A 56281-nucleotide genomic window follows, 5' to 3' on the forward strand; every position below is an offset into this window, starting at 1 on the left:
GACATTGAATGGAGTAACGGTCAATGCGATGCTCTGCGATTTGACGAAAGGAGAATCGCCTGACGTCGACGTGATATGCGTCGGAGATCTTTTCTATGAAGCAGCACTTGCTGAGAAAATCACAGCATTTCTGGATCGCTGTCTGGCGCAGGGAATTATGATCTTGATTGGTGACCCATGGCGCGCGCATTTGCCGACATCGCGACTTCGGCTTCTGGCGGAATATGCAGTCGCGGATTTCGGCGAGGATACCACAAGGACGCACCCAGCCGGCGTCTTTACATTTGAATGAGGCAAGTCACCAGGAGGAGATATTCAGCAGTTTGCAGCGACAACCCGGGTTCGGACCGCAATCGTCGCTACGATTCATGCGTTCATCTTGGCACGCCTGCGATTTCCGCGCTCCAATCGCTTGGCCAGTTCGGCAAGTTCCGGGCTTGCCGGATCGAAGACGGGCCGCGCATCATCCGGCAGCCAATGGTTTTCATGCTTGGGCGCTTGCGGTTTTACCCGATCGAACCGACCAGACGCATTCGGCATTATCGGCGCTATGCGCGACCAATCCGGTTCCTGCAATATCGGTAAGCCGGCGAGAAGCACGCTGGCAAGATTCTGGAATTCGCTCTGAATGCGCCGCTCAGCCGTACGGCGCACGCGTCCCGTCCGCGCACAGAAATCCCGGAAGGAGCCGGCAACGTAAGGCGCGGCAAGGCAAACGGACCATCGCGAGAGCAGGATGCGCCGTTCTCCCTCCTTGACGTGAACCCGCAACCATTCCTGCAAAACCTCCTCCGCCCGGCTGATCGCCGCCGCACTTGGCCGATAATGAGTGCGCATATCCCCATGCACCATTGCCTCGGGTAAAACCTCCGGCCAAAGCGTCCGCATTCTGTCCGGCCGGACGCCGCGCACATCGAGATGGACCATCGTGTCGGCAGCCTCGACGAAGCGGGCACGGACAATCAGGCTCAAATCGGCGATCTCTGCCGCGCGAAGAGATAGGGTATCAAACCGCAAGGCGGACTGGTGCATCAAGTCGTTTCTCCAATTCCTGATAGATCAGCGTGCGCAACGTCGCGCGAACGGGCCAAGGCCGCCGCGCCACCGCGTCTGTGCGTAATGTAGCGAGCGCGATATCATCGAAGGCGCCTAATAAAGCGCCTGGACGTTGCAGCGCCCAATCCTGGCGCTGCGCGAGAACATCGGATACCGCACCGATCGTGTCCGACCAGAGTTCGTCCCGATTGCCTCCGGTCTGCCGGATGCACCGCAAAACGAAGACCAGATGGCCATCGCCGTAGCGGCCCCGGATTTCCTGCATCGTCCCACGCGCATGGCTTTCTGCCGGGGCGCGTCGCCGATGGACCGGAACCAGCTTGATGCCGAGCCCATCGAGAATAAAATCCAGCCTGCCTTTGGTCATGACAGCTCAACTCTTTTCGTCAGTGAATTTGATGCTTTGCCATTCCAACAAAAGGATCAGGCAACGCCTTCGGCGGTTCCTGTGGCGGTGGCATGCTTCGGTTTGAAGAAGGCTTCCGCCTTGGAAATTGCCTCGACCCTCGCCCCATCACGCAGCATCGGCGTATTGAGATAGGCAACCATCGCCTCGCCAGCGGCGGCCTTCGCTGCATCCTGCGTCGCAAAGACGATGGGTTCGCCGCGACTATCCCGGACTATCTCATTTGTCGCCCGGTGCACCTTCCGGATCCAGCCGTGATGACCGCCGGCAACGGCTTCGGTTCCGATTTGAAATTGGTTCATAGCAACCTCCTCCAGCCGACGGGCCGGATCTGTCTGTTGAGTGTTCTGTTGGGTTTTGATGGGGAGCGTCAGCCCATTTCGGCGAGACGTGCCGGTTTCTCGGCGCGAGTATTTTCCTCTTTAGCGACCCGAAAGTGGATCTGATCCCCTTCCGGCGCGCCACAATCTTCATCCTCGCCATATGAGCATGGTGATCTGCAAACGATCGATTTTACCGCGATCAGCATGGTGCCGAAGAAAAGTGCTGCGCCCACGCAAGCCAGAAAGCCCTGCAGCAACTCGCTCATGACAATCTCTCCAGATCGGGCGTTTCATCGGCTGGCTCGCCAACGGTTATTTCCACTGGCTCGATGGCAAGATCGCGGTCCTCACAATGCAGTTCGATAATTTCCGCAATCAACAAGATGCGCCGACAGCCGGGGCAGCCCCAGAAGCGGTCGAAATATCCCGAGCGAGACGATGCCCTTCTGCCCCTTCTGCCCCTTCTGCCCCTTCTGCCTTTGGTCATACCCGTCACCTTTCAATACATCCGACCTAAAATCCGCACATCAGTCCGCGCGTACGGGCTTGCAGCAGTTTACGCCGCAGCCCCCTTGATAAACACCAATTATGTTGATAATAAAGGTTATGTCAACATGATTTATGTTGTAAATTTTGCAAGGGTCGAAAAATGCAAAAATCCATGGGCGAACGACTGAAGGCGGCCCGCGAAGCCGCAAACTATCCATCAGCCACGAAGGCAGCGGAAGCGCTCGGCGTGAGCCTGTCCACCTATCGCGCGCACGAGAACGGACAGAACGATTTCAGCGCCGAAATCGCCAATCGCTACGCCAAGAAATTTGGCACCTCGGCCGGCTACCTCCTGACAGGAGAAGGACCGCGGACGGTTGCGCGCGCGCTGCCGACCATCGTCACCTCCTTCGATCCCGACGTGCAGGATCAAGACGGATTTGCCGAAGATGGCGAAGAGCACAGCTATAGCCGCGAGCATTGGACGCCGCAGATCGCGGGCGCGATGCCCGAGGTCGATGTCAAATTGGGAGCCGGAAGCGGCATTATCGGCGAAGTCATCAACCTTCCCGTCGGCTCCGGTAACGTCGCCGGGCATAAAATCGTCGCGGAATGGCTTATTCCCACAGGCTATTTGCGGAATGAGGCAAAGGCTTCGCCGAATCATACCATCATCATGGAAGTCGTCGGCGATTCCATGCAGCCGACCTACATGCCGGGCGATCGCGTGATCGTCGACCTCTCCCAGAACCAAATGACGACGGACACCGTCTATGCTATCAGCGATGGCTATTCCGAACCGCAGATCAAGCGCCTTCAGCGCGTGCCCTTCACGCAGCCCGGCCAAGTGAAGATCATTTCGGACAATCCCGCGCTGGAAACGTTCACCGTCGAACTCGAGCGACTGACAGTCATCGGCCGTATTTGCGGACACATTGCCCGCAAGTAGAGAATCCATATGGGCAAAAAACATCTTTGGTGTCGACCTCAGCCTGAACAACATAAATAATGTTGACACGCATTATGTTTGCGAGCAATATCCCCTTCAGGAGCCGTTGGCCCTGAAAGGAATAAGCGACCATGAAAGACAAAAAGTTTGCGCGAAGTCAGCGAAGCCGGACAGTCCACGGCATCAATGTTCGATCCGAAGAGATGTCGGAAGGAGATTATCGCAATGCTTAGAGCACCGATTAATATCTCGTGGGGATCAGCCGAGACTTCGAAAGCCGCTGGCCTTCAAGGGGCAAACCTCTTCTCTGCATCGATCGCACGGATGGAGGCATGATCATGCAGGCCAGCCCCGCCTTCTCCTGCGAATACTCATTCGACGAACTCAACATTCGCCTCTGCGATCGCTGGGAAACCGGGCTGTTGCTCTACGGGCGCGCTGAATTGACGTCAGCCGGAGATGATTACGAAGACGAATTTTACGTCTCGGCTATCCGCCTCGATGGTGGCGCGAGATTGGCGAGGCCGAGCCTTTCGAACGCTGCCAGCAGCTTCGAAATGGAGCTATTTCGACGGATAGCCACGGTCATTGAAGATGACAAGACATATGTCGGCCGTCACGCAGCAGAGCTTTTTGCCAATGAACTGGAGCAATGCCGGCAAATCGATCATGATGAGCCCCGCAAGATTGAGCGAGAGCGAACTCTCGAGCCGTTGATGATCGGAAGCGTGCGACGGTCACAATCAGACCGTTCTGGGGTGGTAAATGGAAGTTTCACAAAGCGAGTTCGAAGAGATCCGTCGGCTTGAGGAAGAATTGCATCGTCCCGAAATTCGGAAATCAGCGGATACGGTGGCAAACCTTCTCGCGAAAGGCTTCGTCGAATTCGGCAGTTCCGGGACGATCTACGATGACAGAGACGAACTCATTATGAGCCTGGCGGCGGAAAAGGCGGAACCGCCCTCGCCGCCGGTCACGGCACGCGATTATACCTTTCGGTCAATTTCCCCTGACGCCGTCCTCGTTACATATCGAAGCGTTCGATCTGCGGAAGGAGACAGGCCGGTACGGCATGTCCTGCGAAGTTCGATTTGGCGGCGCATCGATGGTCGATGGCAGATGATATTTCATCAAGGCACGCCGACAATGCCTGATTGCTAAAGCCCCCTCTTCGGAGCTCCGCTCAAGAGCTGACTAAAGCCCGCGCTAACGTAGCCGTGGCGCGGCGCTATGCGTCTTGCCATCGTCTGCGGCTTTGTCGATCTCAAGCCCGTCAGCCATCCGAATGAGATCGGCAACCGAGTCCGCCCGGATGCGGCCCGCAAACCGGTACCGGTGTGACGTACGCTGACAGTAGTTTTCCGTTCGTCGGATGCTACGCTGACAGGCAGTTCACGCATGTCCGCCTGCCCCGCAGCCATGAAAATGAAACTCATATCAGAGCGGAAATTTTCACCATCCAGCGGTCTGTCATCAAAACCGAGCTTTCCTGCAACAACAGCTTTCAAAACAGAGAACAGAAAATAGTTTAGTTGCAAATATTCATGCCTTGCAGCAGGAATACCCAATCGATTCCACTATCATTTCGGCGTTTATCTGGCCCTTAGCCCCCGGAAATTCCGAAAGATGCCCGTACTTACATTTTCAAGGCAGAGTAGAAGGTGCGATGGGATTTTCACTCAGAACATTTGGAGAAGTCACTCTTCTGGATGGGCAGGAACGCCAAATAGCATTCCCGAAGAAAGCACTGCTGATACTTGCCTATCTGCTTGCAATGAATAGCAGATCCGTAAGCAGGACGAGCATGGCACGATTTCTTTGGGGTGAAGGCGACCAGGCAAACTCATTGACGAACCTGCGCAAACTCGTTTCCCGCGTCAGGAGCCGGCAGTCGGACCTCAATGCCGAATTTCTAACCTTTGACGATACGGATATTTGCCTTGTCCAAGGCGCGTTAGCCAGCGACATTGTCCCCGCGCACGCGGACGCACCAAGGAGCCCGCTGGACAGCCTTGCCCTCCTGGCCAAGGGGCTGCAATCCAAATTTCTCGAGAGGGCGAATTGTCAAAGCAGGGTCTTCATCGACTGGCGGGAGAGTGAAAGGAAACGCCATCGCGCGATGTTGAAAGAAGCACTTGAGACCGCCGTAAAGCTTCCGGCGGCGACCACCGATGTTGCTCTCGTCAAGGAGGTGGCCCTCCTTCTCTTCGAAGCCGAACCTCAGGACGAAAATACCCATCGCATATTATTGAAGGCGTTTGACGTCGAAGGCGGCCTGGAACAGCTCAGGCGCATATTCGCACGCCGCACGGATCTCATCTCATCATGGCCTGCAACGTCTCCGGCATCGCCACGTTCGCCGACGTCTGACATCGCTTCACATTCCGCAATCAGTAGCGCGCCGGAACAGGATGCCGCAACACGGCCCATCCTGCGCATACCGCGTCTTGCCTTGCTGCCGCCCGGCAACGACGGTCCCGATATAGCCGCAACCATGGTCGCCTCCTCGCTGATCGAGGATATCACGCTCGGCTTTTGCGCCTTGCACAGCCTGCGCGTGATCGCACCCTATTCCGCCGTCCAGATTAGCCGCCAAAGCGACAATCAACTTGCGCTTTTCGAGCGCTACGACATCAATTACGTCCTGGAAACCCGATTGAGCGGACCGAATGGCGATCTCTCACTATTCGCACAGCTCATCTCTTTGCCGAACAATGAGGTCATCTGGGCGGAGCGTTTCAACTTCGGCAAACTGGATCTGGTTCGCAATAAGGGCACGATCTCCCGGCAGATCGTTCTCGCCGCCGCCGCGGAAGTAGAGCGCCATGAAATGACCCGTGCCTATTTCGAGCAGGATCCGGCGGCCTACCACCAATATCTTGTCGGGCAGCAATATCTCCATCGCCTGACCCTGCCGGATATGCGTCGCGCCCGTAGGGAGCTGAAGGCCGCCCTTCATCAGAGCGCCGATTTTGTGCCAGCGCTCAGCGCCATCGCCCGCACCTATACCAACGAATGGCTGCTGACCGCCCGCGGCGATAATGAACTGTTGAAATCGGCGGAGGACTTCGCGACGCGCGCCATCTCAATTCGCAATGACCTGTCCGATGGCTATCGCGAGCTTGGTGTGGCCAAGCTCTTCCAGGGCTCCATCGACGAGAGCGTGGAAGCGCTGGAAACGGCGGAAACGCTGAGCCCGCATCACGCTGATGTCATTGCCGATCATGCCGACACGCTGGTCCATTTTTCCCAGCCCGGCCCGGCACTTGAAAAAATCCATCATGCGATGGAGCTCAATCCCATCAACCCGGACCTCTATCTTTGGACTGCCGCCGGCGCGAGCTATACTCTCAGCCGGTTCCAGACTGCTCTCGATTACATCAACCAGATGGCCGACCCCAGCCTCGCAGACCGGCTTGCGGCAGCAAGCTGGGCAATGCTGGGCCATCAGGACGAAGCGCGCATGCTGGTACGCCGCGTCCGCGAAACCAATCCCGACTTCGATGTCGACAGATGGCTGTCATTTGTCCCAACCAAGGAGCAATGGCACAAGGATCTCTATCGCGAGGGTCTAAAAAAAGCGGGTTTCTGATTATCGCCGTCGCCTGCCGGTGATCTGCGCCAAAGGTGATCAGCCAGGGCAATAATGCTTCTGCGTTGGCTGGCAATTGCCGTTCGGCGCCGTGATGCGCATGGCATGCCCTTCGTACTCCATTCGAAACGCCCACTGTGTTAGAGAATACGCAATCCAAATCCATCAACATGGAAGACCCTATCGTTGACCACATTACGCGCAGAAAAACCGGAGGATATCGACACCATCCGCAAAGTCACCATCGCCGCCTTCGAGAACGCGGAGCATAGTTCCGGCACGGAGGCCGCAATCGTGGATGCATTGCGAAACGCGGGAGCGCTGACCGTTTCACTTGTCGCCGTGGAGAATGACCAGATCGTCGGCCATGTCGCCTTCTCGCCCGTCGCCGTCGAATCCGGAGCCGAGAAATGGTACGGCCTCGGCCCGATTTCAGTCCGGCCCGATCAGCAAGGCCACGGCATTGGAAAAGCGCTGATAGAGGCAGGACTGGCCCGCCTGAGAGAATACGGCGCCAACGGCTGTGTTGTTCTCGGCGATCCCCGCTACTACGCCCGCTTCGGCTTCACGAGCAACCCCACCTTGCGCTATGCCGACGTGCCCACCGAATATTTTCAGTACATCGTGTTCGAGGGAGCTGTGCCAACCGGCGCAGTTGCATATCACGCTGGATACGATGCTACTTGATCAGGAGAAAATGGTGGGCCCGGAGGGACTCGAACCCCCAACCAAGCGGTTATGAGCCGCCGGCTCTAACCATTGAGCTACAGGCCCGGCGCGAAAAAGCTTCGCGCTTGCGACTCCGGAGCAATGGTTCTCCGCAGCCGACTTGGCTCTAACCCAATTTCTCTTTTCCGACAAGGGACTGCCGTAATACCTTCACAATCAATCCGCAAAAGCGAATCCTGAGGAATTATCAACCAAGGAACGAACATGCTTCGGAAGAAAACCAGAGATTTTGCTCTTGCCGCTCTTGTCAGCGCCACTTTCTTCGTGCCTGCGGCAACCGCCTTTGCGGAAGACGCCAAGTCGCCGGAAGCCGTCATCACCGTCACCGGTGAAGGGCATGCGACGATTGCGCCGGACATGGCCGTTGTGACGTTGTCGGTCGTCCAGCAGGCGAAAGCAGCCCAGGATGCGCTCGACCAGAACAATAAGGCCATGGGCGCCGTACTGGCGACGCTGAAGGAGAGCGGCATTGCCGAGCGCGATCTGCAGACCTCGGGCTTTTCGATCCAGCCGCAATATACCTATCCCAACGACAAGGATGGCCGCGGCCAGCCGCCGGTCCTGACCGGTTATCAGGTGACGAACGGCCTGACCGTTCGCGTGCGTGATCTCTCCAAGCTCGGCGGACTGCTCGACCAGGCAGTCAAGCTCGGCATCAACCAGGGCGGCGATATTCAATTCACCAACGACAAGCCGGATGCGGTCCTTGAAGATGCCCGCAAGAAGGCGGTTGCCGATGCCGCCGCCAAGGCGAAGACCCTGACGGATGCCGCCGGCGTCAAGCTCGGCCGCGTCATCGCTATCAATGAGGGTGGGATCGCTGCTCCGCCGCAGCCCTACATGCGCAGCATGGCCGCAGCCGCGCCGATGGACAAGGCCGTGCCCGTCGCAACCGGCGAGAATGAGTACAACGCGTCGGTCAGCATCACTTACGCGATCCAGCAATAGAGCAGTTCCAGGAGAAGTGCTGAGCGGTTTCCGTCCGGAATTGCGAGACAACAAAGAGATGGAGCGGTTCAGAGTTTCCGTGAAAAGCTGAACCGCTCTTGACCAAAACAAAACCGCCCTTCGCTCAAATCCATTCGGATCGAGCAAAGGACGGTTTCGCGGCCCCCGCCAAAAAAAGCGAAAAGGTCAACATGAAGAGCGGGCGCCTTGTGCGCCCGCAATGTTTATCAGCGGCCGAGCATCGGGCAGCCGCGAACATTGGCAAACATCATCGTGTCCGCGCCGCGGCGACCGAAGCCATCGACGATAACACGTCGCGGCGTCACATCCACGACCCGGGCACGACGCAAGCCATAGCTGCGGGCAACGTCGATAGCCTGACGCGGGTCGCAACCGCGACGGTCAAAGCGCGGAGGCGGCCGATCATAGTCCGGCGGTGGCGGACGATGCCGGCCCGGACCGACATAGATATCCACGCCCTGTGCGGAAGCAAAATCCGCCGTGCCTGACAGCGCAGTTACTGCAACGGCAACGGCGACCCCCAACTTTGCCAGCATTTGTTTCATTATCTTCTCCGTGAAGCAAAAGCGCCCCTCATCTCCGCAGGATTTACCGAGCGAACGGGCAAGACGTAACGGCGCGATACTGAACGAGCTCAGAATCAGCCATTCATCCAATATTCAGCTACAATGAACGCTAAAGTGACACCAGATGGCCGATAATAGCATAGCGTAAAAAATAAAGCCGCCTCCCTTTCGGAGGCGGCTTCGAATCCATCGAATAGATGTGGAAAACCTTGGTGCGCTGCAATCAGCGGCGGATCAGCGGGCAACCGCGAACGTTTGCGAAGACAACGCGATCCGGACCGCGGCGACCGAACCCTTCGACCACGACGCGGCGTGGCGTGATGTTGTCGATGCGGGCGCGGCGCAGGCCCATGTCGCGCGCCTTCTGAACGGCAAGGCCCGGCGAGCAGCTGCGGCCGCGATAGTGGTCATAGCGTGCCTGCTGGATACCCGGGTGGAAATCGTTGGCCGATGCAGAGACGGCCGTTGCGGAAATGGTGCCGAGCGCGATGAGAGCTGCAATACCTGCCTTGGCGAAAAGATTGGTCATGGTGTTTCTCCTTCAAGTCCTTGCTACGGATCGTTGCAATCCCGTTATCTGCCCCGTTGATGGCCGATGCCTTTGGGATTGAGGGCACGTTAGGTCCGTCAAGCTGAACCGAACGCGAATTGGCCGTTCAGATTGTATTCATGACGATTAACAACCGATTGACGCAAAGGCATAAAGGGCTCAGGTGGAAAAATGCAGCACGATTTCGCGCCGGTGCGGCCGGTCGCGATGCTCGAAAAGATAGATCCCTTGCCAGGTGCCGAGCGCCAGCCGGCCGCCCATCACCGGAATGCCGATCGAAACCTGCGTCAGCGCCGCCTTGATATGCGCCGGCATATCGTCCGGCCCCTCCATCGTATGCACGATCCAGCGCATCGAAGGATCGGAGGATGGCGGCACGAGCCGGCTGAAGAAAGCCTTCAGATCCGTCTTCACATCGGGATCGGCATTCTCCTGAATGAGCAGGGAACAGGAAGTATGACGCACGAAGACGGTCAAAAGCCCCTCGCCGCCGGCCGCCGCCGTCCGGACGAACTCCCTCGCCTGATCGGTGAATTCGTAGAGCCCCTGCCCGTGGGTGGAGAGCGTAACAGCGGTTTGCGGCATGGCATTCCCCCACGTGGCGATAGATCCGCATCAGGTCGGGCGCAGTGGCCGGAATGTCAAGCCCGGCCACTGCTTACCGACTATAGTGCAATGGCGATTTTGAAGCCGCCATAGATCATGCGCTTGCCATCGAAGGGCATGTTTTCCATGTCATCCTTCAAACGCGGATCGGCCATGACCTTGGCCAGGATCGCATCGCGGCTCTCCCGCGATTCATAGGTGATCCACGAAAACACCACGACCTCGTCTTCCGTCGCCTGCACCGCACGCGGGAAGGAGGTGAGTTCGCCATAGGGCACGTCGTCGCCTATGGCCTCGACATAGCTGAGCGCACCATATTCGCGCCAGACCTCGCCGGCTTTGCGCGCCAATGTCTTGTACGGCTCGATCTTATCTTTCGGTACGGCAACAATGAAACCGTCGACATAGGACATTTCTGCCTCCTTTGTTCTATGCTCACCTTTGAAGGACGATCGGCGATGACCGGATCCGACATGGGTCCAGCACTTTTCTGCTTCGGCCTGACCAGATGGAGCGGACAAGAATTTGCCACAGCGCCCATCCGAAGGAACGCCAATGGAGATAGAATACAGGAACAATCCGAATCTCGGAAATGAGGCGCTCAATGCCCTGTGGGCTTCTGCATGGGGCGCATCCTCCGCGCGGGATTTCCAACCGATCCTTTCCAGAAACCTCGCCCATGTCGGCACGTTCGCCGATACGAGGCTGATCGGCTTCGTCAACGTCGCTTGGGATGGCGGCATTCACGCCTTCATTCTCGACACCTGCGTCGACCCGGCATTTCGCCGGCAGGGCATCGCGACCGCCTTGGTCGAGCGGGCAAAAATCCTGGCTCGCGAGGGCGGTGCTGAATGGCTGCATGCCGATTTCGAGCCGCATCTTGCCGGCTTCTACCGGAGGCTTGGCTTCGCCTCCACCGAAGCCGGCCTGATACGACTGCGCGATTGAGATAGGTGCCTAGAGCCGGATGATTTTAGGTCGAATCGACCTAAAATCTGAATCCGCCCTAGAATCAAAGAAGTAGAGCGTGATGTCGTCCGAAAACCGCCCACACTTTTCGGCATCACGCTCTAACCCTACGAGTGGACCTGCGAAAGCAGCCAGTTACGGAACAGGGCCGCGGCTGGATTTTGCAAGGCGTTTGGCGGATAGACGAGATTGTAGCTGGCAGCGGCCGGCTGCACCTCGACAAAACACCGAACCAGCGTCTTCTCGGCAAGATCGCGAGCGACCAGGGAGCTGCGAACGAGGGCGAAGCCGTGGCCTTGCCGGCAGGCTTCAAGCATATCGGCGAAGGAATCGAACAACGGCGCCTCCTCCACGGCCCGCGCAATGTCGAAACGCGGAGTTGCCTCGTCGTTGTTTCCGCCGGTGATCTGCTCGTACCAGCGTTGCCAATCCAGTATCGTATGCCGCATGCCGGCGTAACGCAGCAGCGGTGCGGCCCTTATGCCCTCACGCGGCGGCAATCGTTCGGACAGCTCCGGCGAACTGACGACAAATTCCTCATCCGTCAGCAGTTCCTCCTGCGTGAGGCCGGCCTCGGCACGGCCAAGCCAGATTGCCAGATCGGCACCGCCGGGCTGGAAATCCGGGCGCTGATAACCGACGGCCATTTTCACTTCGATTTTCGGGTGACGCTGGCAGAAATCCGGCAATCGCGCCGCCAGCCACTGGCTCGAAAACTCCGGCGAGACGGAGACGGCGACGCTGCGAACCGAGACACTCGCACGTGCCTGATAGAGCGCCGCTTCCAGTTCGAAAATCGTGCCGGCAATCGCGGGATGCAGGCGAGCGCCCAAGGACGTCAGCCTCGCGCCGTTTCGGCCTCTGTCGAATAGCCGCCCGCCGATCCAGCCTTCGAGCTGCGCAAGCTGATGGCTGATCGCCGTCTGCGTCTGCCCGATCCGCTCCGCGGCGCGACCAAAACCTCCGGTTTCGGCGATCGCGCAGAATGTCTGCAGCACGGATAGCGGTGGAAGCGGCCTCTTTCCCATGAAAATCCCGCATGCTTTCGAGCGCAAGACTTCATTATACACGGCATTATTTCAGGCGCATCTATCCATTCTCGAAAGTTTGGAGATCGAGATCAGATGAATATCTTTCATGATTATCGCTACAGGCCATGGATCACGCGACTTTTGCTCCGACAAAGCAGCGTTAAAAAACGGTCGCATGCGAAGGGCAACGGCAAGCGGGATGCCCTGCCCCCGGCGAACAGGCATTTGCTGCGAGATGTGGGGCTGGAGAGCCTCGCGGAAGCGCGTCGAGCCGATAAGAACCGTTAGCCTCTGAGCGTCTTCACCTTCGTCAGATCCGGAAAAAGCCGCATCCAGAGCAGCACCACGAATATGGTGCCGAGGCCACCGACAATGCCGGTCAAGACCGGCCCAAGCACGCTTGCAAGCATGCCGGACTCGAACTCGCCAAGCTGGTTGGACGTGCCGATGAAAAGCGAATTCACGGCATTGACGCGGCCGCGCATGGCGTCCGGCGTGAGGAGCTGCACGAGCGAACTGCGCACGACAACGCTGACGGTATCGGATGCACCGACGACGAAGAGCGCGGCGACGGATAGCAGGATATTACTCGATAGCGCGAAGACGACGGTGGCAACGCCGAAAATCAGCACCGCGAACAGCATCTTCTTGCCGACATCCGTCTGCAGCGGCCGCCGCGCCAACCAGATCGACATCACCAGCGCCCCGATCGCCGGCGCGGCGCGCAAGAGGCCAAGTCCCCATGGCCCGGCATGCAGGATATCGCGCGCAAACATCGGCAACAGCGCCGTTGCGCCACCGAGCAGGACGGCAAAGAGATCGAGCGAGATCGTGCCCAGCATGACCGGCCGGCTTTTGATGAAGGAGACACCGGCAAAAACAGAGCTCAGCGTCATCGGTTCGCGAGATGGGGCCTGTTTCTTCTCGAGGCGGATCGAGATGACATTGATGCTGGCAACGACATATAGCGCGGCCGAAGCGGCGAAAGGAGCGACGGGGCTGACGCCATAGAGCAGGCCGCCGAGCGACGGACCGATGATGAAGGCAGTCTGCATCATCGATGTGGAGGTGGCGATGGCCACCTGCAACAGCGAGGACAGCACGATGTTGGGCAGCAACGCCGCCATTGTGGGACGCTCGAAGGCCGTTGCCGCGCCCATGACGGCGACGGCGGCGAGGATCCCGACGGGACCTATCCAGCGCTGCCAGACGGCCACGGCCAGTACCAGTGCAGTCAGCGCTTCGATCAACTGGCAGGCAAGACCGATGCGTCGCCGATCGAACCGGTCGGCGACATGGCCGACGACGAAGGTCAGGATGACCATGGGCAGGAATTGGCAGAGGCCGACGAGCCCAAGGAAAAAGGCGCTGTGGGTCTGGTCATAGATCATCCAGCCCATGGCGACGGTCACGGACTGGAAGCCTATCGAGGAAAAAACGCGCGATGCCGCAAAGGAACGGTAGCCAGAGTGCCCGAGCACGCTCGGCCGGTCTTGAGTCTGCAGGGTATCCATGGGCTTTCTTCGTCCGCCTGCACAGATGCGCGGAGACTCGCTTTTCAATCGTTCGAAATTCTATCGAAGCCCCTGCTCTGCCTGAACCAGCGGCTTGTCAACCGCGTTTTTGCTGTCGTTGTGAATTCATTGCAGATGACAGATCAAATCGCGGTGAAGACGAGCTGAGAAGCCCCTGCGTGGCCGTGATCGACCAGTCGACGCCCAGCTCCGCCGCAATTGCACCGACCAGCCTCGGAACGTCGCTTCGCGCCTCCTCGTGCATCGCCTCCGCGACGATCAGCGCGGAGCGCGTGTCGTCGCGTACCGCGGATAGGCCGCTCTGCCGATTGGTCCATCGCCGGGCATGCGCCTGTCCGGCCTTATCGGCAAAGATCACCTCCCGCGGTTCCGGATGCTCCGTCTCGCCGGAAAAAGTCAGGTAACTTTCGCTGCCGTCGGCATGCCGCACTTCGAGATCACCGGATATTTTCGCGAGATCGAAAACGGCGACGGGAATGGCGAACGCAATCGAGATGGCATTGCAGAGATCGACGAGCGGATGCAGCCGCGGCAACGATCCCTCCTGGCGAAACCGGCGAAGCAGCGCTTCGGACGCGCAGCGATATTGCGTCGGCTTCAATCCCATCTTCGAAAACGTCCGCCGCCAGGCCTGTATTTCAGGCATCTCGCTTTCGCCGCCCTGCGCCAGCCGGTCGGCGGCAATCGTATGATATCGCGCGATACGATCCGAGACGTCGACATTGGAACTGATCCCTTCAGCGAACAGCACGCCGGGAACCAGCTCGGGAAACTCGCTCCACATCTCGTTCGAATGGCGGAAAAACATGGGCATCTCCTTCTGCATGGTTTTGCTTGGCACCGCAGAAAACCCCGTCATCATCCTCCGGTCTTGAATAAAATTGCGGACGCCTCAACCGATGGCCGCGGCATAGACGCCTGGCGAAAGGCCGAAGTTGCGGACGAAAGTGCGCGTCATGTGACTTTGATCGGCAAAGCCGCTGGCAAATGCCGCTTCCGCCAAGGACGTGCCCATGGCAATCAATCGGCGGGCTTCCTGTATCCGGCGCTGCAGGAGATAGGCGTGGGGCGTGAGTCCCGTTGCCTTGGCGAACGCTCGCAGGAACTGGAAGTTGCTCAACCCACATGAATCAGCGAGGTCGGCAAGGGTCAAAGGGGCGGCGGGATCGTCATCGATCAGATCTCGCGCCCGGCTGATAGCCGCGGGAACTGCGGCATCACGCGAGCTGCCCGGCCCCTCGCCCATCGCGGTGGCAACAAGCGATAGGAGCAAACCATCCCGCAAAAGTGCGTTCTGCGATGCAGTGCCTATTACGAGCGGAAACAAGGTTTTGAGACATGCAGCCATCTCGTTGTTGCGCATGACGGGCGACGGGAATTCCGCCGCTCCAAACCTGCCCTCGCCGATGTCGCGCAAGAGATCGGCGATGAGGCGAGGATCGAAATAGAGCATGGACCAGGCGCGGCTCTCGCCGACGGGCATGCCGTCATGCACCTCGTTCGGGTTGACGCTAATGACGTCGCCGGCTTCGGCCCGTACCATCCCTCGCCCGCTGAGCGAAGCCTGTGCGCCGGCCTCGATAACCCCGATGCCGAATTGATCATGCGTATGCTTGGGAAAGCTGTGGCCTGTTTCGGCCCTGACAGCCTCGACGCCGGCAACGCTGGAACGGTATATACTGAATTGACCGGACTTCATCCGCACCGTCTTCCTATGCCGCCAATATCGCTGCAGCGATGGCAGCAGCGCGTGCCATCACCTTTGAACGGCAATGATTGCGCGCCCGCAATCAGGAAGCAAGGCTCAGGCGCCTCCGGCCCCTTTGCCGTCTTCTGCCGTCACTAGTGCCGCCTGTGTGTTGCCGGCGACGGCCGTCGGCAGCGGTGTGCCGCGCTTGCGCTCGCGCGCCAGCGTCAGCAAGCCGGAAAAGATGATGAGTACGATGCCGACGGCCATCGGCATGTCGATGCTGTCGTTGAACAGCAGGTAGCCAAAGGCGATCGCCCAGAGCATCTGGCTGTATTGCGGCGGCGCGACCAGATTGGCGGGCGCCATTTGCGCGGCGTTCAACAGCAGGACGCTACCGAAAGCGCCAAGCAGGCCGTAGCTCGCCAGGAATATCCACTGCGTCGGCGTGGGCATGGTGACTTCGGAGAGCATGAGAAAGCCACTGACGATGAGGGTTCCGAAGAGGCCCGCGCCGTAGAGCGAAATGCGCTTCTCCTTCGAGCCAAGCGCGCGGTTGATGACAATGGAGATCGCCGCGGCAAGGCCGCCGATCGCCGCGCAGAGGTGGCCGACCGAGAGTTCGCGAAAGCCCGGACGCAGGACGATCAACACGCCGACGAAACCGAGAATGACGGCCGTCCAGCGCTGCCAGCGCACATCCTCCTTGAGAAAGATCACCGAGAGAATGGTCACGAAGGACGGCAGCAGGAACAGCAGCGCAAAGGCCTCCGCCATCGGCAGCATGGTGAAGGCGATGACGGAGCAGATGGCGCCGGTCGCGCCGCAGACGAAGCGCAGCAGCCACAAGGGACGGTTCGACGTCCTCACCATGTCGGTCCAATCGTCTTCCCGCCGCTTTAGAAACGGCACGGCGGCAAAGCCGAACAGCGCGCCGATGAAGGCGACCTGATAGGAGGGAATGACCCCATGCAGGATTTTGATCGAAGCATCGCTGAAGGCGAAGACGGCATAGGACGCGAATGCCACAAGGACACCACGCAGGGTGGAGCGGCCAACGGCCGCGGAACTGGAATCGGCTGTAATCGAGGACATCGGAATCTTGAGAAAAATGCGATGGGAGGACATTGAATCAGTGAGATACAGGCAATTGTATGATGAAATGAGCTGAATTTCGATTGGGTGGAAATAAACTATTGTTTCAGCCTGGAGGCATAACTGTGCGTATCATCAAAATGCAGGCAAACCGAGCCTCTCAAGCTGATTTTTAGGGACACGTCCATCGTTCGTATATGAAAAGGCCGTGACCTTCAAAGCTGCATCGTCAACTTGGCACCTGAAGGCAACTCGATACCAACCTTTTGAGGTCGGAACCGCCACCCCGTCGGCGGAGACACCGGTATCACTCCGCATAGTAGGCGAGAATGCCGAATTGACATAATTTGGCGCGTTAAATTCATGCCCAAATTGAGCTAGAGCTTCACTACGGCAAAGATACGAAACGCGCTCTCTACGTGGCATCTTCTTCCAGGCATCATAATTGCTCTTGGACAGTCGAGCCATCTCGACATCTGAATAAAGCTTTTTCGCGCGGACAGCCATCTTCGTCGCGTCTGATTTAGGCTGCGCTTCAGTGACTAATGCAGTGCCGCCAGTCGGATTACCTTGACTGCTCGAAGCGGACTGGTCTTGAGAATTTTGCTGAGAGGGAGAGGGCTTTACCGCCGGAACGACAATCTGTGGCAGATCTTTTGCTTCATTCTTGGCCTGCTCTGCAGGAGCCTGCTGTTTCAGGTCGGATGACGCCGCCGGCGGCTGCACCTGAAAATCCGAAGGCTCCTTGGTCGCAAGAACATCGGGCGCCGATGATGGGGCCTTGGTGGTCGAGTCACTTGCCGGCGGCTCAGCCGCATTTGCCGTCTGGTCCTTGGCATCAGCCTGCTGCTGGGCATCCTGCGCCTGTTGCGTTGCCTGCGCTTGTGCAACTGTCTCCGTGGCTGCCTCTGCCTGTTGCTCGGCCGCAGCATTGTTTGGCTGCATCGTAGGTGTATCGTTCCGCTGCTCCGAGGTGCCGGCCTGCTGTGTTGTGGTCGGATTCTTCTGATCGCCGTTCATGTCTGGAACAGGTACATCTACGACAGAAGGTTGCTGCTCGGCCTTCTCAACGGGCTTCTCGGCGCCGGGATCGTCAGGCTTGGGTGCGGGCTTTTCCGCCTTCTCCACCGGCTTGTCGGCCTTCGCTTCATCGGGTTTGGCGGGAGGCTTTTCAGCCGGCTCCTTGCCTTGAGGGTCGGATTGCTTTGGAGGCTGGTCGTCCGACTTTTTCCCCTGAGGCTGCTGCGGCTCCTCTTGGGTTTCGGCCGTCTGCTGCGCCGGCTTCTCGTCGGGTTTCGTCGTCGGCTTCGGAGGCTGGTCGGGCTTCTCGTTCGCCTTCGTCGCAAGCTCCTGCTTTTCCTCCTGCTGCGGCACCAGCTCGACATTGACGCTCTGCTCGGGCTTTGCCTCCGGCGGCGCCGGCAGCAGCGGCAGCAGAAAAATCGCGACAAACAGGACATGCAGAAGGATCGACAGGACAAAGCCCGGCCTTATCTCCCTATCCCGTTTTTCCGTCACCTTTTCCATTGCTTAGCGGACGGTTCGTGAGCAGAAAGCAATCAAGAGGAAACTGCGCATCGATTCATTCGATCCTTGCCGGCTAAAAGATCAGAGAGGACTTCTCGGTCGCTGACATATGGTACACGACCACATGCCGCGAAAGAGGCATCTGTCGAAATCGAACTTGTCAGGCCTCCGTGCGATCCGCAATGGCGCAAAAACAAACCTGCGTGATCACATCTAGCGAAAGCCGACCCCGTCCACCGTTAGAAAAATTCATCCAGCAGGCGATAGTAAGCCATTTTTTCGGCCTTCGGTTCGAAATTTCCATAGGCCTTCAAAAACTCGGAAACCAATCTTTCTCCGAAATTGCGCTCGATGCTGCCGCAGGCAAGCGCGATATCCTGATGGCGGTCGGCAATACCGAGACGGCAGCAATCGATATAGCCGCTGAATTTATCGCCATCGACGATGAAATTCGGAAGGCAGGCATCGCCATGCGTGACGACGAAATCCTCCGTTGACGGTCTTCTGGCCTGAAGCTCACGGAAAAGATCCTCTGCCGACCTTCCCAGTCGGGTCTCATCGAAGTCATCCTCATCGACGTGGCCGGCAAGCAGGCGCGCCCTTGCCGCGCCAATTCTGTTCTCCAGCCGATTGTCGAAGGGACAGGCGGCGATGTCGACAGCGTGCAATCGCCTCAAAGCATCCGCCAAGAGCTGCACGCGCTCGAGTGGCTGCAACCGTTCCGCGCTGACGAGATCGTTTCCCGAGAGCGCGCTCATCAAAAGCCATTCGCGTTCGCCGTCCTTCTCGTGGGCAATGACGTCCGGGCAGGTAAGGCCCTGCGAGGCCAGCCATCGCAGTCTGGCGACCTCGCCGGTCAGCTCACCCAAAGGATCGGCCAGCTCAGTCTTGAGATAGACCGGCGCTCGCCCATCGGCCTCAAGCCGGAAGACATGGGCCGAGGAACGCCCAAGCACATCCTGCCGCCACTCGTACCCAGCCAGCAGACCGCGCAGTCGAGCTGGGATGGATGCTTCCATGAATTGCGGCTCGCCTGCCATGTTCACCCCCTTGATGCCCATATCGTCAATAAAAAACCCGGCTCGCTTTCACGAACCGGGCCTGATTTCATAAGCTGCCGATGCAACTTAACTGTCGAGGAAGCTTCTGAGCTTGCGCGAGCGGCTCGGATGCTTGAGCTTGCGCAGCGCCTTGGCCTCGATCTGGCGGATACGTTCGCGCGTCACCGAGAACTGCTGGCCGACTTCTTCGAGCGTGTGGTCGGTGTTCATGCCGATACCGAAGCGCATGCGCAGCACACGCTCTTCGCGCGGCGTCAGCGATGCCAGAACGCGGGTCGTCGTTTCGCGCAGGTTCGCCTGGATGGCGGCGTCGATCGGCAGAAGCGCGTTCTTGTCCTCGATGAAATCGCCGAGATGCGAATCCTCTTCGTCACCAACCGGGGTTTCGAGCGAGATCGGCTCCTTGGCGATCTTCAGCACCTTGCGCACCTTTTCGAGCGGCATGGCGAGCTTCTCGGCCAGTTCTTCCGGCGTCGGCTCGCGGCCGATTTCGTGCAGCATCTGGCGCGACGTGCGGACGATCTTGTTGATCGTTTCGATCATGTGCACCGGAATACGGATGGTGCGCGCCTGGTCGGCGATGGAGCGGGTGATCGCCTGACGAATCCACCAGGTGGCATAGGTCGAGAACTTGTAGCCGCGGCGATATTCGAACTTATCGACCGCCTTCATCAGGCCGATATTGCCTTCCTGAATGAGATCGAGGAACTGCAGGCCACGGTTGGTGTACTTCTTGGCGATGGAGATGACGAGGCGCAGGTTGGCTTCGACCATTTCCTTCTTGGCAATGCGTGCTTCGCGCTCGCCCTTCTGCACCATGTGAACGATGCGGCGGAATTCCGAGATCGAAATGCCGGTTTCGGTCGCAAGGTTCTGGATCTCCTGACGGATATCCCGAATGGTGGTGTTTTCGGCCTTGGCGAATTCCTTCCAGCCGCGCGCGGCCAGATTGCCGATCGACTTCATCCAGTTCGGATCGAGCTCGGCGCCCTGATACTGCTCCAGGAAGCTGTCACGCTTGACGCCATAGGATTCAGCGAGGCGCAGCAGGCGACCTTCGTTCTGAACGAGGCGCTTGTTGATGTCGTAGAGCTGCTCGACCAGAGCGTCGATACGGTTCTGGTTCAGCGACAGAGACTTGACCGACTTGACCAGCTCATCCTTGAGCTCCTTATAGCGGCGCTCCTGCGCCGAAGACAGCGTACCGGAAGCCGACAGGCGTTGCTCGACCTGCTGGTCCTGCAGCTTGCGCAGCTTCTTGTAGGTTTCGGCGATAATGTCGAGCGTCGTCATCACCTGCGGGCGAAGCTCGGCTTCCATCGCGGCGAGAGAGAGGTTGGATTCGTCCTCGTCCTCTTCTTCTTCCTCGATTGGCAGGCCTTCGCCGCCGACATTGGTGATGTCGTCGTCACCGGAAGGAGAGCGGCCGCGGCGTGCCTTTTCCTTCTCTTCGGCTGCCTTGCGGTCAGCCTCGATCTTCTCGGGGCTCTGGAACTGCGGTGCAGCCTTGGCCTCGGGACCGGAATAGGTGGTTTCAAGATCGATGATTTCGCGCAGCAGCGTCGTGCCTTCGTTGAGTTCGTCGCGCCAGATAATCAGCGCCTGGAACGTCAACGGGCTCTCACAGAGGCCGCCGATCATGGTTTCGCGGCCGGCCTCGATGCGCTTGGCAATCGCGATTTCGCCTTCGCGCGACAGGAGCTCGACGGAACCCATTTCGCGCAGATACATGCGCACCGGGTCGTCCGTACGGTCGGTCGGCTCTTTCTTCTTCGCGGTCGCAAGCGCGGAACCGGTGGAGGGGGCCAGTTCGCCGCCTTCACTTTCATCGTCGCCGCCGGCATCGTCGTCGTCGCTTGCTGTGGCGCCAGCCTCTTCGACATCCTCATCTTCGATGACGTTGATGCCCATGTCCGACAGCATAGACATCGTGTCTTCGATCTGTTCGGACGTCACCTCTTCGGACGGCAGCACGGCATTGAGCTCGTCCATCGTCACGTAGCCGCGCTTCTTCGCGGCCTTGATCATTTTCTTGACCGCGTCATCGGAAAGATCGAGAAGCGGGCCGTCCGAGGTGCCGTCGCGTTCGACTTCAGCTTCTTCGTTCTCTTTGACCTTGGTTGCCATCTCTATATCGTCGCTTTCCCTGACGCTGCAAACTTACACGCGGTGAAACATTCACTCTGACTGGCGCGCCCTGCACCAGCCGCGACTCACCGACGAACACCTAACGGAATGACCTTTAATGCCCGATTAACCACGATCACCGCCACCGGAGTGCAAAGCTGGATTGCGTTTGGATTTCCGGCCATGATATTAGGTGATCCGCTTGCTCCAGTTTACCGTTCTTTCCGAAGTTAAACGGTGATTCCTAGAATTTTTGTTCTCGTCAAGCTTTTCCAGCAAAAAAAGCCGTTTAATGCGCGAAAAACCCTTATCCACAGGCTTGGCGCACCGTAATCAATTGCTTCCCGTATTTAGGAAGTCCCCGCACGATGACAAGAGCATACTGAACAAAGCCTCACATTTCCGGCATCGGCAGGTATTGCCGATGCCGGAAATGCGTTCAAATGGCATCAATTCCAGTCCATTACGACCTTGCCGGAATTGCCTGAACGCATGGCTTCGAAGCCATCGCGAAAATCATCGATGGCTATACGATGGGTGATGACCGGCGATACATCGAGACCGCCCTGCACGAAGGCGATCATCTTGTACCAGGTCTCGAACATCTCGCGACCATAGATGCCCTTCAGATTCAGCATTTTGAAGATGACCTTGTTCCAGTCGATCTCGAAGCCGGCCGGTGCGATGCCCAGAATGGCGATTTTGCCGCCATTGTTCATCTTGTCGATCATGTCTCGGAAGGCGGGAGCGGCGCCCGACATTTCCAGCCCGACGTCGAAGCCTTCGGTCATGCCGATGGATTTCATCACATCGGCAAGATTCTCCTTGGAAGCGTCGACGACGTGATCGATGCCGACCTTGCGGGCGAGCGCCAGCCGGGTGGGATTGATGTCGGTGATGACGACCTTGCGCGCGCCGCAACGTTTGGCGACCATCGCCCCCATAATGCCGATCGGTCCGGCGCCGGTGACGAGCACATCCTCGCCGACCAGATCGAAGGAGAGCGCGGTGTGAACCGCATTACCGAACGGATCGAAGATCGCGGCGATTTCATCAGGGATATCGTCGGGAATCGGCACGACATTGGATTCGGGAATGCAGACGAATTCGCCGAAAGAGCCAGGACGATTGACGCCGACGCCGAGCGTATTGCGGCAGAGATGGCCCCGGCCCGCGCGGCAGTTGCGACACTTGCCGCAGACGATGTGCCCCTCGCCGGAAACGCGCTCGCCGACGTGATACTTCGTCACCGCCGAGCCGATTTCGGCGATCTCGCCGCAAAATTCGTGGCCGACGACCATCGGCACGGGAATGGTCTTCTGCGCCCATTGATCCCAGTTCCAAATATGGACATCCGTGCCGCAGATCGCCGATTTCTTGACCCGAATGAGAACATCGTTCGGCCCGACCTCGGGAACCGGAACATGCTCCATCCACAGCCCGACTTCCGGCTTGGCTTTGACCAACGCTTTCATCATGTTCGACATGATCGGCTCTCTCCAACCAATTCAAATGATTCCGAGTTCTTTACCCGCTTCCGCGAAGGCCGTGATCGCTCTTTCGACATCCGCCTTCGAGTGAGCAGCCGACATCTGCGTACGGATGCGCGCCTGGCCCTTGGGCACGACGGGGAAGGAAAAGCCGATGACGTAGACGCCCTTCTTCAGCATCAGCGCCGCCATGTCCTGCGCGAGCTTCGCATCGCCGAGCATGACGGGGATGATCGCGTGATCGGCGCCGGCGAGCGTGAAGCCGAGTTTCGTCATCTCGCTGCGGAAGAGTTCGGCATTGCCCCGGAGCCGCGCACGCAATTCGGTGCCATTCTCGATCAGATCGAAGACCTTCAGCGAGGCTGCGGCGATAACGGGGGCCAAGGTGTTGGAGAACAGATAGGGGCGCGAGCGCTGCCGCAACCACTCGACGATCTCGCCTCTGGCGGAAGTATAACCGCCGGAAGCGCCGCCAAGCGCCTTGCCGAGCGTACCAGTGATGATGTCGATGCGGCCTTCGACGCCGCAATATTCGGCCGACCCGCGGCCATGCGCGCCGACAAAGCCGACCGCGTGGCTGTCATCGACCATGACCATCGCACCATATTTCTCTGCCAGGTCGCAGACGCCGCCGAGATTGGCGATGATGCCGTCCATGGAGAATACGCCATCGGTCGCAATCAGCTTGAAGCGGCTCCCTTCAGCCTTCTTCAGCTCCTCCTCCAGCGCTGCCATGTCGTTGTTGGCGTAACGGAAACGCTTGGCCTTGGAGAGCCGGACGCCATCGATGATCGAGGCGTGATTGAGCGCATCCGAGATGATGGCATCTTCCTCAGACAATAGCGTCTCGAACAGCCCACCATTGGCATCGAAGCAGGAGGAATAGAGGATCGTCGCCTCCATGCCGAGGAAAGCCGAAATTCGTGCTTCGAGCTGCTTGTGCTCTTCCTGCGTGCCGCAAATGAAGCGAACCGAGGCCATGCCGTATCCGTAGCGGTCGAGCGCCCTCTTCGCAGCATCGGCAAGCTCCTCATTGTCCGCCAGGCCGAGATAGTTGTTGGCGCAGAAGTTGAGGACGCGCGCACCGCCAAGGACAGCGATTTCACCGGCTTGCTTTGACGTGATAACGCGCTCGGCCTTGAAGAGCCCGGCTTCTTTCAAGCCGGCAAGTTCGCGGCGCAGATGTGAAAGGAATTCTGAGGTCATTGTCGCATTCCAATGCTGGTCACAGTGCCTAACTAACCAAGAAATAACATAGGATTGGGCCTCTTGCTGCATCCAGCAGCGGCAAAAATGCGCAACGCCGTGGCGTCCGCGCGATAGAGTGCAGGTTCGATATTATCTGTCGAAATGAGCTAGACAGGCGCAACTTCTCAGCCCGGCCCAACCGATCGCCATTGCAAAAATTACTTGACTGAGTCCACTATTATGCGGCAGATCGGTTGTCGTTACATGATAAGGCGAATCCAATGCGCTTGTTTCACAGATTTTCCCTCGCGGGACGGCTTGCCCTCGTCACCGGCGGCGGACGCGGCCTTGGCTTTGAAATGGCGAAGGCACTTGCCGACGCCGGAGCGCATGTCATCGTCAATGGACGCACGGCTGCCACATTAGACAAGGCCGTGGAAGCGATTCAAGCGACTGGCGGTTCCGCCGAAGCCGCTGCTTTCGACATTGCCGATCGCGAAGCACAGCGCGCAGCGATAAGTGCCATCGAGAAAAATCACGGCCGGCTCGACATATTGATCAATAATGTCGGCGCCCGCGATAGACGCTCCCTGGCCGACTTCGACGACGAGGCGATCCTCGCTTTGCTCAACACGGATCTCGCCGCCTCTATCATGCTCTCGCGCGATGCCGCCCGCCTGATGAAGCGAAACAATCATGGGCGGCTGATTTCGGTCACCTCGATCAGCGGACAGGTCGTCATGCCCGGAGACTGTGTCTATCCCGCAGCCAAGCAAGGGCTGACCGGCCTCATGCGCGGCATGGCTGTGGAATTCGGCCCGCATGGCATCACCAGCAATGCCATCGCCCCAGGCTGGTTCGCAACGGAAACCAACGCTGCAATGGCGGCGAACAAAGAGTTGATCCCTTTCGTGCGCCAACGCATCCCCGTCCAGCGCTGGGGACGGCCGGACGAGATCGCGGGTGCTGCGCTGTTCCTCGCCAGCGATGCCGCCTCCTTCGTCAACGGCCATGTCCTGACCGTCGATGGCGGGATGACCGTGCGCATGTAGCTGGCAGACCGTCTAGCCGGCACGCTCTGTCGTCAACGACCTATGAAATCCGCGATGACGGCGAGGAACGCATCCCCGTAGCGCTCCAGCTTCGACTGCCCGACACCGGAAATCCCGAGAAGCGCCTTGTGGTTCTTCGGTCGCTCCGTCGCAAAGGCGATCAGGGTCGTATCGGGAAAGACGACATAGGGCGGCACGCCCAATTCCTTGGCGATCCGGGTACGCTCGGCACGCAGCGCATCGAACAGGGCTTGCGCCTCGCCGGCAAGGCCATGCGCCGGCTTCTCCGACCGTCCCGCCTTCTTGCCCCGACGGCCGGTCTCGGGCCGATCCTTGCGGAAGAAAACCTGCCGCTCGCGCTTGAAGACCGCCCTTGCCTCCTCCTCAAGCTTCATGGCGCCGAAAGCCGTATGGTCGACACTCAGAAAGCCGCTCGCCAATAATTGCCGGAATATCGATTGCCAGGTGCGGGCGGGAATATCCTTTCCCGCGCCGAAAACGGGCATATCGACATGGCCGAACCGCTCCGTCTTTTCATTGACCGTGCCCATCAGCACGTCGATGACATGGCCGGTACCAAAGCGTTCGCCAGTGCGATAAACAGCGGCGAGCGCCTTGATCGCCGCCTCCGTGCCGTCCCAGGTCTCCACCGGCTTGAGGCAGGTATCGCAATTGCCGCAACCGCCGCCATGGGCCTCGCCGAAATGCGCGAGGATGGACTGTCGCCGGCATCCTGCCGTTTCGCAAATGGCGAGAAGCGCATTGAGCTTCGCCCGCTCGACACGCTTGATCTCCTCGGATGCGGCGCCCTCATCGATCATTCGCCGCCGCTGGATGACATCGGCCATGCCATACGCCATCCAGACATTCGAGGGCAGGCCATCGCGCCCAGCGCGGCCCGTCTCCTGATAATAGGCTTCGATCGAACCCGGCAGATCGAGATGGGCGACATAACGCACATTCGGCTTGTCGATGCCCATGCCGAAGGCGACCGTCGCCACCAGACAAAGATCTTCTTCCTTCAGGAACGCATCCTGATTGGCGTCGCGAAGCGATCGGTCCATGCCGGCATGGTAGGGAAGCGCGCGGATCCCCTGCCCGTTCAGCCATTCGGCCGTGTCCTCGACCTTGGCGCGCGAGAGGCAATAGACGATACCACTGTCGCCGCGATGGCCATCGAGAAAGCGCAGCAATTGCTGGCGCGGCTGATCGCGCTCGACAATCTCGTAGGCGATGTTCGGGCGATCGAAGCTGGTGGTGAAGACCTCGGCCTCATCGAGGGCCAGCCGCTCTATGATATCGTCGCGGGTATGCGGATCGGCCGTTGCCGTCAGCGCGATACGGGGCACGCCGGGAAAGAGTTCGGCAAGCCTGCCGAGATCACGATATTCCGGCCTGAAGTCATGCCCCCATTGCGAGACGCAATGCGCCTCGTCGATCGCGAAAAGCGCGATCCTGGCTTTGCCAAGCATCTGGCAGAAGCCCTCCGTCGCGATGCGTTCCGGCGTCACGTAAAGCAGATCGAGCTTGCCTGCGGAAATCGCGCGATAGACTTCGCTCGCCTCCTCGCGCGACAGGGAGGAATTCAAGGCAGCAGCGCGAATGCCGAGCTGCTTCATCGCCTCCACCTGATCCCGCATCAGGGCGATCAAAGGCGAAACGACGATGCCGACACCATCGCGGCAAAGTGCCGGAATCTGAAAGCAGAGCGATTTGCCGGCTCCAGTCGGAAACAGCACGACCGCATCGCCGCCGGAAACGACATGCTCGACGACCTGCTGCTGCTTGCCGCGAAAGGCGGGATAACCGTACACGCGTTTCAGGACGTCGAGCGGCGCGGGCGCATCGATGCGGTCACCGAACAACACGTCGTCTGCGGAAAATCGTGGCTCTTGTCTTTCAGGCTGTGACATCTATTCCCTATTTGCCAGCGGCACCTTTGACACGGCCGGAAAGCACGCCGAAGCCATCGATGATCGCCTCCTGATTTTCCAGCCTTGTCGCTTCGAGCTGAACTTCCTGCAAGGCGCGCATCAACTGCTCGATAAGCTCGCCATCGCCATCTTCCGTCGCCTCGGCAATCGCGCCCTGCAATTCGATCTTGTGCCAGCGGAGCGCCTTGGAGCGCTTGTGAAGCGCGAGCGCCTGACGGTAGCCTTCGCGCGCGTCTTCCATGGCAGCCTCCTCGGTCGCCGTCCACAGCCGGGCATTGCGGACCTGCTGGTCAAGGCCCTTCAGCAAGGCGCCGAAGCCTTGCTCCTCCAACTGTTCGATCAATCGCTCGCGGACGAATTGCGGCCCGACCATGGCCGCGGCAATCCCGAGAACCGCCGACCACAGGCGCTGCAATTCGCGGCTCTCGTAATCGATCGCGGCAATCTCGTCATACTCATCCTGCAACAGCGGCGGGTGATTGACGATGGTCAAGGCCAGCACGCTTTCGCGAAGACTCGGAATATCCTGATGTCCCTTGATCATGGCCGAGCGCTGTAAACGATCGGATGCCGTCGTCGGCATTGGGGGAGCGCCGCGCGCTTGCCCGCCGCGACCGCCGAAAGAGCGGCCGTTGCCATCGCGCGAGAAGCCGCGCCCCTGCTGGCCACCGTTTCGTTGGAACTGCGGCTGAAAAAGCCCGCCCAGCCGCTCGCGCATATTCTGTTGATAGTGACGGCGGACATCCTCATCCGTGATCACTGACACGATGCGCCGCAGCCGCGCTTCCAGCTCCGCCCGCGCCTCGGGCGTCTCGAACGTACCGCTGCCGGCCTCCCTCGCCCATATCAGATCGGCCAGCGGCTTTGCCTGCGCCAGCACCTTGTCGAAGGGCGCGCGCCCGTCATGCCGGACGAGATCGTCGGGATCCTTGCCGTCGGGCAGCAGCGCAAACCGCACGGTGCGGTTCGGCTTGATATGCGGCAGCGCCAGATCGGCTGCACGATTGGCGGCGCGAATGCCGGCACCGTCACCGTCAAAGCAGAGGACGGGTTCCGGCGTCATCTTCCAGAGAAGATCGAGCTGGCTTTCCGTCAAGGCTGTGCCCAGTGGCGCAACCGCATTCTCGACGCCGGCCTGGTACAACGCGATGACATCCATATAGCCTTCGACGGCAATGATGGTGCCGGCGCCATCGGCACCCTGGGCAGCACGACGTGCGCGCGTGAAATTATAAAGTACATTGCCCTTGTGAAAGAGCTCGGTCTCGTTGGAGTTCAGGTATTTTGCCGGCGCATCGGCCGACATGGCGCGGCCGCCGAAGGCAATGACCTTTTCTCTGGAAGAGAGAATCGGAAACATGATGCGGTCGCGAAACCGGTCGTAGGAGACCGGCACGTTCTCATGCACGACGAGGCCGCAGGCCTCCATCTGCTCCTTCAATACGCCCTTGCCGGCAAGATGCTCTTTCAGCGCGTTGCGGCTATCGGGCGAGTATCCGAGGCGGAAGGTCTCGATCGTGCGGCCGCTGAGGCCGCGATCGCGCAGATAGGCGCGCGCCCTCGCGCCGTTTGCCGTCTGCAACTGATCCTGAAAGAACTGCGTCGCCATCTCCATGACGTCGAGCAGCGATGTGCGTTCCTTTTCGCGCTTCGCCTCCATCGGATCGGCAACCGGCATGGGAACGCCTGCCATATCGGCAATCTGCTGCACCGCCTCCGGAAAGCTCAAACCTTCCAGCTCGGTGAGAAACCGGAAATGGTCGCCCGTTACGCCACAGCCGAAGCAATGATAACGTCCCTTGCGATCCTCGCAGTGGAAGCTCGGCGATTTCTCGCCATGAAAAGGGCAGCATGCCCAATAATCCCCGCGCGGCACATTGGTCTTGCGCCGATCCCACGCCACGCGACGACCGATCACGTCCGAAATCAAGACGCGGTCGCGAATCTCGTCGAGAAACGTATTGGAAAATCGCATGGCTACCTCTGGCTTGTCCCATATAAACAGGAATGAAGGGCATTGCCACGCCGCCTGGATATCCACACACGGTATTCACAGGCCTTTACCGGTGATTGCCTTGCCGCCCTCGCGATCACAACTCCGTGAACTGCCGTCCGGTTTTGCCCTGTCTTCCACCGCCCCGAATGCCGCATTTGACCTGTGGAAGGCAAGGCAAATGCTTTTCCCGCAGGAAAAAATGACCTCCCCGGGATTAACTGAGTAACTGATTGGTGTAAGAAAATCCGCGAAAAAGCAATGACTTGCACAGCCTGAAGTCGATAGCCGTAAATAAAATCCATGCCATGGACAATCAATGGATGCAAAGAAGCCGCACATAGGCGACACTCTTCGGCGGCACATTTGCGGCATTGTTCGTAAGCCAAACATTATTTTTTTGTAATTTGATTGTTGATGTGCGGCGCAATAGCGTTCTTCTCACGGGGCGAGACAAGCCGGCGAAGAAACTGCTTCGCGACGCGACATGCCGAGACGCCCCGACGAACGGGAAGCCATCAGGTACGGGCTTTCAGTTTAGGAGAGGGAAATGCGCATTCTAATCGTACCCCTGGCAGCCGCAGCCATCTTCGCCACAGCTAATTACAGCGCGGCCACGATGACCAGCGGCGCTCACGAGAAGAATGTGCTCTACGCCGGTGCGGGATATCAGTTACCGGCGGATATGAATGTCCCTGCTCTTACAGCAGGCATAAAGATTCAAATGTCCCGACTGCCGTCGCAGGCATTGGCCCTGCCCCAGGAAGTCAGGATCCTCAGATAAGTTCACCAGATACTCAGGTGGGGCACCATCCCTACCCCCGGCGCCGCCCCACCTGAGTGCCTTTGCAAAAGACGTTTGATTTTTGGGCCCCACCCTGCGTCATCAAACGTCTGCAAAGCGCAAGAAGGCAGGAGCTCCCCCAGCTCCTGCCTTCTCTAATTTCGGGCCTTCTCTAATTTCAGGCCCTCTCCAATCTACCAAGCAAGAGCAATGAACATACGCATGTGGTACATTTTGGTACCGCAAGCGTGAGTATCTTGACGCAACCGTCTCGATGGATATCTTTTATTACCTACGCATATGCGATCTTAATGATTATTTACTCAGACATTTTGGAATTTTGCTCAGTTCAACGGAGACGGCTGCATGTCTTTATCCGCAAAGGAACTTGCTCAAGACTCTGATTTTTTCGCGGAAATCATCAGCTATACTAGAGAAATTATATCAACTTACGATGAGAATCAGCGCGCATGCTCTGTTTTTGCTTCGCAGCAGCGCTGGCTGATGGCGCTCGCCGGCTTTGGCCTCTATTGCGGCGGCATCGACGGCGAGCCGCCGGGCCTCCATGCCAACCGCTTCGCCCACTATATCGTCGAGCACGAGATCGCCAGCCACAATACGGCGCTCAGTTTCATTCAGGAGATGGTGGCGCTCGGCTTTCTGCGTCATCTGCCCATCGCGGCCGATCGGCGGGCGCGACCGATGCAGCCCACGGAAGAAGCCGCAAGGCAGCTTGCGAAGTGGATCAGCATTCATCTTTCCGTACTGGACCGATTGGATGGCGGCAGGCGCAACGCCCTGCTTATCAAGCAACCGGAACTCGTCGGCCTGCTGCAGCCCCCGATCTCCGCCGGCATCATCGAAAGTGACGACCTGCGCCACCCGGGAGAGACGTTCGATCTGTTCACCTGGGCAAATTCAGGCGGCATCATCATGGACTATCTGATCTCCCGCGTCGGGACGATCAATCCGACCACGCAGAAAGCGATCATCGGACGGGTTGCCTTTACGGACCTCTGCTGCCGCTTCCTCATTTCCAGAACCAACGCAAAACGGCTCATGAACAAGGCCGTAAAGATGCAAAGCATCGGATGGACGGGACCTTCGGGACGGAGCCAACTCTGGCTGTCCCACTGCTTCATCCAGGAGTATTGCAATTACCAGGCGGGGAAATTCGCCATCATAGACGCCGCCTGGCAAAACACCCTCGGCCTGCGGCGGACCGGCATGCCGAGGGTGAAACAGAATTTTACTTCAGCAGTTCCTTCAGGATAGCCGAGGCCTTCGCAAAATCCATCTGACCGGCATAGCGTTCGCGCAGGGCGGCCACGCACTTGCCCATGTCCTTCAGGCCCTGCGCGCCGAGTTCCGCAACGATCGCGACGCAGATCTCGCGCACCTTTTCTTCGGAAAGCTGCTCGGGCATGAAACCCTGGATGACGGCGATTTCCCCGCCCTCCTTATCGGCCAGCTCCGGACGGCCGCCCTCGATATAGATCTTTACCGATTCCTCGCGCTGCTTGATCATCTTGGCGAGCAACTGCAGGATTTCGTCCTCGCTCGCCTGCTCCTTGCCGAGACCGCGATTGGCAATGTCCTTGTCCTTGATGGCCGCAAGGATGAGACGAACGGTCGAAAGCCTCGCCGTATCCCTTGCCTTCATGGCGTCCTTCTGGGCGTTGGAAAGGGTTTCGCGGATCATGTCTTTAACTCCTTGAGCAGGCCGGCGGGATCTTCCCGGCCACTTATGTCATGTCGTTGTCTCTTAGACCAACAGTGTCGATCAATGCAATTGCGCCCGAGAGCCCGAATTCCTTGATGAGAAAGCAAAAGCGCGCATTGACCGGCTCGCCTTGTTTAGCTATGTCCATCACCTGCACATTAGATCGATAGGAAGATCTCAAGCCGTGACGCGCGTCGCCGGCTGTACCTTGCTACAAACATGGCGGAACCGCCGGTCTCTTCAAGGCCGCGCCCGACGCCGGAAACGGGATGACTATGACCGCCACAGCCCCATGGACCACTGAAAAGCCGACCGCTCTCCTCGTTCTTGCCGATGGCACCGTGATCGAAGGCAAGGGCATCGGCGCGACCGGCAAGGTCCAGGCCGAAGTCTGCTTCAACACGGCGCTGACGGGTTACGAAGAGATCCTGACCGACCCCTCCTATCTCGGCCAGATCGTCACCTTCACCTTCCCGCATATCGGCAATGTCGGCACGAACGACGAAGATATCGAAGATCTGACACCCGCTGCCCGCCACGGTGCCGTCGGCGTCATCTTCAAGGCTGATATCACCGATCCCTCGAACTATCGCGCCGCCAAGCACCTCGACCAATGGCTGAAAGCGCGCGGCATCATCGGTCTCTGCGGTATCGATACGCGCGCGCTGACCGCCTGGATCCGCGAAAACGGCATGCCGAATGGCGTCATCGCCCATGATCCCAACGGCGTCTTCGACATCGAGCAGCTGAAGGCGGATGCTAAGGCCTGGAGTGGTCTTGAAGGTCTCGACCTAGCCAAGGTCGCCTCTTCCGGCCAGTCGTCGCAGTGGTCGCAAACACCTTGGGTCTGGAACGAAGGCTATGGCGAACTCGCCGCCGCCAACGCAAAATATCACGTCGTCTGCCTCGACTATGGCGTCAAGCGCAATATCCTGCGCCTGTTTGCCGGCCTCGATTGCAAGGTCACCGTCCTGCCGGCGACGGCCTCGACGGATGACGTCCTCGGTCTCAAGCCGGACGGCATCTTCCTCTCCAACGGCCCGGGTGATCCGGCGGCAACGGGTGAATATGCCGTTCCGGTCATCAAGGATCTGCTGAAGGCGGATATCCCGCTTTTCGGCATCTGCCTCGGCCACCAGATGCTTGGCCTCGCGCTCGGCGCCAAGACCGCGAAGATGCATCAAGGCCATCACGGCGCCAACCATCCGGTCAAGGACCACACGACGGGCAAGGTCGAGATCGTCTCCATGAACCATGGCTTCGCGGTCGACTCGAAGTCGCTGCCGGAAGGCATTGAGGAGACTCACGTTTCGCTCTTCGATGGCAGCAATTGCGGCCTGCGCGTCGCGGGCAAGCCGGTCTTCTCCGTGCAGCATCACCCGGAAGCCTCTCCCGGTCCGCAGGACAGCCATTACCTTTTCCGCCGCTTCGTCAATCTGGTGCGCGAAAAGAAGGGCGAACCCGCTTTGGCGGAACGCGCCTGATAGCGTCGACCACCTAATCACAAAGAGAAAAGCCCCGGATTGATAATCAATCCGGGGCTTTTCTCTTTGTGCGTCAAGTTGGGAGGTCTTTTCGTCACATCGCCTTCGGCTTCCTGAAACTCACGCCTGCAGACGGCGCTGCTTGACCACTTCAAGCTCGCTCATCAGGATTTCCTCGAGGAATTCGAAGTCAGATTGTCCGAACTCGACGAGGCCGAATCTCAGTTTGTAGCCCCAATTCTTGTCCTGGGTAAAATCAAGCCAGCCCAAGAGAGGACGAAGCGGCTGTTCGGGCGCATCCAGCCAATCCACATCCTTGCGGTAGGCCTTTCCGCAGCTCATCTCGCCAAGGTAAGGCTCGCCCTCACGAACAAAGCCGATGGCGGTAAAGCTCTGAAAGCCGTCCCTCTCGCCCATTTTGACGGATGGTGAGTAGTAGACGATGCCGTCACCCGGCTTGATGCGCATCAAGGGAGCTCGCTTGCCATGATTCACCTGCATGAAGCCATGCTTGCGCCCAAGGCGTACGTGCTCGGCGCTGGCCACCGCCAGCCAATAGGATCTCTGCGCCGGCTCGGGCCGCCGGCCGGACTCGTTGGCGGATGGGAAGAGGCGAACCATCTTACCCTGATCAAAGGAATCTTCCCGCGGGAAAGGCGCGGCATCGATACGATCGCTTGCATTGAATGTCATGGTCATCTCCCGTCTTTGGTATGAGACAACTATAGACGATCATGCTGTCAATTTTTGTCAGCAGTCTCCCAATCCGAGATTCCGCTATCAGCTGGCGGCCTTCTCCGAGCGCACGAGAATATAGAAACGAGCGCACAGCATCGCCGCGGCCGAGGCAAGACCGAGCAGGAAGCCGAACCATATGCCGATGCCGCCCAAGCCGAACCGAAACGCCAGCAGCCAGGCGAGGAAGAAGCCGATCGGCCAATAGGCGATCAGCGCCAGAATCATCGGCACGCGCGCGTCCTTCAACCCGCGCAACAGACCGCTGGCAATCGCCTGCAGCCCGTCGACAAGCTGGAACAGGCCGGCCACGACAATCAGCGGCGCGGCATAGGCCAGCACCTTCGGCGCGTCGGCCGACGTGACGTCAAGGAACCAGCTTCCCAGCCAGAATGGCGCGGTCGCGAACAGGATGCTGCCGCAAAGCGCAATACAGCTCGAAACGATGAGCACCACGATCGCAGCACGCTTCAGGCCGAAATGATCGCCCTGGCCGTGCGCGACACCCACCCGCACGGTCGCCGCCTGGCTGAGACCGAGCGGGATCATGAAGGCGATTGAAGCCCACTGCAAAGCGATACCGTGAGCGGCTAGCTCGATCGTACCGATCTGGCCCATCAGCAGCGATGCAGCGGTGAACAGGCTGACTTCGGCCAGAACCGTGACACTGATCGGAAAGCCGAGCCGGATGACATCCCACAAAGCGTGCCAGTCGGGCCGCCAGAATCGGACGAAAATCTCATACCGGCGCGTGTCCTCGTGGCTCTGAACATAAGCAACGATGAAGAGGAACCCAGCGGTCTGCACGGCAACGGAAACGATAGCCGCGCCATGCAGCCCCATAGCCGGCAAGCCAAAATGGCCGAGCACCAGAATGTAGGCCAGCACGGCATTCATCACCAACATGGCGATGGTGACCTTGAGGATGATGCCGGCACGGCCGATAGCACTCACCAGCGCACGGATAACATTGTAGAGCAGCCCGGGCAGCAAGGCGAAGTGACCGATATCGATATAGCCGCTGGCGAGTTTCGCGACATCGGGCTTCTGTCCCGCCGCCAGAAGGATTTGCTCGGAATAGAAAAAGGCGGGTTGCACTATTACCCAGTAAGCCGTCACGACCCAAAGACCCATGCGCAGCGCACGGCGCACCGAGGAAACGTCGCCTTTTCCGTAGGCCTGCGCCACCAGCGGCACAACGGCGATGGAGAAGCCCGAGCCGAAAATCAGAATCGTGAAGAGAAACTGCGCAGAGAGCACCATTGCCGCCAGCTGCTCGGCGCCGAGCCGGCCGACAATCATAACGTCCGTCGTATTGATGCCGAGCTGCGCCAACTGCGCACCGATCAAAGGAATGCCCAGCGCAAGCGTAGCGCGAACATGCGCGGACCACGAATTATCATTGTCATGCGCGGACGGGCGCGCAGTTACCGGCATATCCATTACGAAAACTCGATTGCTAGAGTCGCGCGAACCGCCCTACCCAAGGGTGCGCAAGCCTGTCGATCTATCGCAATTGGCGTTAAAAAGCCAGCCGACAAACCTATAATGCTAAAGAATTCATCATGGCATCAAAATATCTGATGAATTTTTAGGCCGCCTCGCCCGCCTGTGACTCGGCGACCATTTTGGGCTCCGTCTTGCGGACCTTGGTCAAAAGCACGATCAGCGCCGCCGCGACCAGAATGGCACCCATGATGAAGGGCGCGCCTGCAAAGACCACCGGCGCCGTCGGCGCAGTATAATACTGGAATAGATAAGGGAATAGCACGGGTCCGACGATGGCGGTGATGCTTGTCAGGCTGCCGAGCGCGCCTTGCAGTTCGCCCTGCGCTGAAGGCGGCACCTTGCTGGCGGCGATGGAACGCAAGGGCGCATCCGCGACGTTTTCGATGACGGTAAAGACAACGACCGCATACACCATCCAGCCCTGCCATGCGAAAGCGTAGCCCATGAGGCCGAGGCACGAAAACATCAACCCGAGGATCGCAGTCTTCCATTCGCCGAGCTTGGGAACCAGCCGCGGCAGAACGAGGCCCATAACGATGGCGGCCCCGATCCCATAGACGCCGAGGGAGAAGCCGATCTGGCCCTCGCTCCAGTTATAGCGATAGGACGTCACGAAGGACCAGACCGCCGGATAGACGCCGTGCGCCAGCCAATTCAGGAACATGACGACGCAGACCCAGCCGATGCCGTGATAGCGCCGCATCTGCTTGAGCGCCCCGAACGGATTGGCTCGCGTGATCTCGAAGGGCCGGCGATGCTTTGCATCCAGCGTTTCGGGCAGCAGGAAATAGGCGCCTACGAAATTCAGGAACGCCAGTGCCGCCGCGCCATAGAAGGGTACGCGCGGACCGAACTCGCCAAGGAAGCCGCCGATGACCGGGCCTAGGACAAAGCCGACGCCGAAAGCCATGCCGATCAGACCGAAATTCTTCGCGCGGTTCTCGTCATTGCTGATGTCGGCAATATAGGCCGAACAAGTGGAGAAGCTCGCGCCGCTGATGCCGGCGAGGACGCGGCCGACAAACAGCATCCAGTAGGAACCGGCGATCGCACAGATGAAATTGTCGATCGCAAATGTCAGCACGGACGCCAGCAGCAGTGGCCGACGGCCGAAGCGATCGCTCAGATTGCCGATCAACGGCGAAAACAGGAACTGCATGGCGGCATAGGCAAGCAGCAGCCAACCGCCTTCCGTCGCCGCCGCGCTGACCGACGCCCCCGTCAACTCCTCCAGATATTTCGGCATGACCGGCATGATGATCGCAATGCCGATGACGTCGAGAAAGAGGATAAGGAAGACGAGGAACAGACCTCGACGAGCGAATTTTTGATCGATCATGGAGATGCCTTCTGGCGGCCCCGCCTCCATGAAAGAGACAGAACGTGAACGAAAAACTGGAGCGTTCCCCATACATAAAGATTTTGGGAGAAACAATCCGTGAACGCTTCAATCTTATTGATTTATTGACCGCTTTTTTTGATCCTCGGCATAAAAGCGACTATCGGCCGCGACCGCGCCGCTGCTCGCGATTGAGAAAATCGACGAAAGCCCGCAGCGGCGCCGGCATGTGTCGTCTGCTGGCATAATATAGAAATGGCCCAGAAAAGACCGTATCCCATTCCTCGAGGATAGGCGCCAGTTCTCCGCTGGCAATCTGTGGCGCAAGGAACTCCCGAAATGTTCTGATGATGCCTAGTCCGGCCGCCGCCGCACTGCGCTCAATGTCGATCGAATTCGTCGCGATGACCATCGGCGGAGCAATGAAAATCGTCTCCCCATTCCTTTCGAACTCCCAGGGCGCAACCGAGCCGCTCAAGAAGCGATGACGGATACAACGATGCTCGAGTATGTCGCGCGGATGTTGCGGCGTGCCGTTTGCAGCCAGATAGGCCGGCGCAGCCGCAGTGACATAATGTTGCTGCCGCGGCCCGATCGGCACGGCGATCATGTCTTTTTCCAGTCTTTCGTCGTAGCGGATGCCGGCATCGTAACCGGCGGCCACGACATCGATGAAACTGTCTTCGGCAACGATTTCGACTGATATTGCGGGATATTCTATCAGGAAACGGCTGATGATGTCCGGCATGACGACCATGGCGGCGACGGTCGGCACATTCAGCCGCAAGGTTCCCCCTACGCTGTCGCGAAAACTGTTGATATCATCGAGCGCGCCGGCGATCTCGCCCATGGCGGGCGTCAAGCGTTCCATCAGTCGCTCCCCCGCCTCCGTCGGCGTTACGCTTCGAGTGGTACGATTGAGCAGACGGACCGCCAGCCGCTCCTCCAAGCGGCGGACCGCTTCGCTCAATGACGAGGCGGAAACCCCGCGTTTGCGCGCCGCTTCGCGAAAGCTGCGCTCGCGGGCAACGGCGGTAAAGGCAACCAGATCGGCCAGCGGCAAGTCATCCATTGTGCGAAATTCCAAACAGCCCGTTTCGATTTACCCGGATTATCGCACAGAGAGCAACGAAGTAAAACACCATCAAAGAAGCCTCTGGAAATGGGGACGCGCCTTCGACCAAGGAGAGTAATGATGGAAAAGCATCAATTGGGAAAAACCGGACAGCAGGTATCGGCGCTCGGCCTCGGCTGCATGGGGATGTCGGGCATGTATGGCCCGTCCGATCGCGCCGAGAGCATTGCAACCATTCATGCCGCGCTCGATGCCGGGATCAATCTGCTCGACACGGGCGATTTCTACGGCATGGGCCACAATGAGATGCTGATCGGCGAAGCCATCAAGGGGCTGAAGCGAGACGATTTTCTGCTGAGCGTCAAATTCGGCGCCCTGCGTGATCCCGCCGGTGCTTGGCTCGGCTACGATGCCCGGCCGGCGGCGATCCGGAATTTCCTCGCCTATTCGCTGCAGCGTCTCGGCGTCGACCATATCGACATCTATCGCCCTGCCCGCCTCGATCCGAATGTGCCGATCGAAGACCAGATCGGCGCGATGGCCGATCTCATCAACGCCGGTTACATCAGGCATATCGGCCTGTCGGAAGTCGGCGCGGATACGATCCGCCGCGCTGCCGCCGTTCATCCGATCGTCGACCTGCAGATCGAATATTCGCTGATCTCGCGCGGCATCGAGGACAAGATCCTGCCGGCTTGCCGCGAACTCGGCATCGGCATCACCGCCTATGGCGTCCTCTCCCGCGGCCTCATCAGCGGTCATTGGCAGAAAGACGGTGCTCGGAAAGGCGATTTCCGCACCTTGAGCCCACGTTTCCAGGCGGGAAACGTGGAAAAGAACCTGGAACTCGTGGAAGCCCTGCGAGAGATCGCCGAGGCGAAGGGCGTCAGCGTCGCCCAGATCGCGATCGCCTGGGTCGCAGCCCAAGGCAAGGAAATTGTGCCTGTTATCGGCGCCCGCCGCCGCGACCACCTCACGGAAGCCTTGGGAGCACTATCAGTCGAACTGTCGGATGCCGATATGGCGGCGATCGAGCGCGTGATCCCCAAGGATGCCGCCGCTGGCGGCCGCTACCCCGAAGCGCAGCTGACGCATCTCGACAGCGAGCAGTAACGAGCCAAAGGGCCTGCCCGCTCCCCGGTATTCCGGGAGCGGGCAAGCGAAATCAGACGGGATTGTTCAGCGTATCGCAATCGCTGAGCTTGCCGGAATCGAAGCCCTGCTTGAACCACTTCATGCGCTGCGCCGAAGTGCCGTGGTTGAAGCTGTCGGGAACGACGTAGCCCTGGGTACGCTTCTGCAGCGTATCGTCGCCGATCTGCTGCGCGGCGTTCAAGGCCTCTTCAAGATCGCCGGCCTGCAATATGCCCTTCTGCTGCGTGAACTTGCCCCAAATGCCGGCAAAGCAATCGGCCTGCAGCTCGATCCGCACCGACATCTTGTTGGCATCCGCTTCGCTCATGTTGCGGCGGGCCTGATTGAACTTCGGCAGGATGCCGAGCAGGTCCTGAACATGGTGGCCGACCTCGTGCGCGATCACATAGGCCTGCGCGAAATCGCCGGATGCGCCGAACTGGTCCTTCATCTGCTTGAAGAAGGCCATGTCGAGATAGACCTTCTGATCGCTCGGGCAATAGAAGGGGCCGGTGGCCGCAGACGCTTGCCCGCAAGCCGAAGGGAAACTGCCGGAGAACAGCACCAGCTTCGGATCCGTATAGGTCTGGCCCATCGACTTGAAGATGCCGGTCCAGGTGTCTTCCGTATCGGCAAGAACCGTTGCGACGAACTGCTTCATCTCGTCATTGGCCAGCTGACCGCCGCTGTTGTTGTCGGAAGTGCTCTGCTGATATCCGGAACCGCCACCCTCCAGCATGCCGCTCTGCTGCAACAGGCCGATGACGTCGACGCCCATCGCCCTCAGAATCAGGAAGATCACAATCAGCACGATAATGGTGCGGAAGCTCAAGCCGCCGCCGCCAACCCCCCCGCCGGGGAACCGGAAGCCGCCACCACCGCCACCCACGGGCGATGAGCCGCGCTCGTCCTCGATATTGTCGGATTGCCGACGCCCCTTCCAATCCATGGCGCACCTCCTGGCGATGCCTAAAATCAAAGTCCCTTGAGGCATTTATATATCCAGGAAGTGTAACAAAGCCAGTTGGCTATCGACAGAAGATCAGCTTAAACGGCGACGGCGCCACATTTCTTTCGACATCAGCCACAAAAGCGCGACGCCTATGCTTGCCACGACCAGGAGCGGGGCAATTTCATCGCCCTCGAAGGCCACCTTGTCCATGATGCGGCCGGGAATGAACGTAAACGCGCCCGCGCCGACAATACCGCCGAAGTAAAGGCCTCTTACGACGCGCTTATGAGCCTCGATATTGCGCTTGCGGGCATTGACGATGGCGCCCCAGCAGCCGAACAGAACGTATATCGAAAGCAGGTGAATGGGGCTGAAGCCATAAAACATGTTGATCTGATGAATGAAGAAGCTCGACAATGCCGTAACGACCATCAGAACCAGCCATATCTTGCCGAGCAGGCGGTGCCTCGGCGTCCCCTTCGGCCTGACGAGGAGATAGGTGCCGAGCAAGGCGGCGGGAATGACGGCCGCGACATGGATTTGGATCGCGATCGGGGCATCGAGAAGCGGCTCGAGGGTCATCATCTGTATCCGGTTGAGTTTGCCGAGCCTTTCCGCGATAGTGTTGTTCTCTCAATCGAAATTGCGTGAAAGAACGGGGAATCTTCGTGGATCACATCTTTCTGCAATCCACGCTTCGTGAATTGCAGGTCATCCAGCGTTCACCGCGCTTCTGGGCGACCTTTGTCACGATCGTCCTGATCTTTGCCTTGACCGGCCCATACGGCACCCTTGATCGGCTGATGCCGGGAGCGCGGCTCGGCTACTGGCTTGCCCTACACGCCATGGCCTGGTCGATCGCGATCGTCTTCTCCGTCTCCGCCGAAATCCTGCTGCGCAGGCATATAGCGAGCATGTTCGCCCGGTTAATGATCGGATCCATCGTTGCCGCATTGCCGATTGGCTTCGGCATCACGCTCATTAATCTCGCGTTCTTCGGAACGGCGCCCAGCCTGAGCGCCAGCCTGCATCAATCGCTCGGCTCCTTACCGCTCTGCGTCCTTTTCTGTATTCTCACCTATCTGACCATGCACCGGCAGATAGTGATGGCAGCGGAGGGATCGGATGCCACGGAAGCGAAAGCTACGCCCACCGCCGCGGCAGAGAGTCGAACCGTGGCTTCTCAGCCGCCGATTCTATTGCGCTTGAAGCCAGAAAACCGGGGCGCATTGGTAAGGCTCACCGTTCGCGATCACTATACCGAAGTCGTGACTACACGCGGTCGGGAGCTCATTCTGCTGCGTTTCGGCGACGCACTCGCGGAAATTGGCAATACGGAGGGCATGCGCCTGCACCGATCCCATTGGATCGCGACGGATCATATCACCCGCCTGAAGCGCGACAACGGCAAGCTTTTCGTCATTACGCGTGACGGTACCGAGGTGCCCGTCAGCCGCTCCTATGCCGACGCTGTCCGGCATCGCTTCGGCTAATGGCGGCAAAGGTTGCAGAATTCATGTCGATTCCGCGATTTATGGGGTTCCGTTTGCAAATACATTTGCCTATAAGCCGCTTCTAGCCTGAAAATATTTGCCCATGCGCCCCGGCCGGTGATCTCCCACCCTGGCCGGTTTTTCGCGCAACGAAAAAACGGATGAGAGCCCATGCCGAAGCGTCAAGATATCAAGTCGATCCTCATTATCGGTGCAGGACCGATTGTTATCGGACAGGCTTGCGAATTCGACTATTCGGGCACGCAGGCCTGTAAGGCGCTGAAGGAGGAGGGCTACCGTGTCATCCTCGTCAATTCCAACCCGGCAACGATCATGACCGACCCGGGCCTGGCGGACGCGACCTATGTCGAGCCGATCACGCCTGAGGTCGTCGCCAAGATCATCGCCAAGGAGCGCCCGGACGCGCTGCTGCCGACCATGGGGGGCCAGACCGCGCTCAACACCGCGCTGTCCCTGAAGCGCATGGGCGTGCTCGACCGCTACAATGTCGAGATGATCGGCGCCAAGCCCGCCGCGATCGACATGGCCGAGGACCGCGCCCTCTTCCGCGAGGCCATGGCCCGCATCGGGCTGGAAACCCCGCGCTCGATGCTGGCGAACGCCACCGACATCAAGGATGCCGACCGCAAGACGCATGAGGCCGAGCGCAGCAAGCTGAAGGCGCAGCTTACCGGCGCCGAGCTCGACAAGGCGCTCGACGAGCTTGAAAACCAGTGGAACCTCGGCGAAAGCGACCGCAAGCAGCGCTACATGAGCCATGCCATGGCGATCGCCGCCCAGGCACTCGATCATGTCGGCCTGCCAGCGATCATCCGTCCCTCCTTCACGCTCGGAGGCACCGGCGGCGGCATCGCCTACAACCGCTCGGAATTCTTCGAAATCGTCGGTGGCGGCCTCGACGCTTCGCCGACCACGGAAGTTTTGGTCGAAGAATCGGTCCTTGGCTGGAAGGAGTTCGAGATGGAAGTCGTCCGCGACAAGGCGGACAACTGCATCATCATCTGCTCCATCGAAAACATCGACCCGATGGGCGTCCACACCGGCGATTCCATTACCGTCGCCCCGGCGCTGACGCTGACGGACAAAGAATACCAGATCATGCGCAACGCCTCGATTGCGGTGCTGCGCGAGATCGGCGTCGAGACCGGCGGCTCGAACGTGCAGTTCGCGGTCAATCCGAAGGACGGCCGCCTCGTCGTCATCGAAATGAACCCGCGCGTGTCGCGCTCCTCCGCGCTGGCCTCGAAGGCCACCGGCTTCCCGATCGCGAAGATCGCCGCCAAGCTCGCCATAGGCTATACGCTGGACGAGCTCGAAAACGACATCACCGGCGGTGCGACGCCAGCCTCCTTCGAACCGTCGATCGATTACGTCGTCACCAAGATCCCGCGCTTCGCCTTCGAGAAGTTCCCCGGCGCCTCTCCGGTTCTGACCACTGCGATGAAGTCTGTCGGCGAAGTCATGGCGATCGGCCGCACCTTCGCGGAATCACTGCAGAAGGCATTGCGCGGTCTCGAAACCGGCCTGACAGGCCTCGACGAAATCGAAATCCCCGGCATCGAGGAAGGCGAAGGCAGCCGCAACGCCATTCGCGCCGCCATCGGCACGCCGACGCCGGACCGTCTGCGCATGGTCGCTCAGGCGCTGCGCTCGGGGCTGAGCATCGAGGAAGTGCACGAAGGCTGCAAGATCGACCCGTGGTTCCTCGAGCAACTTAAGAATATCGTCGATATGGAGGCCCGTATCCGCGAACATGGCCTGCCGGAAGATGCGACCAACCTGCGCATGCTGAAGGCCATGGGCTTTTCCGATGCCCGCCTCGCGACGCTGACAGGCAAACGCCCGAAAGAAGTTGCCGAACTGCGCAACGGGCTGGACGTTCGCCCGGTCTTCAAGCGCATCGACACCTGTGCCGCCGAATTCGCTTCGCCGACCGCCTATATGTACTCTACCTATGAAACGCCTTTCGTCGGTGCCGCCCGCTCCGAAGCGCAGGTTTCCGACCGCAAGAAGGTCGTCATCCTCGGCGGCGGCCCGAACCGTATCGGCCAAGGCATCGAATTCGACTATTGCTGCTGCCATGCCGCCTTCGCCCTGAAGGATGCCGGCTATGAAGCGATCATGATCAACTGCAATCCAGAAACCGTTTCGACCGACTACGACACCTCGGATCGCCTCTATTTCGAGCCGCTGACGGCGGAAGACGTCATCGAAATCCTCAAGGCCGAGCAGGAAAACGGCGAGGTCGTCGGCGTCATCGTCCAGTTCGGCGGCCAGACGCCCTTGAAGCTCGCCGAAGCGCTCGAAAAGAACGGCATTCCGATCCTCGGCACGGCTCCTGATGCGATCGACCTTGCCGAAGACCGCGATCGCTTCCAGAAGCTGCTGATGAAGCTCGATCTCAACCAGCCGAACAACGGTATCGCCTATTCCGTCGAACAGGCTCGCCTCGTCGCCTCCGAAATCGGCTTCCCGCTGGTCGTGCGTCCGTCCTATGTTCTTGGCGGCCGCGCCATGCAGATCCTCCATTCGGAAGGTCAACTCCAGACCTATCTTCTCGACACGGTTCCCGAACTCGTGCCGGAAGACATCAAGCAGCGCTATCCGAACGACAAGACCGGCCAGATCAACACCCTACTTGGCAAGAATCCGCTGCTGTTCGACAGCTACCTTGCCAACGCCATCGAAGTCGACGTCGACTGCCTGTCCGACGGCACCGACGTTTACGTCGCCGGCATCATGGAGCATATCGAGGAGGCAGGCATTCACTCCGGTGACTCCGCCTGCTCGCTGCCGCCGCGCACGCTCTCGCCTGCTATGATCGATGAGCTCGAGCGCCAGGCGAAGGCGATGGCCAAGGCGCTGAACGTCGGCGGCCTGATGAACGTTCAGTTCGCCATTAAGGACGGCACGGTCTACGTGCTGGAAGTCAATCCGCGTGCCTCGCGTACCGTGCCCTTCGTCGCCAAGACCATCGGTGCGCCGATCGCCAAGATCGCCGCCCGCGTCATGGCCGGCGAAAAGCTCGACGCAACGTTTGCCGCCTACGGCGAAAAGCCGGATCCGCGCAAGCTGAAGCACATTGCGGTCAAGGAAGCCGTCTTCCCCTTCGCGCGCTTCCCCGGCGTCGACATTCTCCTCGGGCCGGAAATGCGCTCGACGGGCGAAGTCATCGGCCTCGACACCGATTTCGCGCTGGCCTTCGCCAAGTCGCAGCTCGGCGCCGGCGTCGAATTGCCGCGTGACGGGACGGTGTTCGTCTCAGTTCGCGACGACGACAAGCCTCGCGTGTTGCCAGCCATCCGCATGTTGACGGAACTCGGCTTCAAGGTGCTCGCGACCGGCGGAACCCAGCGGTTTCTCGCCGAAAATGGCATCGAAGCGACGAAGATCAACAAGGTGCTGGAGGGCCGTCCGCATATCGAGGATGCCATCCGCAACCGCCAGGTCCAGCTCGTCATCAACACGACCGACAGCAACAAGGCGATCTCGGACTCGAAGTCGCTTCGCCGCGCGACACTGATGCAGAAGGTGCCCTATTACACCACCATGGCCGGCGCCGAAGCCGCTGCCATGGCGATCAAGGCACTGAAGGCCGGAAACCTCGAAGTCCAGCCGCTGCAGAGCTATTTCTGATGGATGTGATTCGGCCGTGACGGGTGTGAAACAGGATAGCCGGCTCACATTTTGGCACGGCCCGTCGGGCGGCCGAACGGGCAAGGAGCTTCAACAGGAGCCTTTCCTTAAGTCTTCGAATTTTCTGGCAATCGTCCGCCGCAATCTGCTATAGATGACAAAATAATGGCTCTGAATGGTTCCGAAGTACCGCTTCGGGACCTGTTTTCTTTTGTGTCTGCAGCAGAGCAACACAGGGAGTGAAGGACAAAAAAATGGTTGAAAAGGTACCGATGACACAGAACGGGTTCGTCAAGCTGCAGGAAGAGCTGCGCTGGCGTCAGCAGGAAGAGCGCCCGCGGATCATCGAGGCAATTGCGGAAGCACGCGCCCATGGCGATCTCTCCGAAAACGCCGAGTACCATGCAGCCAAGGAGGCCCAGAGCCACAACGAAGGCCGCATCGCTGAACTCGAAGACCTGACGGCACGCGCCGAAGTCATCGATCTCACCAAAATGTCCGGCTCGAAGATCAAGTTCGGCGCCAAGGTGAAGCTCATCGACGAGGACACCGAGGAAGAAAAGATCTATCAGATCGTCGGCGATCAGGAAGCCGACGTGAAGGCCGGCCGCATTTCCATCTCTTCTCCGATCGCCCGCGCGCTGATCGGCAAGGAAGTCGGCGATTCCATCGAGGTCAACGCGCCCGGCGGCGCCAAGGGCTACGAAATCCTCTCCGTCACCTGGGGCTGATCGCCCGTGCGCGATCGCGAATCAGCGCATGCCAGCGATCTCAGCGAGATCGAAATCATCGCAACGAATTTCAAACGCCGGCTTTCCGGCGTTACCTCGACGATCGTGCAGCTGATCCCCAAACAGGTCGAGCTTGGCTATCATATCGCCACGCTCGGCCCCGGCCTGCCGGAAGATCTGCCCAAGCTTGGCTGGCTCCGGCTTCCCGGCTTATGGAGCAGGCCGCGCCGCTGCCGCGTGCGCGTCTGGCATGCCCGCCGCAACAACGAAATGCTGGTGGGCATGCTGCTGCGCTCCGTGTTGCGCATGCCTCTGAAGCTGGTCTTCACCTCGGCGGCCCAGCGCCGCCACACCGGCTATACGCGCTGGCTCATCCGCCGCATGGATGCCGTGATCGCCACCAGCACCCGCTCCGGCAGCTTCCTCGAGGTGCCGCACACCGTCATCCAGCACGGCGTCGATCTCAACCGCTTTCATCCGCCGGAAAGACCCGACGACCGCATGGCGGCAACCGGCCTGCCCGGCACCTATCTGATCGGCTGCTTCGGCCGCGTCCGCCATCAGAAGGGCACCGATCTTTTCGTCAAGGCGATGATCGAGCTGCTGCCGCGCCATCCGGACTGGACGGCCGTGGTCTGCGGCCGCGTGACGGCCGAGCATCGCGGTTTCGGGGATGAGCTGGAGAAAATGGTGGCCGAGGCCGGCCTCTCCGATCGCATCCGCTTTCTGGGCGAAGTCGACGATATCAAGCCCTGGTATCGCCGCGCCACTCTTTATGTCGCCCCGTCCCGCAACGAAGGCTTCGGCCTGACGCCACTGGAAGCCATGGCTTCCCGCACGGCCGTCGTCGCCTCCGATGCCGGCGCCTATGCCGAGATGATCGTCCCGGGCGAGACCGGCGCCGTCGTGCCTGCCGGCGATGGTGAATCTCTGACCAGAGCGATCGCCTTTTATCTGGCCGATCCGGAGGAAACGCTTCGCCAGGGTGAGAATGCCGTACGCCATGTGCGCAGCGAATTCGCACTGGAAAAGGAAGCAACCGCCATCGGCGAGGTCTATAAGCGGCTGCTCATCGCCAATAAATAAGGCATGCCCCGCAAAGGTGCGCAGGGATTTTGCGATAATGACATGCGAAAAATCAAGAGCTTAAAGCACACGGAACGAATCTGTAGGCGGTCGATCAGCGACCAAGGTCAATATGGTGGCGCTCGATGAAATCGATCATCGAACGATCCTCCACCACATCTTCCTCGATGCTTTTGACGACCGACAGGACCTTGTCCCGATATTTCGCCGCGCTGCTGTCGTAAGCCCATCCTCGCGCGAGCTTCTCCGTCAGTTCCTGCCAGGATTTCGTATAATAATGGTTGAGCTGCAGAAACCGGTTTGAATAGAATTCCGGAGATTTTCGCGCGCGCCGCGTGAAACGCTTGCCGGCGTCATTGGCCGTCAGATCGCCATAAGCACGCGTCTGGAATTGATGCACGCTGACCTCAGTCACCTCGCATGGATCGACGATACATTTGAAATTGCTGACATTTTCCTTTGATGTCATCGGATCGGCGCCGCGCATCGTATAATTCAGTGTCAAAGGTCCGTCCGGCGGCGTCTCATGGCCGCTGGTGGCAAACATGTGCCATGGCAACGAGACATTCGGAAAATCGCCGACTGCCTCCAGTGCCCGCTCGACGGTCGCCGCGTCCTTCGGCAGAAGAAATTCGTCGACATCGATGAATGCCATCCAGCGATAGTCGCCACCAAAATTCAGGATGGCATGCGCAAAGGTGATGACCTGGCCGTTCAGCACGGTCGATGTCGCCGTATCGCGCATTCGCCCGGCCCAGGGGATGATCGTCAGCATATCCTCATTCAGGAGATTGCGAAGAAGAGTACAGGTATCGTCGCTGGAACCGTTGTCATAGATATAGAAGTGACGAATACCGACCGCCCGGTGGAATCGTACCCATTCCTCGATATAGCGCGCCTCGTTCTTGACGCAGGCAGCGATGGCGATGCCATGGCGCCCTGCCCTCGCCTCGGGCGGATCGATGGTCAGCTTCTTGGCATCGGACGCTTTGGGTTTCAGCCAGCGCATGAGCTTCATTCCAGCAACCTTGTTTTCAATCTACGCGTGGGCTCCGTCATCTTCGGCAAGCGTCACGCCTTCGATTTCATGGCGAACCTGTCGTTGTAACCGAAGTCATATTTCAGGAGTGCCGAAATGGGAGAATAGTTGACGAAAGAGACGCCACGCTCGGTGGCGATCTGCCGTGCAAGCACGAGATGCTCGATGATACGGCTTTCAGCCCGCGCAATGCCCGAAAAAGCCATATCGCCGACTGTCTCATAAAAGCGCGGCTCACCGGCATTGGAAATATCGATCCCCATAAAGCCGACCTGATGCTGTGCGCAATACAGAGCGAATTGCAGAGCGGATACCGCGACCGATCCGCCTAGAAAAACGCCGCGATCCGGCGAGAGTGAAAAGCCTGCCGAGCCCTCGGCATCCAGCTGCACATATTGCAGCTTCCTGAGATCGTCGAGCGAGCGGCGACGGGCGCCATAGGGTTTGCGGATATCGTCGATCAGGATGATGGTCTTGTCCGCCAGCCAGCTCTTGTCGATCTCGCAAAGCGCGCGCAGCACCGCGACGGAAAACAGACAAAGCGAACCTGGAGCGACCTTCTTGCGCAATAGGTCGATGTGTCGCCAGACGAAACGCTCATCCTCGACCGCAATCGCCAATGGCTCGCCGATCGGGTCGCCGGTCAGCCCGATAGCGCCGTTCAAAAGAATAGCGCTTTTGGCTTCCAGGCCGCTCAGGTCGCAGCCGCGAATGGATGGCCCGGAGCCGACAATATAGATTGCATCGCCACAGCGTTCGCGCAGCCGATCCATGCCGGCAAGGCTCGCGACTTTCGCTCCGCGGTAATGCACCTCGCTGATGCTTTGGCTGCGGACGATGCTGAGCCCTGGAAACCAATCCTGCACATGCGCCAGCGAACCGCCCAGGAAAAGGCGCACGCCGGACTTGATCAGCGACCGGTGCCAGGGGCGATCCGCCATCCGCCTAGAGCTCCACCAGACCGAGCTTCTTGACCTGCCTGATCGTCAGCATGGTGCGCACGGTATCGACATGTTCGTTCGCCGTCAGGACTTCGATGACGAAATCCTGGAAGCGGGTGAGGTTTTCGGCAACGCAGTGCAGAAGGAAATCGCTGTCGCCGGAAACCATCCACGCCTGCCGCACCAGCGGCCAGGCCGCCGTCGCATTGGCGAAAGCCTTGAGATTGGCCTCCGACTGATGCTTGAGGCCGACCATGCAGAAGGCCACGAGATCGAAGCCCAGTTTCGGGCTGTTCAGCATCGCGTGATAGCCTTCGATGACGCCGGCTTCTTCCAGCTTGCGCACCCGGCGCAGGCATGGTGGCGCGGAAATGCCGACACGGTCTGCCAACTCGACATTGGTCATCCGTCCGTCTCGCTGCAGTTCCCGCAGAATCTTGATATCGATGGCATCGAGTTCAGCGCGAAGCACTTTTATTGCCTTTCTTTAATTCCCCTTCGCCAGCTTCTATATAAGGCAGTAAAATACGCAAGAAAGTTTCTCTTGCGTAACCGATTCTTACACTAAGCCGATTTGCTCTGTGTGTAATGCAAGGCTGCCCTTGAATAAATGCATAAGGCAATCATAAATGAAGCGGCGGACCGTGAAATCGCCTGCTTTGGACGTTTGAAGCCGCGATTTCCCATCGCTGAAATTGAAAGGACTGACTATGCCTGCCCGCCACACGAAGGTGCTCATCATCGGCTCCGGCCCCGCCGGCTATACCGCCGCGGTTTACGCTGCGCGCGCGATGCTGCAGCCGGTTCTGATTGCCGGTCTGGAACAAGGCGGCCAGTTGATGATCACCACGGATGTCGAAAACTATCCGGGCTTTGCCGATCCGATCCAGGGTCCGTGGCTGATGGAACAGATGCTGTTGCAGGCCCAGCATGTCGGCGCCGAGATCGTCAATGATCTCGTAACCGAGGTCGATACCAGCCAGCGTCCCTTCGTCGCCCGCACCGATAGCGGCCAGGTCTGGACCGCCGACACCCTCGTCATAGCCACCGGCGCCAAGGCGAAGTGGCTGGGAATCGAAAGCGAACAGCATTTCCAGGGCTTCGGCGTTTCCGCTTGCGCGACCTGCGACGGCTTCTTCTATCGCAACAAGGACGTGATCGTGGTCGGCGGTGGCAACAGCGCCGTCGAGGAAGCGCTCTATCTCTCCAACATCGCCAAATCGGTGACGGTCGTGCATCGCCGCGATTCCTTCCGTGCGGAAAAGATCCTGCAGGAGCGCCTTTTCGCCAAGGCGAACGTCAAGGTTCTCTGGAATACCGAGGTTGCCGAAATCACCGGCACGCCGGCCAAGCCGCCGATGCCACCATCCGTCACGGGCGCACGCCTGCGCGATCTTCGCTCCGGCGCGATCGCCGAAACGCCGATCGACGGCGTCTTTGTCGCCATCGGCCATGCGCCGGCGACCGAACTCTTCAAGGGCAAATTGAAGCTCAAGGATAATGGCTATCTCTGGACCGCACCGGATTCGACCGCGACAAGCGTCGAGGGCATCTATGCCGCCGGTGATGTGACCGACGATACGTTCCGACAGGCGATCACGGCAGCGGGGATGGGCTGCATGGCGGCGCTTGAGGCGGAACGCTACTTGACCGGGCACATGCCCGTCGCCGTGGCTGCGGAGTGATGCAGCCGATGAGGGGAAACGGCATGCCATTGGATTGGGACAAGCTGCGTATCTTTCACGCGGCTGCCGAAGCGGGTTCGTTCACGCATGCGGCCGACAAGTTGCATCTGTCCCAGTCCGCCATCAGCCGACAGGTCAGCGCGCTCGAGCAGGACGTCGGCATCAAGCTTTTCCACCGCCATGCGCGCGGCCTCATCCTGACCGAACAGGGTGAGTTGCTGTATCGCACGGCTCACGACGTTCTCTTGAAGCTAGAGACGGTCAAGATGCAATTGACCGAGACGACCGACAAGCCGAGCGGCAAGCTGCGCGTGACGACGACCGTCGGCCTCGGCCAGGGCTGGCTTACCGACAAGATCCAGGAATTCTTGCAGCTTTATCCCGACATGTCGATCCAGCTCATCCTCGACAATGAGGAGCTTGACGTGAACATGCGCCATGCGGATTGCGCCATCCGGCTGCGCCAGCCGCAGCAATCGGATTTGATCCAGCGCAAGCTCTTCACCGTCCACATGCATGTCTATGCAGCCCCCTCCTACATCAACCGCTACGGCGAGCCGCAGTCGGTGGAGGCCCTGGACGAGCATCGCATCATCAGCTTCGGTGAACCCGCGCCGAACTACCTGCTCGACGTCAACTGGCTGGAGATCGCCGGCCGGTCGTCCGATAACAAGCGCGTGGCGCATCTGCAGATCAACAGCCAGACATCGATCAAGCGCGCATGCCTGCTCGGCATCGGTATCGCCGTTCTGCCTGATTATATCGTCGGTCGCGATCCGGGGCTGATTCAGCTCGCGATCAATGCGGACGTACCATCCTTCGACACATATTTCTGCTACCCGGACGAGATGAAAAACGCGGCTAAGCTCAAGGTTTTTCGTGATTTTATCGTGTCCAAGGCTCGCAACTGGAATTTCTAGTGAAGGTAAGTCACTGATAACGAACTCTTTTTATGACTAATATATCAGCTGCGCGTATGATGCATAGCTGATATGCACAAAATAGAGTTGAAGCCTGCCCATTTAACTACCATATCGCACATAGCTGATGCACACGGTGGCTTTTCCTCCCAGTTCCACCGCATTGGCTGTTCCCCTCTGGAGGTTTTTGACCTTCATACCTATAGGGCCCTGGTTTACTCCGGTGGCCCTTTTTTTTGCCTTTTTGATCCTGCCGTTGCAAATGCATAACTGCCATGCACAAAAAAGCATTGCGCACTGCACAAATTAGCATCATAACGCACGTAGCTGATGCACATGGTGGCTTTTCCTCCCAGTTCCACCGCATTGGCTGTTCCCCTCTGGAGGTTTTGACCTTCACACCTATAAGGGCCCTGGTTTACTCCGGTGGCCCTCTTTTTTTGCCCAATTTCTAAGCACCGCGCCCGCAGCCCCGTCAAAAAATAATATCCGGTGCGACCCTTGATATATCGAAATCCGTCGATACATGAATCGAGATTATTCGATATTGCTTGGTGAACACCATGGACAAGAACGAAATATTGAAGGCCTTGGCCAATCCGGCCAGGCTCGAAATCCTCAACCACCTCAAAGATCCAGAGACCCATTTTCCAACCCAGGAACACCCGCTGGAGCTTGGTGTCTGCGCCAGCCAGTTCGAGCGCTGCGGCCTCTCGCAATCGACCGTCTCGGCTCATCTCGGCACGCTCCACCGCGCCGACCTGGTGACGACGCGGCGCCTCGGCCAATGGATTTTCTACAAGCGCAACGAAGAAACCATCGCCGAATTCCTCGAAGCCATGCGGAAGGAACTCTGAACATGCCTCTTGCGCTCCTCGTTCTCGCGCTCAGCTCCTTTGCCATCGGCACGACCGAATTTGTCATCATGGGGCTGCTGCCGGAAGTGGCCTCGGATCTTGCCGTTACCATTCCGCAAGCGGGTTGGCTCGTCACCGGCTATGCGCTGGCCGTCGCCGTCGGCGCGCCGATCATGGCTGTCTCGACGGCCCATTTGCGCCGGCGATCGGCGCTGATCATGCTGATGGGCTTCTTCATTCTCGGCAACCTTCTCTGCGCCGTCGCCCCGAACTATTGGGTCCTGATGATCGCCCGCATCGTCACCGCGCTTTGCCACGGCGCCTTCTTCGGTATAGGTTCGGTGGTCGCTGCCAGCCTGGTACCGGAAAACCGCAAGGCCCGCGCCGTCGCCCTGATGTTCACAGGCCTGACGCTCGCCAACGTGCTCGGCGTTCCCCTCGGCACCGCGTTCGGCCAGGCCTTCGGCTGGCGCGCGCCGTTCTGGATCGTCACGCTGCTCGGCGTCGCCTCGATCGCCGGACTTGTCGCCGTACTGCCGAAGGATGAAGCGGCTCGTGAGGGTAGCCTCGGCCGCGAGATCGCGGCATTGCGTGGCCTCGGTCTCTGGCTGGCGCTGCTGACGACCGTTTTCTTCTCGGCCGCCATGTTCGCCCTTTTCACCTACATCGCCCCGATGCTGCGCGACGTCACCGGCGTCTCGCCCGAAACCGTAACCTGGACGCTGCTCTCGATCGGCGTCGGCCTGACGATCGGCAATCTGATCGGCGGCAAGCTGGCGGACTGGCGCCTTGGCACCACGCTTGCCGGTGTCTTCCTGGCGATCGCCGCGACATCGGCGATCTTCAGCATGACCATCCACTCCCTCGTCGGCGCCGAGATCACGCTCTTCCTGTGGGCCGCGGCGGCTTTCGCCGCCGTGCCGGCATTGCAGATCAATGTCGTCAACTTCGGCAAGGACGCCCCGAACCTCGTATCGACCATTAACATCGGCGCCTTTAACACCGGCAACGCACTCGGCGCCTGGGTCGGCGGGATGCTCATCGACGAGGGTTTTTCGCTTTCGCAAGTACCGCTGGCCGGCTCGGCCATGGCAATCCTCGGTTTCCTTACCGTCCTGCTGACATTCGCAGCCCTACGTCCCAGGGAAGAGGCGCTCGCCTCCTCCTGATCCCTTCCTCCTCTCCATCCTCCCCCTCATAGAAAGGATTACCCATGACCAAATTGTTCGAACCAACGAAGCTTGGCGACATCTCCATCGCCAACGGCATCGTCATGGCGCCTCTGACGCGCAATCGCTCGCCGAATGCCGTGCCGAACGAGCTGAACGTCAAATATTATGCCCAGCGCGCCACCGCTGGCCTGATCATCACCGAAGCAACGGCGATTACCCATCAGGGTCAGGGCTATGCCAACGTTCCCGGCCTCTATAGCAAGGAAGCGCTCGACGGCTGGAAGAAAGTGACGGATGCCGTGCATGCCAATGGCGGCAAGATCGTCGTGCAGATGTGGCATGTCGGCCGTATCTCCCACACGACTTTGCAGCCGGACGGCGGCAAGCCGGTCTCCTCTACCTCCAGGCGCGCTGAAAATTCGAAGACCTATCTGGTCAACAGCGACGGCACCGGCGGCTTTGCAGACGTTTCCGAACCGCGTGCGCTCGAAACCTCGGAAATCCCCGGCATCGTTGAAGATTATCGCAAGGCCGCCCGCGCCGCGATCGATGCCGGTTTCGACGGTGTCGAGATCCATGGCGCCAACGGCTATCTGATCGACCAGTTCCTGCGCGGCGACGTCAACGACCGCACCGACCAGTATGGCGGCTCGATCGAGAACCGCGCCCGCTTCCTGTTCGAAGTGGTCGATGCCGTCACCAAGGAAGTCGGTGCGGGCCGCACGGCAATCCGTATTTCGCCGGTCACGCCATCGGGCGATGCCAGCGATCCGGCCCCGCAGCAGCTCTTCACCTATGTCGTTGAGGGCCTGGCGAAGTACGGCCTCGCCTACATCCATGTCGTCGAAGGCCAGACCGGCGGCAAGCGCGACTTCCTGCCCTTCGATTACGATGCTCTGCATGCAGCCTATAAGGCCGCAGGCGGCAAGGCCGGCTGGATGGTCAACAATGCCTATACCCGCGAGATGGCTATCGAAGCCGTCGATAGCGGCAAGGCCGATGTCGTCGCCTTTGGCAAGCCGTTCATCTCCAACCCGGATCTCGTTCGGCGCCTGAAGCAAAATGCGCCGCTGGCGCAATGGGACCAGGCAACGCTCTATGGCGGCGGCGCCAAGGGTTACGACGACTATCCGGCTCTGGACGAGGCGGCTTGAAGCGGCCTCTGAAGGCTCCTCATATCAACAGAGCACCCTCGCAACGGATGTTGCGAGGGTGTTTCATTATCTGAGCTTTGAAATGGACCGAAATAGCCGGATTAAGCAGGGTATTGCGCCTGAAAACGGCGCTCATGTGCCCTGCAGGCAACCGATGGACGCCAGGCTTGCCTGGACAGCCGCATCGATCGGCGTATGCGGTTCTTCGCCGAGCGCGGCCAGCAGCTTGTCGTTGCGCATCTGCAGCGGCACGTCCCAGAGATAGCTCATTTCGCGCAGCTCCCGCATGAATGGGACGAACGGAGCCGCCAGCGGCACGATCCACCAGGGAAATGCCTTTACCTTCACCTTGCTGCCGAGCGCACGCTGTACGGCATCCACCATCTGTGTACCGTCCCCGTCCCAATGTCCCCGCATATGATAGACGGCGAAGACCGGCAGCTCGTCGCCCTTCTCGATCAGCCGGATCATGGTCTCGGCGACATCAGGCAGATAGGCCCATTGATGACCGACACCGCGTTTGCCCGGGTAGGTCATCGAGCTGATCGGCTTGCCCGGTGTCACCATCGCCTGCGAGAACCAGCTGTTGGCTCGCGCTCCGCCGAAGAAATCACCGGCCCGGACGATGATGACCGGGGTGCCGTCCTGCTCCGCGGCCGCTCTCAACCGCCGCTCCATCTGAACGCGAATGGCACCCTTGCGGGTCTTCGGCCGCTGCGCGCTATCCTCGCTGACATCAGGGAAGACATCGGGACCGAAATTATAGACGGTCCCCGGCAGCACGATCCGCGCGCCGACTGCCTTGGCCGCTGCAATGGTATTATCCAGCATCGGCAGGACGACCTTGCCCCAATTGCGGTAACCGGGCGGGTTGACCGCATGCACGATGACAACGGCGCCCTGCGCAGCCTTCAGGACATCTTCGGCCTGCATCGCGTCGCCCTGAATCCAGTCGAACTCCGGCTGGCGGCGGGATGCCTCGGCTGCATTGCGGTTCAGCGCCCGAATGCGCCAGCCACGCGCGGCGAGCCCCTCAGAGACGGCGCCGCCAATGCCGCCGGTGGCGCCGAGTATCAAGGCTGTCCTGGTATTTTCTCTCTGGTTGTTCATGGTCATCTCCATCGGTTTCGATGGGCTGACTATGCTTCTAGTTACCGATAAACGAAATTGCCGAAAAATCTGCAGATGATATACATAAATGTATGACGCCATTATCTGAGCCAAGCTGGGATTTCTATCGCACCTTTCTCGCCGTGCTGGAGCATGGCTCACTGTCGGCTGCCGCGCGCGAACTCGGCCTGACGCAGCCGACGGTCGGCCGTCATGTCGACGCGCTGGAACAATGGGTCGGAGCGGAATTGTTCACGCGGTCACAGCAGGGTCTGCTGCCGACCGACGCCGCCCTCGTTCTGAAGCCTTATGCAGAGACTTTGGCGAGCACGACCTCAGCTCTGTTGCGGGCAGCGTCCGGCTCGAAGGACAAGATCAGCGGCACGGTGCGGATCAGTGCGAGCGAGGTCATCGGCGCGGAAGTCCTGCCACCGATCCTTGCCAAGCTGCAGGCACGATACTCCGATCTGATCGTGGAGCTTTCGGCCTCCGATACGGTGGAAGATCTGCTGCAGCGCGAGGCCGATATCGCCGTGCGCATGGTCGCGCCGGCGCAAGGAGCATTGCTCGCGCGGCATATCGGCATCATCTCACTCGGTCTCTTCGCTCACCGCAGCTATATCGAGCGGCACGGCAAACCGACAACGATCGAAGAATTGCATCAGCACAGACTCATCGGCTTCGATCGCCAGACTGCCTATATACGCATGATGCAGAAGCGTTATCCGATGCTCGAAGGCGCCACCTTCAGTTTTCGCTCCGATCACAGTATCGCGC

The 56281-nt window shown here is 59.4% G+C and carries 55 protein-coding genes and 1 tRNA gene (2 of these 56 only partly in view); 23 read left to right on the forward strand and 33 right to left on the reverse strand.

The annotated features are described in order from the left end of the window. A protein-coding gene (locus HGP16_RS23530) for a 50S ribosomal protein L11 methyltransferase (protein WP_168842413.1) crosses the window boundary here: on the forward strand, nucleotides 1–292 show its end. 434 nt of this gene lie to the left of the window's left edge; only the last 292 of its 726 coding nucleotides appear in the window; its start codon lies beyond the left edge, outside the window; the stop codon is at nucleotides 290–292. Nucleotides 293–366: 74 nt separating this feature from the next. Here the strand turns inward: HGP16_RS23530 and HGP16_RS23535 are convergent, their stop codons facing one another. From HGP16_RS23535 to HGP16_RS23550, 4 genes are all read right to left on the reverse strand, one after another. Further along, nucleotides 367–1032: a DUF6362 family protein gene (locus tag HGP16_RS23535; protein ID WP_168842518.1), complete on the reverse strand. Its 666-nt coding sequence runs from the start codon at nucleotides 1030–1032 to the stop codon at nucleotides 367–369. Continuing rightward, entirely contained in the window at nucleotides 1007–1423 is a 417-nt protein-coding gene (locus HGP16_RS23540) for a hypothetical protein (protein ID WP_168842414.1), read from the reverse strand. Before HGP16_RS23540 ends, HGP16_RS23535 begins: the two co-directional genes overlap by 26 nt. Before the next feature lie 56 nt (nucleotides 1424–1479). Continuing rightward, the gene (locus HGP16_RS23545) at nucleotides 1480–1764 is read right to left on the reverse strand and encodes a hypothetical protein (RefSeq protein ID WP_168842415.1); all 285 of its coding nucleotides are present in this window, start codon (nucleotides 1762–1764) and stop codon (nucleotides 1480–1482) included. A gap of 68 nt (nucleotides 1765–1832) precedes the next feature. Further along, nucleotides 1833–2051, reverse strand: coding sequence for a hypothetical protein (locus HGP16_RS23550; RefSeq protein WP_168842416.1), 219 nt, complete (start codon nucleotides 2049–2051; stop codon nucleotides 1833–1835). A 383-nt stretch (nucleotides 2052–2434) separates the two neighbouring features. Between HGP16_RS23550 and HGP16_RS23555 the strand changes: the two genes are divergently transcribed. The 3 genes from HGP16_RS23555 (at nucleotide 2435) to HGP16_RS23565 (ending at nucleotide 4384) form a co-directional block, all read left to right on the forward strand. Next, nucleotides 2435–3223 (forward strand): XRE family transcriptional regulator, encoded by a 789-nt coding sequence (locus HGP16_RS23555; RefSeq protein ID WP_168842417.1) that lies wholly within the window; start codon nucleotides 2435–2437, stop codon nucleotides 3221–3223. Nucleotides 3224–3555: 332 nt separating this feature from the next. Next, a complete protein-coding gene (locus tag HGP16_RS23560) occupies nucleotides 3556–4032 on the forward strand; it encodes a hypothetical protein (protein WP_246705585.1) in 477 nt (158 codons plus the stop codon). Then, on the forward strand, nucleotides 3989–4384 hold the full coding sequence (locus HGP16_RS23565; RefSeq protein ID WP_168842418.1) for a DUF4440 domain-containing protein: 396 nt from the start codon (nucleotides 3989–3991) through the stop codon (nucleotides 4382–4384). Before HGP16_RS23560 ends, HGP16_RS23565 begins: the two co-directional genes overlap by 44 nt. Here the strand turns inward: HGP16_RS23565 and HGP16_RS23570 are convergent. After that, nucleotides 4381–4791, reverse strand: coding sequence for a hypothetical protein (locus HGP16_RS23570; protein ID WP_168842419.1), 411 nt, complete (start codon nucleotides 4789–4791; stop codon nucleotides 4381–4383). The two genes, HGP16_RS23565 and HGP16_RS23570, sit on opposite strands and share 4 nt — an antisense overlap. Before the next feature lie 236 nt (nucleotides 4792–5027). Between HGP16_RS23570 and HGP16_RS23575 the strand changes: the two genes are divergently transcribed. Beyond that, complete coding sequence (locus tag HGP16_RS23575; RefSeq protein WP_312867334.1) at nucleotides 5028–6815, forward strand: hypothetical protein; 1788 nt, start codon at nucleotides 5028–5030, stop codon at nucleotides 6813–6815. Nucleotides 6816–7001: 186 nt separating this feature from the next. Then, nucleotides 7002–7502: a GNAT family N-acetyltransferase gene (locus HGP16_RS23580; RefSeq protein ID WP_168842421.1), complete on the forward strand. Its 501-nt coding sequence runs from the start codon at nucleotides 7002–7004 to the stop codon at nucleotides 7500–7502. An 11-nt stretch (nucleotides 7503–7513) separates the two neighbouring features. Here the strand turns inward: HGP16_RS23580 and HGP16_RS23585 are convergent. Continuing rightward, a tRNA-Ile gene (locus HGP16_RS23585) sits at nucleotides 7514–7589 on the reverse strand. A 159-nt stretch (nucleotides 7590–7748) separates the two neighbouring features. On the opposite strand from HGP16_RS23585, the gene HGP16_RS23590 reads away from it, so the two are divergent. Then, nucleotides 7749–8492: an SIMPL domain-containing protein gene (locus tag HGP16_RS23590; protein ID WP_168842422.1), complete on the forward strand. Its 744-nt coding sequence runs from the start codon at nucleotides 7749–7751 to the stop codon at nucleotides 8490–8492. Between the two features lie 227 nt (nucleotides 8493–8719). Here HGP16_RS23590 and HGP16_RS23595 read toward each other — a convergent pair whose 3' ends face one another. The 4 genes from HGP16_RS23595 to HGP16_RS23610 form a co-directional block, all read right to left on the reverse strand. Then, nucleotides 8720–9058, reverse strand: coding sequence for a hypothetical protein (locus HGP16_RS23595; protein WP_168842423.1), 339 nt, complete (start codon nucleotides 9056–9058; stop codon nucleotides 8720–8722). 244 nt (nucleotides 9059–9302) lie between these two features. Beyond that, nucleotides 9303–9608 carry a hypothetical protein gene (locus HGP16_RS23600; RefSeq protein ID WP_168842424.1) on the reverse strand — a complete coding sequence of 102 codons (306 nt, stop codon included), beginning with the start codon at nucleotides 9606–9608 and terminating at the stop codon, nucleotides 9303–9305. 180 nt (nucleotides 9609–9788) lie between these two features. Next, nucleotides 9789–10214, reverse strand: a complete 426-nt coding sequence (locus HGP16_RS23605; RefSeq protein WP_168842425.1) for a secondary thiamine-phosphate synthase enzyme YjbQ — start codon at nucleotides 10212–10214, stop codon at nucleotides 9789–9791. Nucleotides 10215–10294: 80 nt separating this feature from the next. Continuing rightward, nucleotides 10295–10648, reverse strand: coding sequence for a DUF1428 domain-containing protein (locus tag HGP16_RS23610; RefSeq protein WP_168842426.1), 354 nt, complete (start codon nucleotides 10646–10648; stop codon nucleotides 10295–10297). 142 nt (nucleotides 10649–10790) lie between these two features. Between HGP16_RS23610 and HGP16_RS23615 the strand changes: the two genes are divergently transcribed. Beyond that, nucleotides 10791–11183 (forward strand): GNAT family N-acetyltransferase, encoded by a 393-nt coding sequence (locus HGP16_RS23615; RefSeq protein ID WP_168842427.1) that lies wholly within the window; start codon nucleotides 10791–10793, stop codon nucleotides 11181–11183. 128 nt (nucleotides 11184–11311) lie between these two features. Here HGP16_RS23615 and HGP16_RS23620 read toward each other — a convergent pair whose 3' ends face one another. From HGP16_RS23620 to HGP16_RS23665, 10 genes are all read right to left on the reverse strand, one after another. Then, nucleotides 11312–12232: a LysR substrate-binding domain-containing protein gene (locus HGP16_RS23620; RefSeq protein WP_168842428.1), complete on the reverse strand. Its 921-nt coding sequence runs from the start codon at nucleotides 12230–12232 to the stop codon at nucleotides 11312–11314. Between the two features lie 287 nt (nucleotides 12233–12519). Then, the gene (locus HGP16_RS23625) at nucleotides 12520–13749 is read right to left on the reverse strand and encodes an MFS transporter (protein ID WP_168842429.1); all 1230 of its coding nucleotides are present in this window, start codon (nucleotides 13747–13749) and stop codon (nucleotides 12520–12522) included. Nucleotides 13750–13846: 97 nt separating this feature from the next. Next, the gene (locus tag HGP16_RS23630) at nucleotides 13847–14578 is read right to left on the reverse strand and encodes a B3/4 domain-containing protein (protein WP_168842430.1); all 732 of its coding nucleotides are present in this window, start codon (nucleotides 14576–14578) and stop codon (nucleotides 13847–13849) included. Nucleotides 14579–14662: 84 nt separating this feature from the next. After that, entirely contained in the window at nucleotides 14663–15469 is an 807-nt protein-coding gene (locus HGP16_RS23635) for an AraC family transcriptional regulator (protein WP_168842431.1), read from the reverse strand. A 105-nt stretch (nucleotides 15470–15574) separates the two neighbouring features. Beyond that, entirely contained in the window at nucleotides 15575–16552 is a 978-nt protein-coding gene (locus tag HGP16_RS23640; protein WP_168842432.1) for a DMT family transporter, read from the reverse strand. Between the two features lie 135 nt (nucleotides 16553–16687). Beyond that, on the reverse strand, nucleotides 16688–18079 hold the full coding sequence (locus tag HGP16_RS23645) for a DUF930 domain-containing protein (RefSeq protein ID WP_168842433.1): 1392 nt from the start codon (nucleotides 18077–18079) through the stop codon (nucleotides 16688–16690). Nucleotides 18080–18318: 239 nt separating this feature from the next. Further along, a complete protein-coding gene (locus HGP16_RS23650; protein ID WP_168842434.1) occupies nucleotides 18319–19119 on the reverse strand; it encodes an APH(3')-II family aminoglycoside O-phosphotransferase in 801 nt (266 codons plus the stop codon). Nucleotides 19120–19206: 87 nt separating this feature from the next. Then, complete coding sequence (gene rpoD / locus HGP16_RS23655; RefSeq protein ID WP_168842435.1) at nucleotides 19207–21267, reverse strand: RNA polymerase sigma factor RpoD; 2061 nt, start codon at nucleotides 21265–21267, stop codon at nucleotides 19207–19209. Nucleotides 21268–21716: 449 nt separating this feature from the next. Further along, nucleotides 21717–22754, reverse strand: coding sequence for an L-threonine 3-dehydrogenase (gene tdh / locus HGP16_RS23660; protein ID WP_168842436.1), 1038 nt, complete (start codon nucleotides 22752–22754; stop codon nucleotides 21717–21719). Nucleotides 22755–22775: 21 nt separating this feature from the next. Beyond that, complete coding sequence (locus HGP16_RS23665; protein ID WP_168842437.1) at nucleotides 22776–23963, reverse strand: glycine C-acetyltransferase; 1188 nt, start codon at nucleotides 23961–23963, stop codon at nucleotides 22776–22778. A 263-nt stretch (nucleotides 23964–24226) separates the two neighbouring features. On the opposite strand from HGP16_RS23665, the gene HGP16_RS23670 reads away from it, so the two are divergent. Continuing rightward, nucleotides 24227–24997, forward strand: coding sequence for an SDR family oxidoreductase (locus tag HGP16_RS23670; protein WP_168842438.1), 771 nt, complete (start codon nucleotides 24227–24229; stop codon nucleotides 24995–24997). Nucleotides 24998–25029: 32 nt separating this feature from the next. On the opposite strand, the gene recQ is transcribed toward HGP16_RS23670, so the two are convergent. Both recQ and dnaG read right to left on the reverse strand, forming a co-directional pair. Next, nucleotides 25030–26910, reverse strand: a complete 1881-nt coding sequence (gene recQ, locus HGP16_RS23675) for a DNA helicase RecQ (RefSeq protein ID WP_168842439.1) — start codon at nucleotides 26908–26910, stop codon at nucleotides 25030–25032. A 7-nt stretch (nucleotides 26911–26917) separates the two neighbouring features. Beyond that, entirely contained in the window at nucleotides 26918–28906 is a 1989-nt protein-coding gene (dnaG, locus tag HGP16_RS23680; RefSeq protein ID WP_168842440.1) for a DNA primase, read from the reverse strand. Between the two features lie 568 nt (nucleotides 28907–29474). Between dnaG and HGP16_RS23685 the strand changes: the two genes are divergently transcribed. Both HGP16_RS23685 and HGP16_RS23690 read left to right on the forward strand, forming a co-directional pair. Further along, nucleotides 29475–29708: a hypothetical protein gene (locus HGP16_RS23685; protein WP_168842441.1), complete on the forward strand. Its 234-nt coding sequence runs from the start codon at nucleotides 29475–29477 to the stop codon at nucleotides 29706–29708. Nucleotides 29709–30212: 504 nt separating this feature from the next. Continuing rightward, nucleotides 30213–30983, forward strand: a complete 771-nt coding sequence (locus tag HGP16_RS23690; RefSeq protein ID WP_246703526.1) for a hypothetical protein — start codon at nucleotides 30213–30215, stop codon at nucleotides 30981–30983. Here HGP16_RS23690 and HGP16_RS23695 read toward each other — a convergent pair. Continuing rightward, nucleotides 30958–31410, reverse strand: a complete 453-nt coding sequence (locus HGP16_RS23695; protein ID WP_168842443.1) for a GatB/YqeY domain-containing protein — start codon at nucleotides 31408–31410, stop codon at nucleotides 30958–30960. The two genes, HGP16_RS23690 and HGP16_RS23695, sit on opposite strands and share 26 nt — an antisense overlap. Nucleotides 31411–31706: 296 nt before the next feature. On the opposite strand from HGP16_RS23695, the gene carA reads away from it, so the two are divergent. Beyond that, complete coding sequence (gene carA / locus HGP16_RS23700; RefSeq protein ID WP_168842519.1) at nucleotides 31707–32915, forward strand: glutamine-hydrolyzing carbamoyl-phosphate synthase small subunit; 1209 nt, start codon at nucleotides 31707–31709, stop codon at nucleotides 32913–32915. A gap of 120 nt (nucleotides 32916–33035) precedes the next feature. On the opposite strand, the gene HGP16_RS23705 is transcribed toward carA, so the two are convergent. The 4 genes from HGP16_RS23705 to HGP16_RS23720 all read right to left on the reverse strand — a co-directional run bounded on the left by HGP16_RS23705 (nucleotide 33036) and on the right by HGP16_RS23720 (nucleotide 37570). Then, nucleotides 33036–33608 carry an EVE domain-containing protein gene (locus tag HGP16_RS23705; RefSeq protein ID WP_168842444.1) on the reverse strand — a complete coding sequence of 191 codons (573 nt, stop codon included), beginning with the start codon at nucleotides 33606–33608 and terminating at the stop codon, nucleotides 33036–33038. A gap of 87 nt (nucleotides 33609–33695) precedes the next feature. Further along, on the reverse strand, nucleotides 33696–35093 hold the full coding sequence (locus tag HGP16_RS23710; RefSeq protein ID WP_168842445.1) for an MATE family efflux transporter: 1398 nt from the start codon (nucleotides 35091–35093) through the stop codon (nucleotides 33696–33698). 148 nt (nucleotides 35094–35241) lie between these two features. Then, nucleotides 35242–36498 (reverse strand): TCR/Tet family MFS transporter, encoded by a 1257-nt coding sequence (locus tag HGP16_RS23715; protein ID WP_168842446.1) that lies wholly within the window; start codon nucleotides 36496–36498, stop codon nucleotides 35242–35244. A 160-nt stretch (nucleotides 36499–36658) separates the two neighbouring features. Continuing rightward, a complete protein-coding gene (locus HGP16_RS23720) occupies nucleotides 36659–37570 on the reverse strand; it encodes a LysR family transcriptional regulator (RefSeq protein ID WP_168842447.1) in 912 nt (303 codons plus the stop codon). Between the two features lie 123 nt (nucleotides 37571–37693). Between HGP16_RS23720 and HGP16_RS23725 the strand changes: the two genes are divergently transcribed. After that, entirely contained in the window at nucleotides 37694–38686 is a 993-nt protein-coding gene (locus HGP16_RS23725) for an aldo/keto reductase (RefSeq protein WP_168842520.1), read from the forward strand. 52 nt (nucleotides 38687–38738) lie between these two features. On the opposite strand, the gene HGP16_RS23730 is transcribed toward HGP16_RS23725, so the two are convergent. Beyond that, complete coding sequence (locus HGP16_RS23730; RefSeq protein ID WP_168842448.1) at nucleotides 38739–39656, reverse strand: neutral zinc metallopeptidase; 918 nt, start codon at nucleotides 39654–39656, stop codon at nucleotides 38739–38741. Nucleotides 39657–39749: 93 nt separating this feature from the next. Next, nucleotides 39750–40241, reverse strand: coding sequence for a DUF2306 domain-containing protein (locus HGP16_RS23735; protein ID WP_205926633.1), 492 nt, complete (start codon nucleotides 40239–40241; stop codon nucleotides 39750–39752). A gap of 86 nt (nucleotides 40242–40327) precedes the next feature. On the opposite strand from HGP16_RS23735, the gene HGP16_RS23740 reads away from it, so the two are divergent. The 4 genes from HGP16_RS23740 (at nucleotide 40328) to HGP16_RS23755 (ending at nucleotide 46626) form a co-directional block, all read left to right on the forward strand. Beyond that, nucleotides 40328–41152, forward strand: a complete 825-nt coding sequence (locus HGP16_RS23740) for a LytTR family DNA-binding domain-containing protein (RefSeq protein WP_168842449.1) — start codon at nucleotides 40328–40330, stop codon at nucleotides 41150–41152. Between the two features lie 171 nt (nucleotides 41153–41323). Continuing rightward, on the forward strand, nucleotides 41324–44809 hold the full coding sequence (gene carB, locus HGP16_RS23745) for a carbamoyl-phosphate synthase large subunit (RefSeq protein ID WP_168842450.1): 3486 nt from the start codon (nucleotides 41324–41326) through the stop codon (nucleotides 44807–44809). Nucleotides 44810–45063: 254 nt separating this feature from the next. Continuing rightward, nucleotides 45064–45540, forward strand: coding sequence for a transcription elongation factor GreA (gene greA / locus HGP16_RS23750; protein WP_168842451.1), 477 nt, complete (start codon nucleotides 45064–45066; stop codon nucleotides 45538–45540). 6 nt (nucleotides 45541–45546) lie between these two features. Continuing rightward, entirely contained in the window at nucleotides 45547–46626 is a 1080-nt protein-coding gene (locus tag HGP16_RS23755) for a glycosyltransferase family 4 protein (protein WP_168842452.1), read from the forward strand. A 94-nt stretch (nucleotides 46627–46720) separates the two neighbouring features. Here the strand turns inward: HGP16_RS23755 and HGP16_RS23760 are convergent, their stop codons facing one another. From HGP16_RS23760 to HGP16_RS23770, 3 genes are all read right to left on the reverse strand, one after another. Continuing rightward, nucleotides 46721–47635 (reverse strand): glycosyltransferase family 92 protein, encoded by a 915-nt coding sequence (locus HGP16_RS23760; RefSeq protein ID WP_168842522.1) that lies wholly within the window; start codon nucleotides 47633–47635, stop codon nucleotides 46721–46723. Between the two features lie 62 nt (nucleotides 47636–47697). Beyond that, a complete protein-coding gene (locus HGP16_RS23765) occupies nucleotides 47698–48606 on the reverse strand; it encodes a glycosyl transferase (RefSeq protein ID WP_168842453.1) in 909 nt (302 codons plus the stop codon). A 4-nt stretch (nucleotides 48607–48610) separates the two neighbouring features. After that, entirely contained in the window at nucleotides 48611–49078 is a 468-nt protein-coding gene (locus HGP16_RS23770; protein WP_112344091.1) for an Lrp/AsnC family transcriptional regulator, read from the reverse strand. A 238-nt stretch (nucleotides 49079–49316) separates the two neighbouring features. Between HGP16_RS23770 and trxB the strand changes: the two genes are divergently transcribed. The 5 genes from trxB (at nucleotide 49317) to HGP16_RS23795 (ending at nucleotide 54394) form a co-directional block, all read left to right on the forward strand. Further along, on the forward strand, nucleotides 49317–50291 hold the full coding sequence (gene trxB, locus HGP16_RS23775; RefSeq protein ID WP_168842454.1) for a thioredoxin-disulfide reductase: 975 nt from the start codon (nucleotides 49317–49319) through the stop codon (nucleotides 50289–50291). Nucleotides 50292–50314: 23 nt separating this feature from the next. After that, nucleotides 50315–51211, forward strand: a complete 897-nt coding sequence (locus HGP16_RS23780) for a LysR family transcriptional regulator VtlR (protein WP_168842455.1) — start codon at nucleotides 50315–50317, stop codon at nucleotides 51209–51211. Nucleotides 51212–51774: 563 nt separating this feature from the next. Then, nucleotides 51775–52068: an ArsR/SmtB family transcription factor gene (locus HGP16_RS23785; protein WP_120664537.1), complete on the forward strand. Its 294-nt coding sequence runs from the start codon at nucleotides 51775–51777 to the stop codon at nucleotides 52066–52068. A 2-nt stretch (nucleotides 52069–52070) separates the two neighbouring features. Continuing rightward, nucleotides 52071–53237: an MFS transporter gene (locus HGP16_RS23790; protein ID WP_168842456.1), complete on the forward strand. Its 1167-nt coding sequence runs from the start codon at nucleotides 52071–52073 to the stop codon at nucleotides 53235–53237. 44 nt (nucleotides 53238–53281) lie between these two features. Continuing rightward, entirely contained in the window at nucleotides 53282–54394 is a 1113-nt protein-coding gene (locus HGP16_RS23795) for an alkene reductase (protein WP_168842457.1), read from the forward strand. A gap of 132 nt (nucleotides 54395–54526) precedes the next feature. On the opposite strand, the gene HGP16_RS23800 is transcribed toward HGP16_RS23795, so the two are convergent. Further along, the gene (locus HGP16_RS23800) at nucleotides 54527–55504 is read right to left on the reverse strand and encodes an NAD-dependent epimerase/dehydratase family protein (RefSeq protein WP_168842458.1); all 978 of its coding nucleotides are present in this window, start codon (nucleotides 55502–55504) and stop codon (nucleotides 54527–54529) included. 92 nt (nucleotides 55505–55596) lie between these two features. On the opposite strand from HGP16_RS23800, the gene HGP16_RS23805 reads away from it, so the two are divergent. Beyond that, a protein-coding gene (locus HGP16_RS23805) for a LysR family transcriptional regulator (protein WP_168842459.1) crosses the window boundary here: on the forward strand, nucleotides 55597–56281 show its 5' portion. The gene runs 230 nt beyond the window's last position; 685 of the gene's 915 nt are visible here — the first part of the coding sequence; the start codon lies at nucleotides 55597–55599; the stop codon falls past the right edge of the window.

Origin of the sequence: Rhizobium sp. P40RR-XXII (assembly GCF_012641405.1) — a bacterium.
Classification (GTDB): Bacteria; Pseudomonadota; Alphaproteobacteria; order Rhizobiales; family Rhizobiaceae; genus Rhizobium.

Excerpts from the sequence above, each read along its gene's own strand:
- HGP16_RS23610 (WP_168842426.1), bottom strand. The coding sequence starts at position 10,648 with ATGTCCTATGTCGACGGTTTCATTGTTGCCGTACCGAAAGATAAGATC.
- HGP16_RS23545 (WP_168842415.1), bottom strand. The coding sequence starts at position 1,764 with ATGAACCAATTTCAAATCGGAACCGAAGCCGTTGCCGGCGGTCATCAC.
- HGP16_RS23620 (WP_168842428.1), bottom strand. The coding sequence starts at position 12,232 with ATGGGAAAGAGGCCGCTTCCACCGCTATCCGTGCTGCAGACATTCTGC.
- HGP16_RS23665 (WP_168842437.1), bottom strand. The coding sequence starts at position 23,963 with ATGACCTCAGAATTCCTTTCACATCTGCGCCGCGAACTTGCCGGCTTG.
- HGP16_RS23705 (WP_168842444.1), bottom strand. The coding sequence starts at position 33,608 with ATGACATTCAATGCAAGCGATCGTATCGATGCCGCGCCTTTCCCGCGG.
- HGP16_RS23725 (WP_168842520.1), top strand. The coding sequence starts at position 37,694 with ATGGAAAAGCATCAATTGGGAAAAACCGGACAGCAGGTATCGGCGCTC.
- dnaG (WP_168842440.1), bottom strand. The coding sequence starts at position 28,906 with ATGCGATTTTCCAATACGTTTCTCGACGAGATTCGCGACCGCGTCTTG.
- greA (WP_168842451.1), top strand. The coding sequence starts at position 45,064 with ATGGTTGAAAAGGTACCGATGACACAGAACGGGTTCGTCAAGCTGCAG.
- HGP16_RS23635 (WP_168842431.1), bottom strand. The coding sequence starts at position 15,469 with ATGAAGTCCGGTCAATTCAGTATATACCGTTCCAGCGTTGCCGGCGTC.
- HGP16_RS23720 (WP_168842447.1), bottom strand. The coding sequence starts at position 37,570 with ATGGATGACTTGCCGCTGGCCGATCTGGTTGCCTTTACCGCCGTTGCC.
- carA (WP_168842519.1), top strand. The coding sequence starts at position 31,707 with ATGACCGCCACAGCCCCATGGACCACTGAAAAGCCGACCGCTCTCCTC.
- HGP16_RS23590 (WP_168842422.1), top strand. The coding sequence starts at position 7,749 with ATGCTTCGGAAGAAAACCAGAGATTTTGCTCTTGCCGCTCTTGTCAGC.
- HGP16_RS23575 (WP_312867334.1), top strand. The coding sequence starts at position 5,028 with ATGGCACGATTTCTTTGGGGTGAAGGCGACCAGGCAAACTCATTGACG.
- HGP16_RS23565 (WP_168842418.1), top strand. The coding sequence starts at position 3,989 with ATGGAAGTTTCACAAAGCGAGTTCGAAGAGATCCGTCGGCTTGAGGAA.
- trxB (WP_168842454.1), top strand. The coding sequence starts at position 49,317 with ATGCCTGCCCGCCACACGAAGGTGCTCATCATCGGCTCCGGCCCCGCC.
- HGP16_RS23650 (WP_168842434.1), bottom strand. The coding sequence starts at position 19,119 with ATGGCAGGCGAGCCGCAATTCATGGAAGCATCCATCCCAGCTCGACTG.
- HGP16_RS23615 (WP_168842427.1), top strand. The coding sequence starts at position 10,791 with ATGGAGATAGAATACAGGAACAATCCGAATCTCGGAAATGAGGCGCTC.
- recQ (WP_168842439.1), bottom strand. The coding sequence starts at position 26,910 with ATGTCACAGCCTGAAAGACAAGAGCCACGATTTTCCGCAGACGACGTG.
- HGP16_RS23780 (WP_168842455.1), top strand. The coding sequence starts at position 50,315 with ATGCCATTGGATTGGGACAAGCTGCGTATCTTTCACGCGGCTGCCGAA.
- HGP16_RS23640 (WP_168842432.1), bottom strand. The coding sequence starts at position 16,552 with ATGTCCTCGATTACAGCCGATTCCAGTTCCGCGGCCGTTGGCCGCTCC.
- HGP16_RS23595 (WP_168842423.1), bottom strand. The coding sequence starts at position 9,058 with ATGAAACAAATGCTGGCAAAGTTGGGGGTCGCCGTTGCCGTTGCAGTA.
- HGP16_RS23600 (WP_168842424.1), bottom strand. The coding sequence starts at position 9,608 with ATGACCAATCTTTTCGCCAAGGCAGGTATTGCAGCTCTCATCGCGCTC.
- HGP16_RS23730 (WP_168842448.1), bottom strand. The coding sequence starts at position 39,656 with ATGGATTGGAAGGGGCGTCGGCAATCCGACAATATCGAGGACGAGCGC.
- HGP16_RS23540 (WP_168842414.1), bottom strand. The coding sequence starts at position 1,423 with ATGACCAAAGGCAGGCTGGATTTTATTCTCGATGGGCTCGGCATCAAG.
- rpoD (WP_168842435.1), bottom strand. The coding sequence starts at position 21,267 with ATGGCAACCAAGGTCAAAGAGAACGAAGAAGCTGAAGTCGAACGCGAC.
- HGP16_RS23795 (WP_168842457.1), top strand. The coding sequence starts at position 53,282 with ATGACCAAATTGTTCGAACCAACGAAGCTTGGCGACATCTCCATCGCC.
- HGP16_RS23790 (WP_168842456.1), top strand. The coding sequence starts at position 52,071 with ATGCCTCTTGCGCTCCTCGTTCTCGCGCTCAGCTCCTTTGCCATCGGC.
- HGP16_RS23630 (WP_168842430.1), bottom strand. The coding sequence starts at position 14,578 with ATGTTTTTCCGCCATTCGAACGAGATGTGGAGCGAGTTTCCCGAGCTG.
- HGP16_RS23605 (WP_168842425.1), bottom strand. The coding sequence starts at position 10,214 with ATGCCGCAAACCGCTGTTACGCTCTCCACCCACGGGCAGGGGCTCTAC.
- HGP16_RS23550 (WP_168842416.1), bottom strand. The coding sequence starts at position 2,051 with ATGAGCGAGTTGCTGCAGGGCTTTCTGGCTTGCGTGGGCGCAGCACTT.
- HGP16_RS23710 (WP_168842445.1), bottom strand. The coding sequence starts at position 35,093 with ATGGATATGCCGGTAACTGCGCGCCCGTCCGCGCATGACAATGATAAT.
- HGP16_RS23735 (WP_205926633.1), bottom strand. The coding sequence starts at position 40,241 with ATGACCCTCGAGCCGCTTCTCGATGCCCCGATCGCGATCCAAATCCAT.
- HGP16_RS23555 (WP_168842417.1), top strand. The coding sequence starts at position 2,435 with ATGCAAAAATCCATGGGCGAACGACTGAAGGCGGCCCGCGAAGCCGCA.
- HGP16_RS23760 (WP_168842522.1), bottom strand. The coding sequence starts at position 47,635 with ATGCGCTGGCTGAAACCCAAAGCGTCCGATGCCAAGAAGCTGACCATC.
- carB (WP_168842450.1), top strand. The coding sequence starts at position 41,324 with ATGCCGAAGCGTCAAGATATCAAGTCGATCCTCATTATCGGTGCAGGA.
- HGP16_RS23560 (WP_246705585.1), top strand. The coding sequence starts at position 3,556 with ATGATCATGCAGGCCAGCCCCGCCTTCTCCTGCGAATACTCATTCGAC.
- HGP16_RS23765 (WP_168842453.1), bottom strand. The coding sequence starts at position 48,606 with ATGGCGGATCGCCCCTGGCACCGGTCGCTGATCAAGTCCGGCGTGCGC.
- HGP16_RS23685 (WP_168842441.1), top strand. The coding sequence starts at position 29,475 with ATGCGCATTCTAATCGTACCCCTGGCAGCCGCAGCCATCTTCGCCACA.
- HGP16_RS23800 (WP_168842458.1), bottom strand. The coding sequence starts at position 55,504 with ATGAACAACCAGAGAGAAAATACCAGGACAGCCTTGATACTCGGCGCC.
- HGP16_RS23625 (WP_168842429.1), bottom strand. The coding sequence starts at position 13,749 with ATGGATACCCTGCAGACTCAAGACCGGCCGAGCGTGCTCGGGCACTCT.
- HGP16_RS23690 (WP_246703526.1), top strand. The coding sequence starts at position 30,213 with ATGGCGCTCGCCGGCTTTGGCCTCTATTGCGGCGGCATCGACGGCGAG.
- HGP16_RS23695 (WP_168842443.1), bottom strand. The coding sequence starts at position 31,410 with ATGATCCGCGAAACCCTTTCCAACGCCCAGAAGGACGCCATGAAGGCA.
- HGP16_RS23715 (WP_168842446.1), bottom strand. The coding sequence starts at position 36,498 with ATGATCGATCAAAAATTCGCTCGTCGAGGTCTGTTCCTCGTCTTCCTT.
- tdh (WP_168842436.1), bottom strand. The coding sequence starts at position 22,754 with ATGTCGAACATGATGAAAGCGTTGGTCAAAGCCAAGCCGGAAGTCGGG.
- HGP16_RS23535 (WP_168842518.1), bottom strand. The coding sequence starts at position 1,032 with ATGCACCAGTCCGCCTTGCGGTTTGATACCCTATCTCTTCGCGCGGCA.
- HGP16_RS23785 (WP_120664537.1), top strand. The coding sequence starts at position 51,775 with ATGGACAAGAACGAAATATTGAAGGCCTTGGCCAATCCGGCCAGGCTC.
- HGP16_RS23645 (WP_168842433.1), bottom strand. The coding sequence starts at position 18,079 with ATGGAAAAGGTGACGGAAAAACGGGATAGGGAGATAAGGCCGGGCTTT.
- HGP16_RS23670 (WP_168842438.1), top strand. The coding sequence starts at position 24,227 with ATGCGCTTGTTTCACAGATTTTCCCTCGCGGGACGGCTTGCCCTCGTC.